The 47,488-nt window shown below is 68.3% G+C and carries 38 protein-coding genes and 5 pseudogenes; 20 read left to right on the top strand and 23 right to left on the bottom strand.

Translation table 11 applies throughout. The features are described from left to right. Window positions 1-276 precede the first annotated feature (276 nt). Genes ACFSKW_RS18005 through ACFSKW_RS17995 form a run of 3 tightly spaced genes read left to right on the top strand, consistent with a single transcriptional unit; the run spans window position 277 to window position 2,712 of the window. On the top strand, window positions 277-858 hold the full coding sequence (locus ACFSKW_RS18005) for an ArsR/SmtB family transcription factor (protein ID WP_379573407.1): 582 nt from the start codon (window positions 277-279) through the stop codon (window positions 856-858). A gap of 26 nt (window positions 859-884) precedes the next feature. Beyond that, on the top strand, window positions 885-2,165 hold the full coding sequence (locus ACFSKW_RS18000) for an MFS transporter (protein WP_379573406.1): 1,281 nt from the start codon (window positions 885-887) through the stop codon (window positions 2,163-2,165). Between the two features lie 31 nt (window positions 2,166-2,196). Further along, window positions 2,197-2,712: an SDR family NAD(P)-dependent oxidoreductase gene (locus tag ACFSKW_RS17995; protein ID WP_379573409.1), complete on the top strand. Its 516-nt coding sequence runs from the start codon at window positions 2,197-2,199 to the stop codon at window positions 2,710-2,712. Window positions 2,713-3,610: 898 nt separating this feature from the next. On the opposite strand, the gene ACFSKW_RS17990 is transcribed toward ACFSKW_RS17995, so the two are convergent. From ACFSKW_RS17990 to ACFSKW_RS17945, 10 genes are all read right to left on the bottom strand, one after another. Continuing rightward, window positions 3,611-4,657 carry an aldo/keto reductase gene (locus ACFSKW_RS17990; protein WP_379573405.1) on the bottom strand — a complete coding sequence of 349 codons (1,047 nt, stop codon included), beginning with the start codon at window positions 4,655-4,657 and terminating at the stop codon, window positions 3,611-3,613. A 46-nt stretch (window positions 4,658-4,703) separates the two neighbouring features. Next, entirely contained in the window at window positions 4,704-5,798 is a 1,095-nt protein-coding gene (locus ACFSKW_RS17985; RefSeq protein WP_379573404.1) for a PfkB family carbohydrate kinase, read from the bottom strand. Beyond that, the gene (locus ACFSKW_RS17980) at window positions 5,795-6,424 is read right to left on the bottom strand and encodes a bifunctional 4-hydroxy-2-oxoglutarate aldolase/2-dehydro-3-deoxy-phosphogluconate aldolase (RefSeq protein ID WP_379573403.1); all 630 of its coding nucleotides are present in this window, start codon (window positions 6,422-6,424) and stop codon (window positions 5,795-5,797) included. Before ACFSKW_RS17980 ends, ACFSKW_RS17985 begins: the two co-directional genes overlap by 4 nt. Beyond that, window positions 6,421-7,182 carry an SDR family oxidoreductase gene (locus tag ACFSKW_RS17975; protein WP_379573402.1) on the bottom strand — a complete coding sequence of 254 codons (762 nt, stop codon included), beginning with the start codon at window positions 7,180-7,182 and terminating at the stop codon, window positions 6,421-6,423. Before ACFSKW_RS17975 ends, ACFSKW_RS17980 begins: the two co-directional genes overlap by 4 nt. Further along, window positions 7,179-8,222 carry a zinc-dependent alcohol dehydrogenase gene (locus ACFSKW_RS17970; protein WP_379573401.1) on the bottom strand — a complete coding sequence of 348 codons (1,044 nt, stop codon included), beginning with the start codon at window positions 8,220-8,222 and terminating at the stop codon, window positions 7,179-7,181. Before ACFSKW_RS17970 ends, ACFSKW_RS17975 begins: the two co-directional genes overlap by 4 nt. Further along, on the bottom strand, window positions 8,219-8,656 hold the full coding sequence (locus ACFSKW_RS17965; RefSeq protein ID WP_379573400.1) for an RbsD/FucU domain-containing protein: 438 nt from the start codon (window positions 8,654-8,656) through the stop codon (window positions 8,219-8,221). Before ACFSKW_RS17965 ends, ACFSKW_RS17970 begins: the two co-directional genes overlap by 4 nt. A 15-nt stretch (window positions 8,657-8,671) precedes the next feature. Further along, entirely contained in the window at window positions 8,672-9,997 is a 1,326-nt protein-coding gene (locus ACFSKW_RS17960; RefSeq protein ID WP_379573399.1) for an L-fuconate dehydratase, read from the bottom strand. Window positions 9,998-10,082: 85 nt separating this feature from the next. Further along, window positions 10,083-10,997, bottom strand: coding sequence for an ABC transporter permease (locus ACFSKW_RS17955; protein ID WP_379573398.1), 915 nt, complete (start codon window positions 10,995-10,997; stop codon window positions 10,083-10,085). Between the two features lie 121 nt (window positions 10,998-11,118). After that, window positions 11,119-12,576, bottom strand: a complete 1,458-nt coding sequence (locus ACFSKW_RS17950; RefSeq protein WP_379573397.1) for a sugar ABC transporter ATP-binding protein — start codon at window positions 12,574-12,576, stop codon at window positions 11,119-11,121. Between the two features lie 184 nt (window positions 12,577-12,760). Then, window positions 12,761-13,825 carry a sugar ABC transporter substrate-binding protein gene (locus ACFSKW_RS17945; protein ID WP_379573396.1) on the bottom strand — a complete coding sequence of 355 codons (1,065 nt, stop codon included), beginning with the start codon at window positions 13,823-13,825 and terminating at the stop codon, window positions 12,761-12,763. Window positions 13,826-14,089: 264 nt separating this feature from the next. On the opposite strand from ACFSKW_RS17945, the gene ACFSKW_RS17940 reads away from it, so the two are divergent. The 3 genes from ACFSKW_RS17940 (at window position 14,090) to ACFSKW_RS17930 (ending at window position 16,867) form a co-directional block, all read left to right on the top strand. Then, window positions 14,090-14,806: a FadR/GntR family transcriptional regulator gene (locus tag ACFSKW_RS17940; protein ID WP_379573395.1), complete on the top strand. Its 717-nt coding sequence runs from the start codon at window positions 14,090-14,092 to the stop codon at window positions 14,804-14,806. After that, the gene (locus ACFSKW_RS17935) at window positions 14,803-15,654 is read left to right on the top strand and encodes an amidohydrolase family protein (RefSeq protein WP_379573394.1); all 852 of its coding nucleotides are present in this window, start codon (window positions 14,803-14,805) and stop codon (window positions 15,652-15,654) included. The genes ACFSKW_RS17940 and ACFSKW_RS17935 overlap by 4 nt, the downstream gene beginning before the upstream one ends. A 319-nt stretch (window positions 15,655-15,973) precedes the next feature. Continuing rightward, window positions 15,974-16,867: a LysR substrate-binding domain-containing protein gene (locus tag ACFSKW_RS17930; protein WP_379573393.1), complete on the top strand. Its 894-nt coding sequence runs from the start codon at window positions 15,974-15,976 to the stop codon at window positions 16,865-16,867. A gap of 12 nt (window positions 16,868-16,879) precedes the next feature. On the opposite strand, the gene ACFSKW_RS17925 is transcribed toward ACFSKW_RS17930, so the two are convergent. From ACFSKW_RS17925 to ACFSKW_RS17900, 7 genes and pseudogenes are all read right to left on the bottom strand, one after another. Next, entirely contained in the window at window positions 16,880-18,334 is a 1,455-nt protein-coding gene (locus ACFSKW_RS17925; protein ID WP_379573392.1) for an aldehyde dehydrogenase family protein, read from the bottom strand. A 36-nt stretch (window positions 18,335-18,370) separates the two neighbouring features. Then, window positions 18,371-19,471 carry a zinc-binding dehydrogenase gene (locus ACFSKW_RS17920; RefSeq protein ID WP_379573391.1) on the bottom strand — a complete coding sequence of 367 codons (1,101 nt, stop codon included), beginning with the start codon at window positions 19,469-19,471 and terminating at the stop codon, window positions 18,371-18,373. 11 nt (window positions 19,472-19,482) lie between these two features. Then, complete coding sequence (locus ACFSKW_RS17915) at window positions 19,483-20,775, bottom strand: MFS transporter (RefSeq protein WP_379573390.1); 1,293 nt, start codon at window positions 20,773-20,775, stop codon at window positions 19,483-19,485. 80 nt (window positions 20,776-20,855) lie between these two features. Continuing rightward, on the bottom strand, window positions 20,856-22,190 hold the full coding sequence (gene phnA / locus ACFSKW_RS17910; protein ID WP_379573389.1) for a phosphonoacetate hydrolase: 1,335 nt from the start codon (window positions 22,188-22,190) through the stop codon (window positions 20,856-20,858). A 178-nt stretch (window positions 22,191-22,368) separates the two neighbouring features. After that, window positions 22,369-22,628: pseudogene (locus tag ACFSKW_RS55000) on the bottom strand (IS701 family transposase); the annotation flags it as partial. Next, on the bottom strand, window positions 22,628-22,774 hold the full coding sequence (locus ACFSKW_RS17905; RefSeq protein ID WP_379573388.1) for a hypothetical protein: 147 nt from the start codon (window positions 22,772-22,774) through the stop codon (window positions 22,628-22,630). The pseudogene ACFSKW_RS55000 and the gene ACFSKW_RS17905, both read right to left, overlap by 1 nt. Before the next feature lie 22 nt (window positions 22,775-22,796). Further along, a complete protein-coding gene (locus tag ACFSKW_RS17900; protein WP_379573408.1) occupies window positions 22,797-23,144 on the bottom strand; it encodes a helix-turn-helix domain-containing protein in 348 nt (115 codons plus the stop codon). Between the two features lie 341 nt (window positions 23,145-23,485). Here ACFSKW_RS17900 and ACFSKW_RS54995 point away from each other — a divergent pair. Then, window positions 23,486-24,385: pseudogene (locus ACFSKW_RS54995) on the top strand (IS1634 family transposase); the annotation flags it as partial. A gap of 8 nt (window positions 24,386-24,393) precedes the next feature. Here the strand turns inward: ACFSKW_RS54995 and ACFSKW_RS17885 are convergent. Together ACFSKW_RS17885 and ACFSKW_RS17880 are read right to left on the bottom strand one after the other, a co-directional pair. Then, window positions 24,394-25,281, bottom strand: coding sequence for an ISL3 family transposase (locus ACFSKW_RS17885; protein ID WP_379573385.1), 888 nt, complete (start codon window positions 25,279-25,281; stop codon window positions 24,394-24,396). 161 nt (window positions 25,282-25,442) lie between these two features. Then, window positions 25,443-25,991 (bottom strand): hypothetical protein, encoded by a 549-nt coding sequence (locus ACFSKW_RS17880; protein ID WP_379573384.1) that lies wholly within the window; start codon window positions 25,989-25,991, stop codon window positions 25,443-25,445. A 276-nt stretch (window positions 25,992-26,267) separates the two neighbouring features. Between ACFSKW_RS17880 and ACFSKW_RS17875 the strand changes: the two are divergent. Beyond that, window positions 26,268-26,642, top strand: a pseudogene (locus tag ACFSKW_RS17875) (helix-turn-helix domain-containing protein); the annotation flags it as partial. Here the strand turns inward: ACFSKW_RS17875 and ACFSKW_RS17870 are convergent. Continuing rightward, on the bottom strand, window positions 26,542-28,002 hold the full coding sequence (locus ACFSKW_RS17870; RefSeq protein WP_379573383.1) for a hypothetical protein: 1,461 nt from the start codon (window positions 28,000-28,002) through the stop codon (window positions 26,542-26,544). The pseudogene ACFSKW_RS17875 and the gene ACFSKW_RS17870 overlap by 101 nt on opposite strands. Window positions 28,003-28,438: 436 nt before the next feature. Between ACFSKW_RS17870 and ACFSKW_RS54945 the strand changes: the two are divergent. Together ACFSKW_RS54945 and ACFSKW_RS17860 are read left to right on the top strand one after the other, a co-directional pair. Continuing rightward, window positions 28,439-28,540: pseudogene (locus ACFSKW_RS54945) on the top strand (IS481 family transposase); the annotation flags it as partial. Between the two features lie 1,479 nt (window positions 28,541-30,019). Beyond that, complete coding sequence (locus ACFSKW_RS17860) at window positions 30,020-31,813, top strand: discoidin domain-containing protein (RefSeq protein WP_379573381.1); 1,794 nt, start codon at window positions 30,020-30,022, stop codon at window positions 31,811-31,813. 60 nt (window positions 31,814-31,873) lie between these two features. On the opposite strand, the gene ACFSKW_RS17855 is transcribed toward ACFSKW_RS17860, so the two are convergent. Continuing rightward, window positions 31,874-33,040, bottom strand: coding sequence for an ROK family transcriptional regulator (locus ACFSKW_RS17855; protein WP_379573380.1), 1,167 nt, complete (start codon window positions 33,038-33,040; stop codon window positions 31,874-31,876). Between the two features lie 95 nt (window positions 33,041-33,135). Here ACFSKW_RS17855 and ACFSKW_RS17850 point away from each other — a divergent pair, with 95 nt between their 5' ends. The 5 genes from ACFSKW_RS17850 to ACFSKW_RS17830 are packed head-to-tail and all read left to right on the top strand — an operon-like array spanning window position 33,136 to window position 38,244. After that, on the top strand, window positions 33,136-33,681 hold the full coding sequence (locus ACFSKW_RS17850) for a Gfo/Idh/MocA family oxidoreductase (RefSeq protein ID WP_379573379.1): 546 nt from the start codon (window positions 33,136-33,138) through the stop codon (window positions 33,679-33,681). Further along, window positions 33,678-35,282, top strand: coding sequence for a beta-N-acetylhexosaminidase (locus ACFSKW_RS17845; protein WP_379573378.1), 1,605 nt, complete (start codon window positions 33,678-33,680; stop codon window positions 35,280-35,282). Before ACFSKW_RS17850 ends, ACFSKW_RS17845 begins: the two co-directional genes overlap by 4 nt. 27 nt (window positions 35,283-35,309) lie before the next feature. Next, window positions 35,310-36,554, top strand: coding sequence for an ABC transporter substrate-binding protein (locus ACFSKW_RS17840; protein ID WP_379573377.1), 1,245 nt, complete (start codon window positions 35,310-35,312; stop codon window positions 36,552-36,554). A 3-nt stretch (window positions 36,555-36,557) separates the two neighbouring features. Then, window positions 36,558-37,436 carry a carbohydrate ABC transporter permease gene (locus ACFSKW_RS17835; RefSeq protein WP_379573376.1) on the top strand — a complete coding sequence of 293 codons (879 nt, stop codon included), beginning with the start codon at window positions 36,558-36,560 and terminating at the stop codon, window positions 37,434-37,436. Continuing rightward, window positions 37,429-38,244, top strand: coding sequence for a carbohydrate ABC transporter permease (locus ACFSKW_RS17830; protein ID WP_379573375.1), 816 nt, complete (start codon window positions 37,429-37,431; stop codon window positions 38,242-38,244). Before ACFSKW_RS17835 ends, ACFSKW_RS17830 begins: the two co-directional genes overlap by 8 nt. A 159-nt stretch (window positions 38,245-38,403) precedes the next feature. Here the strand turns inward: ACFSKW_RS17830 and ACFSKW_RS17825 are convergent, their stop codons facing one another. Further along, window positions 38,404-39,543 (bottom strand): ROK family transcriptional regulator, encoded by a 1,140-nt coding sequence (locus ACFSKW_RS17825; protein ID WP_379573374.1) that lies wholly within the window; start codon window positions 39,541-39,543, stop codon window positions 38,404-38,406. Between the two features lie 268 nt (window positions 39,544-39,811). On the opposite strand from ACFSKW_RS17825, the gene ACFSKW_RS17820 reads away from it, so the two are divergent. Further along, window positions 39,812-42,139, top strand: coding sequence for a phospholipase D-like domain-containing protein (locus ACFSKW_RS17820; RefSeq protein WP_379573373.1), 2,328 nt, complete (start codon window positions 39,812-39,814; stop codon window positions 42,137-42,139). Between the two features lie 160 nt (window positions 42,140-42,299). Here the strand turns inward: ACFSKW_RS17820 and ACFSKW_RS17815 are convergent. After that, window positions 42,300-42,377 (bottom strand): annotated as a pseudogene (locus ACFSKW_RS17815) (IS5/IS1182 family transposase); the annotation flags it as partial. Between the two features lie 429 nt (window positions 42,378-42,806). Here ACFSKW_RS17815 and ACFSKW_RS17810 point away from each other — a divergent pair. The 4 genes from ACFSKW_RS17810 (at window position 42,807) to ACFSKW_RS17795 (ending at window position 47,108) form a co-directional block, all read left to right on the top strand. Next, complete coding sequence (locus ACFSKW_RS17810) at window positions 42,807-44,030, top strand: esterase-like activity of phytase family protein (RefSeq protein WP_379573372.1); 1,224 nt, start codon at window positions 42,807-42,809, stop codon at window positions 44,028-44,030. Between the two features lie 379 nt (window positions 44,031-44,409). Beyond that, entirely contained in the window at window positions 44,410-45,579 is a 1,170-nt protein-coding gene (locus ACFSKW_RS17805) for an MFS transporter (protein WP_379573371.1), read from the top strand. Window positions 45,580-45,768: 189 nt separating this feature from the next. Next, complete coding sequence (locus ACFSKW_RS17800) at window positions 45,769-46,845, top strand: serine hydrolase domain-containing protein (protein ID WP_379573370.1); 1,077 nt, start codon at window positions 45,769-45,771, stop codon at window positions 46,843-46,845. Window positions 46,846-46,880: 35 nt separating this feature from the next. Then, the gene (locus ACFSKW_RS17795) at window positions 46,881-47,108 is read left to right on the top strand and encodes a LuxR C-terminal-related transcriptional regulator (protein ID WP_379573369.1); all 228 of its coding nucleotides are present in this window, start codon (window positions 46,881-46,883) and stop codon (window positions 47,106-47,108) included. The last annotated feature ends 380 nt before the right edge of the window (window positions 47,109-47,488 follow it).

Below are 47,488 nucleotides of genomic sequence, written 5' to 3'. Positions count from 1 at the left end.
CGTGGTGCTCTACAACCTGTTCAGGAAGAAGGACTGGTTGTGAAGCGCACCCGACCTGGCGGCTCAGAGACTGGCCGTGCCTCGCAGGAGGCTGGATCCGTGGTCACCGGCTCGGCGGCCCGGTCGAAGCCCCGGTAGCCCACAGCCGAGTAGCTAGAGGTTTGGGTGCTTGTCGCCGGGATCAGTACGTCTAGCTCACCCTCTCTACAATGATTGCCAACAGTTCTTCGCGAATGAGTGTTTGCGAATGAGTGTTTGCGGTCTAGGCTTCGAGGCATGACCGAACCCCGCGAGAGCGTGGTCGTCCTCGACGCCAAAGGCCTGCGGGCACTGGCCCACCCGGTGCGGGTGCAACTCGTGGACCTGCTGCGCAAACACGGCCCGTCCACCGCCACCCGCCTGGCCGAGCGTCTGGGGGTGAATTCGGGCACGGCCAGCTACCACTTGCGCAGGCTCGGCGCCGCCGGATTCGTGGAGGAGGACACCGAGCGCGGCAACGCCCGCGAGCGCTGGTGGCGCTCGGTCCACCTCATCACCCGTCTCAGCGACGACGAACTGGCAGAGCGGGAGCCCGAGGCGGTGCTGGCCTATATGCAGTCCATCGCCGCCCTGTACAACCTGCGTACCCAGCGGACGCTGAACGAACTGCAGACCATGCCAGGGCAGTGGCGGCGCGTGCTCGACCTCAGCTCGTTCGCGCTGCGCCTCACCCCCGAGGAGGCGCAGCGGCTGCGCGAGGAACTGGAAGAGGTCATCGCCCGCTACCGCCGCGACATGCCCGGCGAGGCGGCGCCCGAGGGCGCCGCGCGGGTCTCGCTGATCACGCAGCTCCTGCCCGACCTGCCGGAGGGCGCGTGATGGGATCGCGCGGGTCCTTACGCCCGATGGCCGGCCTGCTCGCGGCCATGACGGTGTCGCTGACTGGCACGCGGGTGTCGGCCCTCGCCCTGCCCTGGCTCGTCCTGACAACGACCGGGAGCGCGGCGCAGACGGGGCTGGTGGCATTCGCGGAGATGGCCCCGTACGTGCTGGTCAAGGCGCTGACCGGGCCGCTGGTCGATCGGGTCGGGCCGCGCCGGATCTCATGGGTCGGCGACGTGGTGAGCGCCGCGGCGGCCGGGGCCGTTGTCCTTCTGCACGCCATGGACCTGCTGCCGCTGAGCGCGCTGATCGCCCTTGTCGCGGTGGTCGGCGCGGCCCGCGGTCCAGGGGACCTGGCCAAGGAGATCATGGTTCCCGAGGCGGCCGAGCGCGGGCGGGTACCGCTGGAGCGAGCCACCGGGCTGATGGGCGTGACCGAGCGGCTGGCACAGACGGTGGGGCCCGCGGCGGGAGGCGCAGTAGTGGCGCTACTCGGGCCGCTGGCCAGCCTGGGCATCAGCGTCACCTGCTTCGCGCTCGGCTCCGTGATCGCAGCGTGGGCGCTACCGCGCGGCATGGGGCACCGCGCGCCGGCGCAGGAGGCGCAGGAGGGGTACTGGCGGCGGTTCGGCCAGGGCTTCGCGTTTCTGCGCGGCGAACCGCTGCTGCTCTCCGTGGTCGTCATGGTCGGCGTCACCAACCTGCTCGACGCAGCCTTCAGCCAGGTGCTCGTGTTCGTATGGGCCAAGGAGTCCGGCCACGGCCCCGCTGTGGTCGGTTTGAACAGCAGCGTGATGGGGTTTACGGCCGTCGGCGGCGGCCTGGTCGCGGCCGCCGTGGCGCACCGGATGCGGCGCAGGCCGGTGTTCTTCGTGGCGTTCCTGCTCGCCGGGCCGTCGCGGTTCCTCATCCTGGCGGTGGACGCGCCGGTATGGGCCATGGCGGCGGTGTTCGCGGTGGGCGGGTTCGCCGGCGGGTTCCTGAACCCGATCCTTGGGGCGATCTCCTACGAGCGGGTGCCGAGGCGCCTGCTGGGCCGGGTGAACGCGTTGTCGGACTCCCTCGCCTGGGCCGGGATCCCGCTCGGCGGGCTGGTGGGCGGGGTGGCGGTGGCGGCCGCGGGGCTGGCACCGGTGCTGCTCGCAGGCGGGGCCGTCTACGCGCTCACCACGAGCCTGACGGGACTGCGGCCCGAATGGCAGGAGATGGACCGGCTGCGCGGCCAGGGCCCACCCGCGGTACCAGCGCCATGGGAAGGTACTGATACGACGGACGTGGGCAACGCTGATCAACGGTCACCTTGATCAGGGCTGTCGCGTTCGCGTCGTGTACCTGATGACCGCAGTCTTCTCAGAACGACGTAACGCCCCAGCACTCCCACTCAAGCCCGTAGCGGAGATCCTCGACGAGGACTGTGAAACGCGAGAAACCGCAGGTCAGACAGTCAACCTGGAGGGCATCTTCCACACCGTGCAGGCGGCGCTGCCTGTGATGAAGGCCGGCGGCTGGGGCCGGATCGTCTTTCTGTCCTCCGACGGCATCCGTGTCGGCATGGTGGGACGCGAGGAGTTCGCCGCGAGCAAGGCCGCCCTGGAAGGCTTCAGTCGCAGCCTCGCCGCCGAGGCGGGTCGCTCGGGTGTGCTCAGCAACGTGGTCGCTCCCGGTGGCACCATGCCCGAGGAGCAGGCCGCGGTGATGGCGGCCAACCCGATGGCCGCCAAGATACTCGACCGGACGGCCACCGGTCGCTTCTCCTCTCCGTCCGATGTGGCCAACACCGTCGCCTTCCTCGCCTCAGCCGCCAACGGCAACATCGCCGGGGCCGTGGTTCCAGTCTCGGGCGGAATGTGAACACGTGTAGGGCTCAAACGGAACCCGGAAGGCGACGGACCCGGATGCCCATGCTTCCTGGACGAGGCCGCCCCGCTGATCGCTGAGTCCAGCAATGTGACCCCGTTCCAACACTCACTGCAATAGCCCCACCGCCGAAAGAATGGAAGGCATCAAGCGAGGTCCGGTTCATCACCGGTTCGTCCCGCGGCCTGGGCCGGAGTTTCGTCGAGGCGGCCCTGTCCCGCGGCGACAAGGTGGCCGCGACCGGCCGCAACACCGCACACCTTGATGACTTGGTCGCCGTCTATGGCGACCAATCCCGGCACGGTTCATCTGCGGTTTGATCCGTGAGTATCGCAGAGCCGTTTGACGACGTGCGAAACCGCAGGCCAGCGCTACGAGCGCGGTTTGGGCACCGGACAGGGCTCACCGGCGACAGCCGGACAGCCCGGACACGGTCTCTCGATCATCCAGCAAGGACCGGGCCGAGTTCGCCGGCGGCCACCACTGTTGCTCCCGGCGGCGGACAGGTGTAGAGGACAACGATGCGGGTTCCTTGGGGGCGAACTGCGGATCATGGCTGCCCGTTCACGAACGGGGCCGATGCCAGCGCACCCCCTTAGGCCAGCAGGATCCGCCGCACCTGCGAGCGCGTCACCACGATGCCCAGCGAGCCGGCGGCCTCGGTCGCAGTGTCCAGTATTCAGCTACCTGGCCGCTGTCCTCGGCCGCCCTCAACTCACCGGTCGCCTGATCGCGCACCGGCCGGCCCGGCGGCCATGTGCGGGCCAGCGCGATGATCTGCGAGCGCTCGGTTTCGCTGATCCGCCGTGTGCGGCCGGTGCCGGGCCGATCTCCCAACCCTTCCAGATGATCCTCACCGTCACCACCGAATCTGAGACAGAGCAGGTTCGTCCTACAGTTCCGCCATCCTCCCTCCACCACCCTGTGGCCTGTGCCTCCCGGTGAAATGGGGCTCATTCTCCGTGGGGATAGCAAGCTTGATGAGTCCTTCGGCTTGGAGGTCGTTCCAGAGGGCCGGGGGGACGGGCCGCTGATGGACTTCCACGTTGCGCGCGACCTGTTCGGGGGTTCGCATTCCCAGGGTGACGTTGACGGTGGCGGGGTGGGTATATGGGAAGGCGATCGCGGCTGCCGGGAGGGTCGTGCCGTGTCGTTCGCAGACCTCAGCGATCGCCTGCGCGCGGGTGATCAGGTCGGGATGCGCTTCCTGGTAGTCATATGTCAGGCCTGCGGTGGGATGGTCGCGGGAGAGCAGGCCGGAATTGAAGACGCCGACGGCGACCACGCTCTTGCCGAGGTCGTGTGCGGCGGGCAGGACGTCGTCGAGTGCTGATTGGTCGAGCAGGGTGTAGCGGCCGGCCAGCATCACGACGTCGGCCTCGGTCTCGCGCAGGAAGCGGGCGAGCATGGCCGACTGGTTCATGCCGGCTCCGATGGCGCCGATCACGCCCTGGTCGCGAAGGTCGGCCAGGGCGGGCATGGCCTCTTCGGCGGCCTGCTTCCAGTGGTCGTCTGGGTCGTGCAGGTAGACGATGTCGAGGCGGTCGAGGCCGGTGCGTTCCAGAGTGGCCTCGATGGAGCGGAGCACTCCGTCCCGGCTGAAGTCCCACTTCCTGCGCAGGTCGTCCGGTACGGCGAAGCCCTCGGTGTCGGTGCCACTCGGCCGTTCGTTGGGGACGAGCAAGCGTCCCACCTTGGACGACACAACGTAGGCGTCGCGGGGGTGGTCACGCAGAGCCGCGCCCAGGCGCCGTTCAGAGAGGCCGAGGCCGTAGTGCGGTGCGGTGTCGAAGTACCGGATGCCCGCCTCCCAGGCCGTCTGAACGGCGGCCGTCGCGTCGCCGTCCGTTGTGGCACGGGAGAGGTTGCCGATGACGGAGGCCCCGAAGCCGAGCTCGGTGAGTTCGACCGCGGTCCCTGCGATCTTCCGGCGCCTCATCGTCTGATGGACCACAGTGTGCTCCTCGAAGGTGGGTGGTGATCGGTCAGCGTCTGACGGCGGCCGAGCCACCCGCGATGAGCGCCTCGACCTCGGCGAGCGAGGCCATAGAGACGTCGCCGGGGGTGGTCATGGCGAGCGCTCCGTGAGCGGTGCCATAGGCGAGGGCGCGTTCCAGGCGCGATGCGTCGACGGGTGGTCCGGCTGTCGTGGGACCTTCCAGGCCGGTCATCAGCCCGTAGATGAGGCCGGCCGCGAAGGCGTCGCCGGAACCGATGCGGTCGAGGACGTGCAGGCCCGGCATCTCGGGACCGCGGACGAAGCCCGCCTGCGCCGACCAGGCAGCGGACGACCAGTCGTTCACTCCGGCCGAGGGTATCCCGCGCAGCGTCGTCGCCAGCACCTTCGCCTGAGGCAACCTGCCTGCGACCTCGCTGAGCGCGTCCCGCACCTCGTCGGCCTCGATGGACCGGACGCCGGGACACTCCCCCACCAGCCCCAGGGCCCCTACTACGATGTCGGCGTGCCGGGCGAGCCGTAGATCGACTTCGCGGGCACGGTCGGCACCGCCTCGGCCGACCCATAGGCTGGGACGGTAGTTCGGGTCGTAGGAGACCGTGACGCCATGGTGGTGGGCCGCAGCCATGGCCTCCTCCGCGACGGCCACCGTCGTGTCCGACAGGCCGGCGAAGATCCCGCCCGTGTGGAACCAGCGAGGACCTGCGGCGAACAGCGCGTCCCAGTCGATGTCTCCTATGCGCAGTTGGGAGACGACGGTGTTGGCACGGTCGCTGACGCCCATGGCGCCGCGGATCCCGAAGCCTCGTTCGACGAAGTTCAGGCCGTTGCGGACCGTCCGTCCGGCACCGTTGTCCGGCACCCAGCGGATCAAGGAGGTGTCGACGCCGCCCTGCAGGATCAGGTCCTCGACGAGCCGGCCCACCGGATTGTCGGCCAGCGCCGTCACGACGGCCGTGCGCAGGCCGAAGCAGCGGCGCAGACCGCGGACGACGTTGTACTCACCACCGCCCTCCCAGACCTGGAAACGGCGGGCCGTACGGATCCGTCCCTCACCCGGATCGAAGCGGAGCATCACCTCGCCGAGGGCGACCACCTCGGCGCCATGAGCGTGCCCTGTCATGGCGTGCTCTTTTCCATGCTCTCGGCGGTCAGCCGCCGGATCTCCTGGTAGTCCTGCCGGTCCAGAAGGGCGGGGCCCGCCATCCAACTCCCGCCGACGGCGAGCACCGCGGGTTCGGCGAGGTAGCCGGGCGTCTGGGCCGGCCCGATGCCGCCGGTGGGCATGAACCGTGCCCAGGGGAAGGGCGCGGCGAGCGCCCGGAGCATCCGGAGACCGCCCAGGAGTTCGGCGGGGAACAGCTTCACGGTCTCGAGACCGGCCGTGAGTGCCCGCATCAGTTCGGTTGGCGTAGCGACGCCGGGGAGAAAGGGCACGTCCAGCTTCCGGCAGACGGCGTCCACGTCCGGGTCGTAGCCTGGCGACACGACGAAGCGGGCCCCGGCGGTCACGGCTCGTTCCGCTTGCTCTGCGGTGAGCACGGTGCCGGCTCCCACGGTCAGCCGGCCCTGGGCCGCCATCTGTTCCACCACCTGGTCGGCGTCAGGGGTGCGGAAGGTGACTTCGACGCACTGGGCGCCGCCGTCGGCGAGAGCCTCGGCGAGCGGCCCGGCGGTCCTGACGGACGGGACGGTCAGCACCGGAACGACCCGGGCGTCGGACAGTGCGACTGCGAAGCCGAAGGTCATCGGCCCAGCCATCCGCCGTCGACCGGCAGGACGGCGCCGTGGACATAGGCGGCCGCATCTGAGGCCAGGAACACGGTGGCGCCGGCCAGGTCGTCGGCGGCGCCCCAGCGACCGGCTGGGATGCGGTCGAGTATCGCCCGGCTGCGCACCGAGTCGTCCTGCAGTGCTTGGGTGTTGTCGGTCGCGATGTAGCCCGGGGCGATCGCGTTGACGTTGACACCGTGCGGAGCCCACTCGTTGGCCAGTGCCTTGGTCAGGCCGGCTACGCCGTGCTTGGCCGCGGTGTAGCCGGGCACGTTGATACCGCCCTGGAAGCTGAGCAGCGACGCGGTAAAGATGATCTTTCCTCGACCACGGGCCACCATAGCCGCGCCGACGGCGCGGGCTAGGGCGAACTGGGCGGTCAGGTTGACCTGGAGGACCAGTTCCCAGTCTGCGTCGGGGTGTTCGGTGGCGGGGGCGCGGCGGATGGTGCCCGCATTGTTGACCAGGATGTCCACCGGCCGCTCGGGTCGGGCGAGGTGCGCGGCCAAGGCCCGGACGGCGTCGGGGTCGGCGAAGTCGGTGCGGATCGCCTCGAAGGAGCGTCCGGCGGCGACGACGTCCTTCTCGACGTCGCTGCCGACTGTCTCCAGGTTCGCGCTGACACCGATGACATCCGCGCCCGCCTCGGCGAGCGCGCGGGCCATGGCCCGGCCGATGCCGCGACGGGCGCCGGTGACGACGGCCGACTTGCCCGTCAGGTCAAAAGCGTTCATGCCGAGGCTCCCCGCTCGTCGTTCCCGCAGTCCACCAGGATCTTCATCACGTCGCCGCTCGTCTCCAGCGCTTCGAACGCCGCAGGCGCCTCGGCGAGGGGCACCACCTTGCTGATCAGCAGGTCGGCGGGGACGGTGCCGTCCGCCACCAGGCCCACCGCTCGCTCGAAGTCGGAGCGGTCGTACAGCCGGGCGCCGACCAGGGTGAGCTCACGCCAGAAGAAGCGGTGCAGGTCGATCTCCCTGCGCCGGGGATGGATCGCCACCAGGCACAGTCGACCGCGGACGCCCAGCACCTCCACGGCGGTGTCGACGCCGCCCGCCGCGCCGGACACCTCGAAGGCGATATCAGCGCCCGCGTCGCCGGTCCACTGCCGGACCAGTTCCGGCACGTCCTCGGCGGCCGGGTCCCACGTGGTAAATCCCATGTTCTCGGCCAGCGCCCGCCGGTGGTCGCTCAGTTCCACCAAGCGGACCTCGGCGCCGGCGGCCCGGGCGACCAACGCGATCAGGACGCCGACGGGCCCTCCGCCGACCACGACGACCCGCTCGCCGTCCTGGACCTTCGCCCGGCCGACGTCGTGCACGGCGACGGCGGTGGGCTCGACGAGCGCGGCCCGGTCCAGGGAGAGGGAGTCGGGCAACCGGACGAGGGTGGCGGCGGGTACGGTCCACCGCTGCTGCATCGCGCCCGGCGAGTCGATGCCGATGAAGTCGAGGTGCTGGCAGATGTGCCGGTTGCCGGAACGGCAGGCCGGGCAGGTGCCGTCCCAGCGCAGCGGCATCACGGTTACCGCGTCGCCTGGCTGCCATTCCTCGACGTCTGGCCCCACCCGTACGACACGGCCGGACATCTCGTGCCCGAGGACGGCGGGGGTGCTGACCCGGGCGTCCATGTCTCCGTGGAAAATGTGCAGGTCGGTGCCGCAGATCCCGACGTAGGCGGGGGCCAGCTCCACCTCTCCCGGGCCGGGTGGGGCGGTCTCGGTAGGAGCGGTGTCCAGAGTCAGGGCGGCTGTGTAACGGACTGCAAATGTCATGATGTCCTCAAGGTCCCTTCAGCGCGGACGCCGATGGTCAACAGCAGGTTCGCGTAGGTGCGGAGGTCGGCGGTGACGACCGCCAGCGCCAGGTCCGGCGAGTAGGCGGCGTTGTAGAACTCGAAGCGGCCGAGCGGCTCGACGGGGGCGGGGGCGAGCATGGAGCGGTACTCGCCGATGGCCTGGGGTTCCGGTTCGCTGTCCGGCGGCACCATCACCTGGGCCGACTCGACAGGGATCGCCCGCAGCAGGACATCGAGCACGGTGGAGACGTCCAGCAGGCCCGGCCTCAGGTTCAGGTGGACGACCTGGGCGCGTTCGCCGATGGCCGTACTGGCGGGGTAGTGCCCGTCGGCGAGCAGCACACGGGCGCCATGCCCGGTACCGGCAAGTGCTTGGAGGATCCCAGGGTGCAGAAGTTCGGTCAGAAGCACGTCGTGGTCCGTTCGTCAGAGGCGGGCGGACCACACGGGGCCGTCGGGGTAGGCGTATTCCTTGAGGGACGCCTGGTGCATCTCGGCTCCAAGCCCGGGAAGGGCCGGCGCGAGGTAGTGGCCCTCACCGATGCGTACCGGGTCGACGAAGTGTTCGTGCAGGTGATCGACGTATTCGATGACGCGGTCCTCGACCGTGCCGGATACCGCGACGTAGTCGAACATCGACAGGTGCTGCACCATCTCGCACAGGCCCACGCCACCGGCGTGCGGGCACACCGGCACCCCGAACTTCGCGGCGAGCAGCAGGATCGCGATGTTCTCGTTGACCCCGCCGACCCGTGCCGCGTCGATCTGCACGATGTCGACGGCGCCGGCCTGGAGGAGTTGCTTGAAGACGACCCGGTTGGCGACGTGTTCGCCAGTGGCGACCTTGATGGGGCTGAGCGCCTCACGGACGGCGGCGTGGCCGAGGATGTCGTCGGGCGAGGTCGGCTCCTCGATCCAGTACGGCCGGTAGGGGGCCAGCTCACGCATCCACTGGATCGCCTCGGCGACGTCCCATCTCTGGTTGGCGTCCACGGCGATGCGGACGCCGTCGCCGACCGCCTCGCGGGCGGTGCGCATGCGCCGGATGTCGTCGTCCAGGGAGGCTCCGACCTTCAGCTTGATCAGGGCGAAGCCGTCGGCCACGGCCTCGCGGGACAGTCGGGCGAGCTTCTCGTCGGAGTATCCGAGCCAGCCGGGGGTGGTGGTGTAGGCGGGGTAGCCGCGCTCCAGCAGGCGCGCGATGCGCTTCTGGCGGCCGGGTTCCGCGCGCCGCAGGATGTCCAGCGCCTCCTGGGAGGTGAGGGCGTCGCTCAGCCAGCGGAAGTCGACCTGACCGACGAGCTCCTCAGGCGACATCTCGCTGAGGAACCGCCAGACCGGCTTGCCGGCGCGCTTGGCGGCCAGGTCCCAGGCGGCGTTGACGACCGCGCCTGTCGCCATGTGAATGACGCCCTTCTCCGGCCCCAGCCAGCGCAGCTGCGGGTCGTGGACGAGGGAGCGGGAGAACGCGCCGAGGTCGGCGCAGATCTCCTCGACGGACAGGCCCACCACGTGGGAGGCCAGGGCCGCGATGGCTGCCGCCTGCACGTTGTTGCCGCGGCCGGTGGTGAAGGCCAGCGCGTGGCCCTCCAGCCCATCCGTGGCGTCGGTGCGCAAGATGACGTAGGCAGCGGAGTAGTCAGGTTCGGGATTCATCGCGTCGGACCCGTCCAGGTGCTCCGACGTGGGGAAACGCACGTCGAGGACGTCCAGGGCGGTGATGCGGGCGGATACGGGCGCAGCAGAGGACATGACGGTGGCTCCTATGGGATCGGGCGGGAACGGTCTGCCCGAGGTTGATCAAGGGGACGGCGAAGGCGCGGCATGTGCCGCGGGGTCATTCCTGAGCCTTGCCGCCCGTGATGCGCGAGATGGTCAGCGCGGCCAGGATGATCAGCCCGTTGAGGGCGCCGATCCACTGGGCAGGGACGCCGCCGAGAGTGAGCACGTTCTGGATCATGAACAGCAGCAGGATGCCGCTGAACGCACCGAACATGGTCCCCTTGCCGCCGTTGAGGCTGATCCCGCCGATGACGGCGGCGGCGAAGACGGTAAAGATGTAGCCGTTGCCCTGCGCGGACGCGACGGAGGCGAGTCGACCGGACAGCAGCAGCCCGGCGAGTGCGGCAAGCAGGCTGCCGGTCACGATCACGATCGCCAGTACCCGGTCGGTGCGGATGCCGGCCGCCTTCGCCGCATCGACGTTGCCGCCGATGGCGTACAGCGAGCGGCCGAAGTTGGTCCAGCCGAGGACGACGATGGCGGCCGCGAACAGCACTAGGCAGATCCAGATGGAGGCCGGCACCCCGAACCAGACGGCGGAACCCAGATACAGCATCGACGACGGCAGTTGGAAGAAGGTCTGGCCGCCCGAGACGCCGGTGAGGACGCCGCGCAGCACGATCAGCATGCCGAGCGTGACGATGAATCCGTTGAGGCCGAAGCGGATGATCAGCAGGGCGTTGATCACGCCGATGAGTACGCCCACGGCGAGGGTGACCGGGATGGCCCAGCCGCCGGGGAGCAGGCCGAGTCCGTGGCCGGCACCGATCGGTACCACGAGCCAGGCCGCAACGCCGGGCGCAAGGCCCATGGTCGACTCCATCGACAGGTCCATCTTCTTGACGATCAGGATCATCGTCTGCGCGAGAACCAGCAGGGCGATCTCGGACATGGTCTGCATGACGTTGATGAGGTTGTCTGTCTGCAGGAAGACCGGGCTGACGATCTGGCCGACGATCGCGATGCCCACGATGGGCGGGACGAGCGCGAGGTCGCGGAGCCTGGCGAGAGGAATCCGGCCGCCGATCAGCCCCTTCCCCTTGGTGGGCGGACGTACGGCCGAGGAGGCGGGCGCGTTCGCGATGTCGTTGTCAGTCATGGTTCTCGGCATTGAGGGTCATTCCTTCCATCGCGGCCACAAGGTCGTGGTCGTGCCAGCCGCGGCGGGTCTCTGTCGTTACTCGGCCCTGGAACATCACCAGGACCCGGTCGCACAACCGCAGGTCGTCGAGTTCGTCGGAGGCGATGAGCACGCCCGTGCCGGTCTCCGCCGTCTCCTCGACCTTGCCGAGGAGGAACTCCTTGGAGCGCACGTCCACGCCTGCGGTCGGGTTGATCAGGACCAGCAGCCGGGGTTCGTCGGCGAGGGCGCGGGCCATGACGACCTTCTGCTGGTTGCCCCCCGACAGCGCGGAGACGGGCAGCTCGGGGCCGGGTGTTTTGATCTCAAGTTTTTCGATCGAGGTCTCGGCCAGTAGATTTCGGCGCCGGTTGCTGATGAAGCCGCCTCGGCCGAGGCGGGCGGGCACCGACAACGTGGAGTTGTCCGCGATCGACATGGCGGGCACGTAGCCCTGGTGGTGCCGGTCCTGCGGGACGAAGCCCGCGCCGGCGGCGAGTGCGGCGGGTACGCTTCCCGGCCGCGGCCGGCTTCCGGCGATCTCCACCTTGCCGCTGTCGGCGGCCCGCAGCCCCACCACGGTCTCGGCGACCTCCGTGCGTCCGCTGCCCGCGGCCCCCGCGAGCCCGACGATCTCTCCGGCGCCCACCTGGAAGGTGATGTCGGCGTACGCGCTGCCGCTCAGATCTTGGACGCTCAGCGCGGCCGTGGCGTCGGCGTCCAGTGAGCTCACCCGTTCGCCGCCCAGGACCACCGCCGTCTCGCCCGTCATGGCGGCGACGAGTTCGGTGCGGGACAGCTCCGCGACGGGGGAGGTCACGATGTGCCTGGCGTCCCGGAACACCGTGACCATGTCGCAGATCTCGTAGATCTCCTGCAGGTGGTGGCTGATGAACAGGAAGGTGACGCCCTGGGCCTGCAGGTCGCGGATCCGGTCGAAGAGCCGGTTGATCGCGGTTCCGTCGAGCTGGGCGGTGGGTTCGTCGAGGATGATGAACCGGGCGCCGAAGGACAGCGCACGGGCGATCTCGACGAACTGCCGCTGCTCGACGCTGAGGTCGCCCGCGAGGGTTCCCGGGGCGACCTCCACCGACCATGCCGACAGCAGGTCCTCGGCGCGGCGCCGGGTGCCGCGCCAGTCGATGAGCCGGCCGCGACCGTGGTCGCACCGGTTCAGGAAGAGGTTCTCGCCGACGGTCAGAGTGGGAATGATCGTCGATTTCTGGTAGACGCAGGCCACGCGCTGCCGCCAGGCGTCTCGGTCGGTGAGCCGTGGTGCCGGCTTGCCGTCGAAGGTCAGCGTTCCCTCGTCCGGGCCGAGGAGACCGGTGATGACGTTCACGAGGGTGGATTTGCCAGCGCCGTTGCGGCCGACGAGCGCGTGGGTCTCGCCGGGCCTGATGGTGATCCAAGCGCCGTCGAGGGCCACCGTCGGACCGAATCGTTTGACTACGCCCATCGCCTCGACGACGGGTGGACTGCTCGCAGCCCACCCGTCGTCAGTCGGGCCAGGCGCGGGGTGGGCTGCTCGCTCCCCGTCGCTCATCTCTACCGCCTTGCTTTCGTTCGTGGTTGCGGACCGGGGCCGGGCCTTCGAGCGACCCGGCGCGTTGTCAGCCGAGGTTGTTGCCCCACAGGGAGGTGTCGGTGCTCTTGAGGCTGGGGACGCCGTCGTAGGTCCCTCCGTCGGCGGTGACCAGCGGCGCGGACAGTTGGTCCTCCAGCAGGCCGGGCCGAACCTGGATGATCGTGCTGTCGTGGTCGGTCTTGCCGGGCTGGAAGGTTTTACCGTCGATGGCGGCCTTCAGGTAATACAGGGCGTACTTGGCGTACAGGTCGGCCGGCTGCGAAACCGTCGCGTCGATCTTGCCGTCGGCGATGGACTTGAGCTCTTCGGGGATGCCGTCGTTGGAGACCACGAACACGTGCTTGGGGTCGGTCGGCGGGACGAGCAGGCCGCGCTGTTTGAGGAGCTGCAGGGTGCCGGCCAGCGCGAAGCTGGACTGCATGTAGATGCCCTTGATGTCAGGGTTGGCCGTCAGATCAGTCTGGAGCTTCTGCGCGGCGACGGCGCCGTCCCAGTTGGTGGCCTCGCCGAACACCGTGATGCCGGGGTAGTTCGCCTTCATGCACTCGTTGAAGGCCTCGGTGCGGTCCCGACCGTTGATCGAGTCGAGGCCGCCCTGAAGCATCACGACCTTGCCCTTGCCGCCGAGCTTGGAGCCGAGGTACTTGCAAGCCTTCTCGCCGTAGGCCCGGTTGTCGGCCCGGACGACCATGAAGACGTCGCCGTTGTCGGGGCGCGTGTCGACGGTGACGACCGGGATCTTCTTCGCTTTGAGCTGGTCAAGTGTCGGCGCGATGGCGGCGGTGTCCTGCGGGGCCATGGCCACACCCTTGACGCCCTGGCTGATGAAGGTCTGCACGTTGGCCGTGAGCTTGGCAACCTCGTTCTGCGAGTTGGTCGTCTTGAGGGAGAGGCCAAGCTGCTTGGCGTAGTCGGGCGTGTACTTGATGTAGGAGTTCCAGAAGTCGGTATCGGAGCGGGGGTAGTCGACGCCGACCAGCGGGCCGTCGGCCGACGTGGTTCCGGTGCCGGAAGCGCTGCCGCAGGCGCTGAGCAGCGCCAGTGCGGAGAGAGCGGAGGCGGTGGAGAAGAGGGCGGTTCTGAGCCTCATTCGGTACTTCCTCATGCTGGTCCCAAAGGCAGGGCGGAGACAGATCCACATGGGGCGGGAACACGACACCACTCCAAATGGATGGGATGTATGTATAGCTCCGCACTTGTCGCGCTGTCTACCCTCTAGCCAGCAAACGCGAGAAATCGCAGGTAACGGACTTGAGATCCGATAGGCCTGCAGCCGCAGCACCAGGAGACATCCCATTAATCGACTTCCGTAGACATGGGATGTCCTGATAGCCTTCGGACCGAAGGAGGACCGATGTCACTGACCGACAAGGCCATCACCCGCATCCGGGAGATGATCCTTTCCGGAGAGCTTCCAGCAGGCTCGAAGCTGCCGCCTGAGCCGCAACTCGCCGCCGAACTCGGGCTGTCGAGGAATCTCATGAGGGAGGCGGTCAGGGCACTGGTCGTTGCCAGAGTCCTGGAGATTCGGAGGGGCGACGGGACCTATGTGACCAGCCTCGATCCCGCGCTCCTGTTCGAAGGGCTCGGCGCCGCGGTCGAACTGCTGCACGGCGACACGCTTCTGGAGCTGACCGAGGTGCGCAGGCTGTTCGAGCCGATCGCCACCGGCCTCGCCGCCAGCCGGATCACGGCGTCGGAGCTGGTCGTCGTGGAAAGTCACCTGATTGCGATGCGCGAAGCCAGCGACGACGTCGAACTGCTCAACCAGCATGATGCGGCGTTCCACCAGGCGGTCGCCTCGGCGACCGGCAACACCACCTTGGCCACCCTGCTCGACGGCATCTCAGGACGCACCCTGCGAGCGAGGATCTGGCGCGGAATGGTCGACGACGCCGCGGCCGGACGCACCTTGTACGAGCACGAGGCGATCTACGCCGCGCTCGCCGCCGGTGACGCTCCGCTCGCCCAAGCGGCGGCGCTGATGCACGTGAGCACCACCGAGCAGTGGCTCCGCGAGCACCTGCGAGGAGACTCCGAGGCGCGGGCCGACCTCAAAGAGGCGCCATGAGGATCGACGCCCACCAGCACTTCTGGGAACTGGCCCGACGACCCCAACCCTGGCTCGATGGCCCGGAGACCACCCGGATCCGTCGCGATTTCACACCCGAGGACCTCGCCCCGGAGACGAAGGGCGCCGGAATCGACAAGACGATCCTCGTCCAAGTGCTGCCGGACGTGACCGAGACCAGGGAATTCCTCGCGACCGCCGCGGCGACCGAACTCGTGGCCGGAGTGGTCGGCTGGGCCGATCTGACCGACCCGCAGCTGCCCGAAACGCTCGCCTCTCTGTGTGAAGGCCCCGGAGGCGAACTGCTCGTCGGGATCCGTCATCTCGTCCAAGGAGAGCCCGACGACGACTGGCTGAACCGGCCGGACGTGCGGCGCGGGCTCGGGGCGGTCGCCGAGACCGGCTTGGCCTACGACCTGCTGACACTGCCTCGCCAGCTGCCCGCAGCGATCACCACCGCGCGGGCGCTTTCCGACCTGACCTTCGTCCTGGACCATCTGTCGAAACCCGCGATCGCCACCGGCGAGCTGGAGCCGTGGGCATCGCTCATCGGTGAGCTCGCCGCCGAGCCGAACGTCTTCTGCAAACTGTCCGGCATGGTGACCGAGGCGAAGAAGCAATGGCGCATCGAGGATCTGCGCCCCTACACCGAGGTGGTGATCGAGGCGTACGGACCGAAGCGGATCATGTTTGGCTCGGACTGGCCGGTCTGTCTGCTCCAGGCGTCCTATGCCGAGGTCGTCTCCGCCGGCGAGGAGCTGACCCGCCATCTCACGGCGGCCGAGACCGCCGAGATCTTCGGCGGCACCGCGCATCGCGCCTACCGCCTGGGCAAGCACGGCTCCTAGTGGTCGATCCCGGCCATCAGAGGGTGGCCGCTCAGTCCAGGAAGCCGGTGTTGCGACGACCGGTTGAGCCCAAGCAGTACACCTGTTTCCGCTTCACCGGCGGACATTGACGCCTCCGTCGGCATGGTCGGGGAGGCGCTGGTCAATGGGCGTCAGCTGCGCCTTCTTGGCCGTCGCGGAGCATGGGTCGGCAATCGCCCGCCGTACCTCGAAAATGACAGCAGGTGATCTCCAGGCCGTCGCAACACCACTCGGCGACCAGGGCGATGCAGTACACCTAGAACAATCGGCGAGCTCTGAGCACGAGGAGGTTCGCAGCATGGTGACCTTGAACCAGCTGGAAGTCCTGGCGAAAGTGGTCGAGTCCAAAGGCTTCTCAGGGGCGGCCAAGTCGCTCTTCATGAGCCAGCCGGCCGTGTCGAACCACATCAGGAACCTGGAGCGCTCCCTCGGAGTCCAGCTCGTCCACCGCACCAGCCTTGGCGCACGCCCCACTCCCGCAGGTGAGGTCGTGGTCGAGCACGCGCGCAGGGTGTTCGAGGTCCTGGACTCCCTCGATCGGGCCATCGCCGACTACCGCGGGCTGGAAGGTGGCAATCTGGTGGTGGCGGGCACGACCACTCTCGGCACCTACCTCCTGCCTCGCCTCCTCGCCGACTTCTCCCTGCGAGCGCCCAAGGTCAGCTGCCAGATCCGGGTAGGCAACGAAGAGGCGGTCGAGTCCTGGCTGCTGCGCGGAGAGGTCGCGCTCGGCCTGTGCGCCGATACTCCGCGCGATGAACAACTACTGACGCAGGGGATGTTCGAAGAGTCCATGGTGCTTGTGGCCGAACCGGACTCCCCCCTCGTGGGACGGGCGCTGACCCCCTCCGACCTGGCCGATCAGCGCTTCCTCATGCGCGAGAGCGGATCGGCCAGCCGGCGGCTCCAGGAGTACGCGCTGCGGACATGGGGACTGGAGACCGCCGAGCAGTGGGACATGTGGGGCCCCGACACACTCAAGCAGGCGGTAAGCCAGGGACTCGGCATCTCGCTCCTGTCCGAGCACGCCATCAGACAGGAGACCAAATCCGGGATCCTGGCCGCCCTGACCATTATCCCGGCTCCCCCGACCCGAACCGTTTCCCTCGTCAGACGGATCGACCGTGTCCTCACCCCGCCGGAGGAGGCGTTCGTCGAACTCGTCCGGACCGTCGCCGTGTGGCCCGCCTGACGGCCTGGCCGTTCAGTACCTGATGCAGGCGGACCTGAGGTCGGTGTAGAAGTCCCAGACGTCAGGCGAGCATTCGGGAGCGCCGAGTTGGGAGGCCTTCGCCCCCATGTGCGGCAAGTGCGAGTACGCGCCCACACCGGGACGGTTCACGTGCAGCATGCCCGCCTGGAAGTCGTGGAGGGCCTGGAACATCAGGGACGGGTTCTGAGTGAAGATCGTGCCCGACATTCCGTACTTCACCGAGTTCGAGATGCGCATGGCGTCCTCGTAACCCTCACAGTCGATGACGGAGAGCACCGGCCCGAAGACCTCCTCCTGGGCGATCTCGCTGTCCCACGCGACATCGGTCAGAACGGTCGGCTCGACGAAATAGCCAGGGGTGTCGAGCGTGGCCTCCTTCCCGCCGCAGGCGACCCACGCACCCGCTGCGACCGCACCTTCCACCGCCGCCAGGCAGGCGCGCAGCCGCTCGTCGTTGACCACAGGGCCGATGTCCGCCCACTCCTGGTCACCGCGCCCGATCCGCATGGCCTGAACCCGCGGAAGCAGGATGTTGAGGAGCTTGTCCCGTACGGACCGGTCGACGATGACCCGGCTGGTGGCGCTGCAGCGCTGCCCGCTCTGCCCGAACGCGCCGTGGACGATGGCGTCGACAGCCGCGTCGACGTCGGCGTCAGCCAGGACGATCAGCGCGTTCTTGCCTCCCAGCTCGAGTTGGGTGCGCATCAGCCTGCCTGCGCCGGCCCGGTTGATCGCCTGGCCCACGGGCAGGGAGCCTGTGAAGGAGATGCCGGCCACGCGCGGGTCAGCGACCAGCGCCTCGCCGGGACCACGGTCGCCCTGCACCAGGTTGAGCACGCCCGGCGGCAGGCCCGCGTCGGCGAAGGCCTGCACCAGCAGAGCGGAGGTCCACGGAGTCAGCGGCGACGGCTTGAGCACCGCCGTACAGCCTGCCACCAGGGCGGGAGCGACCTTCCACATGGGGATGGCCACAGGGAAGTTCCAGGGTGTGATGAGGCCTACGACGCCGAGCGGCCGCCGGAAGGTCATCGCCAGGGTGCGGGGCTCCTCGGCGGGAGTGGTGACGCCGTTGATCCGGCGGGCCTCCCCGATCGTGAAGTCCAGGATGGCCAGCGAGCGGGACACCTCGCCCTTGCTCTCGGACAGGCGTTTGCCCTGCTCCCGGGTGATCGCCTCGGCGAACTCGTCGCGCCGCTCCCCTATCAGCCGCGCGGCGACGGTAAGGGCTTTGGCCCGCTCGATCGGGCCGATCACGTCCCACTCGCGGTGGGCGGCGGTCGCGGCGTCGACGGCGGCGGTGGCGTCCTTCGCGCCCGACTCGGTGAACTCCCCGATGACGTCGTCGGTGTTGGCGGGGTTGAGGTTCGGTCGAACCGCACCGGTCTGTGACGGCACCCATCGGCCGTCGATGTGGTTGAGCAGATGGTCGGGACTCGGCTGCGCCATGTGGGACTCCGTAAGAGATGAAGGGTTGCGAGCTGGTCAGTCCATGCGCACGGCGATCCGGGGAGCGGTCCCGGTGCGCGCCATGGCGACAGCGGCGTCGATGTCCGAGAGCGGGAACGAGGCGGGAACGAGTGCGGCGAACAGGTCCTGCTTCGGGGTGCGCATGAGGAAGTCGACGGCTTCGGCCAGGTCGTGGACGGTGTAGTTGTGGCTGCCGATCACGTGGGACAGGTTGCGCACGAAGGCGTTGGGCTCGAAACTCACCTTCGGTCCCGGTGACACGGAGCCGACCAGTGCCACGCGCCCGTCCAGCCCGACGATGTCCAGGGCCGACTGCACGGCCAGGCTGTTGCCCGAGAGTTCGAAGACGACATCCGCGCCGAGGTCCTTTGCTGCGGCCTCGAGGTCGCCTGGCGAGCAGGCCACCGTGGCGCCGAACTTCAGCGCGAGGTCCCTGCGGCCGGCGTCGACGTCACACGCGATGACGTGCTCGGCCCCGAGGTCACGGGCGAACGCCACGGCGGTGAGTCCCAGCATCCCGCAGCCGATCACGGCCACCGAGTCGCCGGCCGTGAGCTCGGCGCGCCGCGCCGCGCACACGACCGTGGCGGTGGCGCAGTTCGCCGGTGCCGCGACTTCGGCGGGGAGTGAGGCAGGCACGGGCATCAGACCGGTGCCCGCGACGAGGTGGCAGTGTGTCGCAAAACCCCCGTTGAGCCGCCACGCGTCCGTAATGGCCTCGTGACCGTATTTGCGGACGCCCTCGCACTTCTGCGGAACGCCGCGCTGGCAGCGTCGGCAGGAGCCACAAGAGGTCCCGATCGTCCAGGTGATGCGTTGCCCTGGAAGCAGCGGCTTCCCGTAGACGGTGTATGCCGCGCTGCCCACGGCCTCGACGGTGCCGACCGCCTCGTGCCCCAGCACCGTGGGGAGCGGGGTGGGCCGGTCACCGGCGATGGTGTGCAGGTCGCTGCCGCAGATGGTGGCCAGCTCCACCCTGACGAGCACCTCCCCGGGCATCAGCCGGGGCAACGGCTGCGGCTTCACCGTGAAGCCGTTGTCCGGCCCCGCCCAGATCGCGGCTGTCGCGCCTAGGGCCTCACGTACTCGGAGTGCCCCGCTGCTGAGTTCGGTCATCTCTGTACCTCCTAGCGTCGGATAGTGAGGGCGACCAGGGCGCTGCATCCGCATGCCACGGCCACGACGGGGAAGATGAGACTGGTGTTGCCTGTGGCGTCCATCAGACCGCCGATCATCGGCTCGGCCGCGCCGGCGAAGATGTAGGCGAAGCAGTTGACCGCACCGGTCGCCGTGCCGGCCATGCGCTTGCCCGCGATATCGGGGCAGAGTGCCCAGAAGGACGACTGCGGGCCGTACACGAAGAAGCCGGTGAGGAACAGGACGACGATGCCGGACGTCGTGCTCAACGGCGCGAGGTACATGGTGAGGGCCATCACCGCGCCCAGCAGCATGAACAGGATGATGGGGCGGTCCCGCCGTGCCCCGAACAGCCGGTCGGAGATCTGACCGTTGACCAGGGCGCCCACCGCCATGCCCACGGGAAGGGCGACCGAGATCCAGAGTGGGCTGATGCCGCCGGCGCCTTCCTTCCAGTCCGCGCCGAGGAAGTAGACCGGGACCCAGATCAGCAGCCCGTAGCGGGCGGTGTTCTGAAATCCGATGGCGATGCCCGCCGACCATATCTTCGGGTTCCGCAGGACGGCCTTGTAGCGCTGGATCGAGGTCTCGCCTGCGATCTGGTCGGCGGATTCCGCCGTCCTATCGGCCGCGGTGGCGGTGTGGCTGGCAGGCGGGGTGACACCGGCCTGCGCCGGAGTGTCCCTGGCGATCAGATAGAAGGTGACGCCACCCACGAGCATGAGCAGGACCGGCACCCGGAAGATCCACTGCCAGTCCAGGTCGAGGGTGTCCACCACGATCGTCGAGGTGACGAAGGCCAGGACCGATGCCATGCCCGCGGCGAACGTGTAGAAGCCGAAGCTCTTGCCGCGCTCGTGCGGGGCCCACCAGTTGGAGATGACCCGTCCGCCGGAGGGCCAGCCGAGGGACTGCGCGTAGCCGTTCAGTCCCCAGAAGAAGCCCAGCGATTTCGGACCGATGGAGAAGCTGGTGAACCAGTTGAGGATGGTGGACAGGATGGCTCCGGCCGCCATCATGCGGCGGCCGCCCCACTTGTCGGCGAGATTGCCGTTGATCATCTGGCCTGCGGCGTAGGACCACAGCAGGATCCCGCTGATCGCACCGAGCGTGGCCTTGCTGAGACCGAGGTCCTCCTCAAGGCCCGGGATGGCGAAACCAAACGTCTGCCTGCCCGTGTAGAAGAAGAAGTAGCAGAACATGGCGGCCAGGAGCATGCGCCACTTGAGTCGCGCGTACTCGGACTCCGGCAGAGGCTCGGGATTCCGGATCCCGGGAATCACATTTCCGACGTTCGACATGGTCTCTCAACCAATCTTAGAAAGTGTCGGCTTGATGGCGGGCGATGGCGACCGCTGCGCGGTCAGGTCGCGTTTTCCTCCTGGGAGACCAGCGTCGTGGCCACCCAGAAGGCGTCGTAGTTGTGGATGCGGGCCGGCTCACCGAACGGGGCGTCCAGCAGGTCGGGCGTGGACAGGCGCCGGTTGATCAGGAACGGGATCTGGAGCTCACCCAGAGCTCCATGGGACCGCAGCGGCGCGTCGAGCCCGCTGAGGTCGTGCCAGGCGGCGAAGCGTCCGAGCGCGGTGCCGGCCTCGGCGAGGATCACAATGTCCCCGATGCGGTCGGCGGGCAAGGAGTAACGCGCGGCCGCCTCCCCGCGGCCGTGCACCTCCTGGATCCCCTCGACGCCTCTCAGTGCCGCGATGGTGGCCTCACAGTCGGCGCCCTCCGGCAGGTAGAGGCTCGCGAAGGAGCCCAGAGCGCCGTGGTGAACGGTGTACGGGTCGGTGATCGGCAGGATCACCCGCAGGTCGTTCGTCTCGGCGGGAATTCCGAGGATGCGGCGGGCCTCGTCCTCGACGTAGACCACACGCGGGAGTCCTGCGTCGTCGGACTTGGCGCTCATGCCGTGGTCGGCCGTCAGCACGATGGTGGCGCCGAGTTCGGCCAGCCTGCTGGCGTAGCGGTCGATCATCTCGTAGAAGGCGTTCGCCGTCTCGGTACCGGGTGCGTTCTTGTGCTGGATGTAGTCGGTCAGCGACAGGTACATCAGGTCCGCGCCACGAGTCGCCAGGATCTCCAAACCCGCGGCGAGCGCGAACTCGCTCAGATCGGCCGAGTAGACGTCCGGCAGCGGCTTGCCGACCAGGGCCAGGACATCGCCGATGCCGTTCTCCTCGACGGTGGCCTGGTCGGCCTTCTCCGCAGAGAAGCAGATTCCGCGCCTGGCCGGTGCGACGAACTCGCCTGAGCCGTCCAGGGCGGGCCCCTCCTCGACGAGACCCGCGCCCAGCAGCCTGCGGAGCTTGTCCTTGGCGGTCACGACGACGACGTCGAGTCCTGCCTCGTTCGCCGCGGCGAAGATGGTGGGCGCCCGCAGGAAGCGCTTGTCGTTCATCAGCACTTCTTCACCAAGTTCTGTGTCGAAGATGTAGTTGCCGCTGATGCCGTGCACGCTCGGGGGGCGGCCCGTCGCGATGGACAGGTTGTTCGGGTTGGTGAGGGCGGGCATCGCGCAGTGGGCGGGCCATGAGGACCCGTCCCATTCGAGGACTTTGCTCAGCCAGGGCATCCGGCCAGCCGCCATGGCCTCGATGTGATAGTCGGGTTCGCTGCCGTCGATGCAGATCACCACGACAGGGCTTTCAGGCTTCGCATAGGTCCTGCCGTTGACGCTGAACGTCCCTGTTGTCACAAGGGGCTCCTTGATGAATGTGCGTGGATGACTTCTGCTGTAAGCACGAGAGTGCGCGGCAGTACGGTCCCGCAGGAACCCCGTTTTCGGTTATCGGCGCTATAAGCTCAATTGCGGCCCCCTGCCGCTCGGCCGGTACGGTCGGCGCCAAACTCCCGCCGCCGGCTTGGTCGATGCTGGCCCAGGCATACCAGCGCGGGCCCTTGGCGCCCACTCCGGCGCGATAACATGCCGGTCGGCCACGAACGAGGGCGGCGGTCATCTCGACCCCGTCCAGGACAAGCCTCCGGTTGGCGGCGAGCGCAAGCACGTAGCCGACCTGCCGTCCTCCAGCGCCGCGGGCAGGCGTGGATCTTGGCCGTAGACCTCATCGCCGCTCATGCAGCGGGGCTTTACCCCGGCCTCCAGCGCGGCAAGGATCATTGCGGTGGCCAGGGCTAGCAATTGGCTCGCGGCATCCGCGGCGGAGTCTTAAGCACCACGACACCCTCGCCGGCGAAGATCTCATCGAAGACGGCGGTGAACTTGGCATCCCGGTCACGGATGAGGAACCGGAACGAGCCGGCCCTCTGCCCGAGGTTCATGAGCAGATTGTTGGATGGGTGGTCACACCCAGGACGTGCACGCGCCGCGTCTCCACCCCATCACGAACAACACGTACAGGCGTTTCAAGAAGACCGTGTCGACGTGGAAGAAATCGCAGGCCAACAACCCTTTCGCCCGCAGGCGCAGGAACCTCCTCCAGGAGGCGTCCAAGCTTCGGGAAGCCGGGCCGGATCGGCGCGAGCGCAGGATCCGTCTCACCGTCGCTTCACCGACATGGAACCCCAGGCGAACCAGCTCACCGTGTACCCGCCGATACCCCCACCTCGGGTTCTCGCGTGCCAGACGGACGACGAGATCCCGGACCTCGTTGCTCGTTCCAGGACGGCCAGGGCGCTGGGATACGTCCACCAGCGTTTGATCAAACGACGATGCCAAGCCAGGAAGGTGCCCGGGGTGACCAGGCGAGGTGCTCGCAGCACCGTCGGCAGGAAGCGGGCCAAGGCCGCCAGGACCGCCCGATCGGCCCAGTCCGGCTTCGGCCGGACGACCTGACGCTTCAACACCGCCACCTCATGCCGGAGCACCATGATCTCGACGTCTTTGGACGCCTGACCGTCCCAGTAACACCAGCCAGCCAAGCACCCGCGTCAGAATCAGGTACAGCAGACGAACCGACACGGACCGCGATCTTGCCCGTGCCTTGGCTGGAGGTCAAAACCGCAGATCAGAACCACGTGATGAATTCTGAAGCGGTACAGGACTGGGTCAGCCATGACGTGCATATCGAGGGCCTGGCCGAGATCGGCGAGCAGGCCTGCGACCGGGCGATGGACTGGCTGCACGAGGTCCGCGACGATCTGGAGAAGCAGGTCTTCGACCAGGTCGCCAACCTGTTGAATCTCGAGGTCGACCTGCTGTTCTTCAACACCACCTCCACCTACTTCGAGTTGGAGGAGCCCGACGAACCGGTCGGGCGCACCGAGCGTGGCGAGGTACTGCCCCGAGGGCCGGCAGCCGCCTGAGGGGGTGGATCCGACCGGGTTCCGCACGCACGGCAAGTCCAAGGACTCCCGCGATGACCTGCCGCAGATCGTGATCGGCATGGCGGTCACCCGCGACGGCATCCCAGTCCGCTGCTGGTGCTGGCCCGGCAACGCCTCCGACCAGGTCGTGATCCGGCAGATCAAGGACGATATGCGGGACTGGACCCTATCGAAGATCGTGTGGGTCGCGGACCGGGGCTTCTCCTCGGCGGACAACCGCCGCTACCTGCGGCAAGGCGATCACTCCTACATCATCGGCGAGAAACTCCGGTCCGGCTCGCCAGAGGTGAAAGCCGCCCTCTCGCGGCAGGGCCGCTACACCGAGATCGGCGACAACATGCGCATCAAGGAGGTGCGCATCAGCGAGGTCGAACGGTTCGTCATCTGCCACAACCCGAGACCGCCGAGCGGGACAAGCACATGCGTGACCAACTCCTCGCGCAGCTCGCCGACTTGATCGACGACACCGATCAGCTGAGTGAGTTCAAACGCGGCGAGCTGCGCGGGAAGATCGGGGGCAAGCCTGGCCTCAACCACTACCTGCGCACCACCCCGGCGGGCAAGCTCCGCATCGACACCAAAAATGCACAGGTCCCGGCTGATCTCAGTGATGGTCATGCCGCGCTGGAGGGCCTGGTGAACCTCGGCATGCGAATGCGGTCAGCGAGCGTTTCGGGCGCGCCGGACGGGGTGGCGGACTCCGCGGCAGGCTCCTTCGCCGCAAGAGGTTCGCGCAGGTGAGGACGGTTGCGGGCGACAGCGCGCTCGACGGCGCCGGTCAGGTTATGGAGCAAGTGCCAGCGATCCGCCACCTGCTTGGCCAGCGGTGCGCCGCGGTGACCGCCCTCGGCGTAGCATCCGGCGCGATCTCGGCAGATCACCTCCACGCCTGGATCTGCGTCCAGCCATGCCGCGAACGACTCGGCCGAGCGATCCGGTAACAGGTCGACCGGCCGCCCGGTCTCCACATTGACCAGCACCGTCCCGTAGACGTGCCCGCGTCGCCACGCGAATTCGTCCACCCCCGACACCCGGGGCGTCGGGAACTGCGGGTCGGGCAGAGCGCGTAGCAGCCGCAGCAGCGTCGACTTGCCCACCGCCGCCGCCAATCGCGTGGCCAGCCGTGCACCTGGCCTGCCACCCAACGCCAACGCGATCGACCGCAGAACCTGCGCCAGGCCCGGAGCACGCCGGCCGTACGGAACCGTCAGCCCCGGGATCTGCTCGGCGAAGGTCTTCTTCGTGCAGGCGGCGTTGCCGCAGAACATTCGGCGTGCCCGCAGGCCGATCAGTACCTCCTGGCCCGCGATGGGCCGATCCGACAACCTGCGGTCGTAGCGGCTGTGCACCCGTCCGGAAGAGACGCCACACGCCGGACACGGCATTTCCACATCCACGCTGCTGGTTCGGATCCGGACCGTACTTCCGGCCAGGAACACCCGCTCCACCTGCACACCCACAAGGTGCGGAAACAACACCGAGAGCACGTCCGCGATCGCCATCCGGCATGATCGCGATGCCCATCGCCACAGAAGATCGACTCACTCGAATCGTTACCTGGGGACCAAGCGTGATCACGCAAAGTGGGACAGAGCCAATTCTGGTTCTGGCCCACATTTCGTGATCGATGACTTCGCGTTACGCCGTGAGCAGGAGGGCTGTACTAACGTCTCGGCCTCCGACGCCGCACGTAGTAGGCGTAGGTCAGGGCCAACACCAAGGGGCCCCACAAGATCCCAGGGGCGATGCACACGTTCGCCAGCGCTTCCCACCAGCCGTTGGAAAACCCCAAACCATGGAATCCCGGGACGTTCAGCCAGGTCAGCAACGTGCTTCCGTACATCGCGGTCGCGGCCAAGCCGCCCAGAGTGGAGGGGATGATCACCGCCAACGGTGGGATGCGCCTCCCGCCAACGATCGGGAGCCAGGCAGGCGCAACCTCACCCCATCCCCGCACCAGACCGAGGGAGAGGAGCGCCGCCGCCTCCGACACCACGCTGAGCCCGAAGACATAGGGAATGGCCCACCACACCCATGCCGGCGCGTTCGGATCGACCATCCCCATCCCGAAGTCGAAGGCGAACGGCAGCCGCCACAGGCAATGGGGAAGCAGCAGGAAAGGGATCGCATTGGCGCTGAAGACCGCCCATCTCGGAACTGGCTGTTCGGTATCACGTACAGCCAGCGTCGGGGTCATCAACTTGATCGTCATGAGATCACCGTCTCCGATCTTCGACGGCTGGACCTCCCCTATCCGGGTGGTCTCACTCCCCCCGACGAGGGAGAAGCTGTTCATACACACCCGTAACCCGGCGCCCGACACAAGAGCCGTTTCGATCACGAAACGTGCGCCAGATCCAACGTTTCAGCCGGTGCCGTCAGGCCTGCTGCTCCGTCCCCAGGACCCGCAGGGCCTGACCGCGCTGTCACTGCACGATAATGATCGCGCCCGGCTCGTGTGCGATGACGAACCGATCTCACCGAACGAGAATCCGGCATCCTCACCCTCGTCGCCCAAGGCCTGTCAAACATTGGTATCTCCCGCAACCTGCATATCGGCCCGGCCACCGTCGAAATCTACGTCAGCCGCCTCCTCACCAAGCTCGACGTCACCACCCGCATCCCGCAAGCCGGACCGCTGTCGCGACCGTACTCCGGACCGCCGGCGCCATCTTGGCCGCGGCCGGCGCCCTCGTCTCCCGAGCCCCGCGCCGGGGAAGCGCGAGCGGCGCAGCACCGCCAGAGTGGTGCTGCGGCGGTGCTCAGCGTTGCGGCGAGAACCGCGCCCGCCAGCGGCCGGGCAGCTCCACTGCCCGCCAGCCGGTGGCGTAGCGAGGCGGTCGCGCGCTTGAGTAGATCATGACGAGCCGGTGGCCCCGCTGCATGGCCTGACTGGCCCGTGGGGGCAGCTGCTCGGGAAAGCTCCGAATGAGTCCCTGTGAGCTGCAGCCGAGCATGTAGCCAACCTGGACGCCCGACTGGCCGTAGACCATGCAGGGGGCCCGCACTCCCATCCGATACAGCTCCTCGGTGGCCAGGCGTTCCCACTCCCGACTCTCGTATGTGATGGTCGACATGCGGAAGGCGTAGGCGCCCTGGAGAGCGAAGTGGGCGAGCAGGCCGGCGGCCACGAAACCCGCGGCGGCGTGCCACAGCGGTGGGCGTGCCCGGCGCACCAGCCCGATCGCGCCCTCGGCGAGGGGAAGCGACAGCAGCGCGTAGGTCGGCATGAGGAAGCGCGGAGCGGCGTAGCCCACGTAGAACAAGTACGGCGCGGCGATCACCAGCCCGGTCGCCGTCGCCAGCAGAAGTGGACCGCGACTGCGGTCGCGCCACGCCGACCAGAGCCCGACCATGGTCATCAGCGGGATCGCGAGCCACCAGATCAGTGCGGGAGGGGAGACCTCCCCGCAGTCGACTCCCCACCGGCACAGCGAGGGGCCGTCCAGCGCGCGGGCGTGCTCGACGACGGATATGGTCAGGCCCGTCCGGTTGGCCGCTCCGGCCGCGTGCCACCGGGCGGCGATGCCGCCGTATCTCAAGCTGGCTTCCACCAGCCACTCGCTCCATCCAACGCCCAGCCCGACCAGGACGGCCATGAGCGAGCGGATCCGGCGCGGGCGTGTCAGGATCGCCAGGCCCGCCATCGGCAGGGCGATGACCAGCGCGTCGGAGGGGCGCATCAGTGACACGGCGGCCATCGATCCGGCCAGGCCCGCCGTCGCCGCTCTGGACCGGCCACCCAGGGCGAAGAATCCGGTCGCGGCGACCGCGCCGAGAGCAACGTACAGGTTGGGCATGGCCTCGTTGCCGTAGAAGAGGGACAGCCAGCAACCGGCGAACAGCAACGCCGCGAGCGGGGCCGTGTAACCGGTCCGCACGCGCGTCCAGACCAGGAAGGCCCCGAACAGAGCGAGAGAGGAGATCATGGTGAGGTAGATCCGCAGGATGACGACCGAGTCGGTGAGCGCCACCACGGGCGTGACCAGCAGCGGCACCCCCTGGGCGCGTGGCGCGCTGAACTCCGCCGGCGGCGCGTGCGCGGCGAACTGGCTGGCGTAGACCGACTCGTCCCACCCGATCCCCATGCGAGCGGAGACCAGCGTCAGTTGCGCCAGGCCGTAGAGCAGGGCCACCAGCGCGAGCAGGACGGTCGGCCGCAGCACCCGGTGCCGCGGCGTGCCTGCAGGAAAGGAGCGCCTCCGCAAGAGCGTGCTCAGCATCACGGGCCGCCGTGGCCGTGCCGCCGAGCGGCGGCGAGAGGTCGTCATCCCCGGTTTCTCTCCTGGTCACTTCGGAGTGGCCGTGCCGCCACCCGCTCCCCGTTGGGTAGTTCTCGCGATCGCGGGACGCCATCCGATGTCCGGACGCGGGGGCGGACCCGTCCTGTGCGGGCGCGCCGATCCCGGATTGCCGCCGCCGCGAGACCGCCGCCGGAGGCGGACGGGACGGCGGGGGAGAGCGGTGGATCCGGCGCGTCGGCGGACCGTCGCCGACGCGCTCTTCCGGCCGGGGTTCACGCCACTCCCCCGGCCAGTGGCTCTCGATGCCCTGGAAGTGGTGGTGGCGCGTCTGTCCGGCTGGAAGTGCGATACCCCGACCGGGGCGCGTCATGCGACCGGCTCCCGTCAAGAATCGAAAAGCCGCAATGAACGGCCATTGACCGAGGTGTGTGTCGTCAAGGGGTGGCTCCTGCGCCGTGCCGCCGAACGCTTCCAACTGGCGGTGAACACGGCCAAGCGGTGGCCCGACCGCTACCGGCGGCACGGCGCGGTCGTGCTGCTGCGGATGCCCTCACACGTGCCCGGACCCGAGAGCCTGTGGGCGAACGCATCAAAGGCTCATCGCACAGGGCTGACCTGGTAGTCCACCACGTTGGCCATGTGGCTCGTACACCCCAGGGTCATGGATGCATGGAACGCATCGGCGGATCAGCCGTGCTCGGTCCGTACTCTGTGGCCATCTTGCTCGGATCAGATCAGGTTGGATGCCGCCGCCTTCCTCGGCCGCGCAGGCCTGGGTGAAGTGAAAGACGACAACCAGCCTCTCGTGAACGTCGGTCTGGCGTCCTCACCAGACGCCACCAAAGGCGAACACTCCAGAATGAAAGCGTCCACGCGTCGCGGACGCGCCTGCCAGGTGACGTCCGGCCGGGTACGAGGGCGCTGATGCAGTCGGCATGCGCACCCCAGGCGATCATCCTCCCCGTAGGCTCAGCGCCCAGATCGCCGTGTCGGGCGTGGTGTCGAGATCTACCCGTGCGTCGACGACACGCCTGGGGGCGTCGGAGCTACCGTCAGGACGGTTCCGCACGCCTCACCACGCCGCAGTCCTCGAAGCGTGATCAGCCGGCACAGGGCGAACAGCCGATGCCGACTGACTTCCTCCAGAAACAGCCGGGTCTGTTCCGGCGTCCACACCATCACCGCAGACGGGCGCGGCACCCGGATGTGGGCATCGATCGGATCGGCCCGCCGCCCTCCGCACCGGAGCTTCTCCGCCCTGCGGTAGTCCCGAAACCCCTCGCGCCAGTCGGCAACCCGGTCTCTGGTCCACACCAGCGCTTTGGGGCGGGTCCTGGCCGGCATCTCCAGCGCTGCTGCGGGTCGAAGTCGATCAGCTGGTCCTGGATGGCCATGTTCAGCGCGTGCCGAAGCGTCGCCCGGATGCTGTGCATGGTGGCCGTGCTGACCGGACGCCGATACTTGACGCCGGCCCGTACCTCACGATCGGCGCCGGCGCGGCGCTCGGCCCTCCTGGACTTTATTCCATAGTCTGTAAATATTCATCATGAAGACCTTGCGGCGCAGTGGCGATGCCGGAATGATCCCAATAGAGAGCCTTCACTTGGAACAACTTCCTCTGGAGTCTGTCAATATGTGCAACCACGCGCCGACCACCTGTGACGACACGCAGAGTTCACGTCACCTGAGCCTGCCCGGCGCCATCTCCCACCCTGTGCGAGGTACAACCGGAAATACCGTGTCCGCGCAGACGCCCAGCGTGCACTCGTCATCGGGCTCCTGAACATGCCCGGAGGGCGAGGCCACGGACCCTTCTTCGAAGCCGGCCCGGGGCCGGCAGCCGCATGCGTCGGTCGCCGTCGACCAGCGCCCACGCACTGCCGCCCGGCCCTGACGCGTGCCTTGCCGCCGCCGCGGCGGCTCACCTGACAGCCCTCCTCGCACACCCCGAGACCAACCTCCTTGATCCCCAAGAAATCTCGCAAAAGGAATGCCCATGCGCTTCTTAGTCCCTCCGCTCGCAGTCGCCGTGGCCTTGACCGGACTGCTCGCCGCCACGAACACCACCGCAGCCGCCGCCGACCGCGGAAGCAAGCCGAGCTACCGGTTGGACTGCGACGGCGACGGCCCCGGCAGCACCTGCACAGTGGTCGCCACCGGCAAGGCCCGACCTCACCGCGTCGAAGAGTTCGTCACCACCGTCAGGAGCGGCGACCAGGTATGGGCGCGAGACACCTTGTACACGCGTGACGGGCAGGTTCGCAGCCGCCCCTTCGTACTCCCCGAAAAGGATGTGACGGTCGACGTCTCCCTCACCTCCCTGCCGGAGAACCACGTGGGAACACCGCTCCGGCTCATGGCATGGAACCTCTTCGTCGGCGGCACCTACAACCGCCAGGAGAATACCGGCGAGAACCTCGCCCAGATGATCGACTACATGAACGAGGTCAACCCCGACATTCTTTTCGTGGTCGAGGGGTACGGCTCCGGCCAGAAGATCCTCGACGGGCTGAACGCCGGACGGGCGGAGGGCGACCGATTCGCCGGCGTGCAGCTCACCACGCCCGAGGACTACAGCGTCAACGGCGACAACCTGTGGCTTTACACCAAGCTCGACATCCAAAAGGTGTACCCGCGCTACGCCGACGCCGACATCAGCTCATTCAACCTGGGCGGCGCCCGGCTCGGCTTGCCCAATGGCAAGCATGTCCACGCCTTCAGCCTGTGGACCTGGCACGACGGTTGGGCTTACGGCGACACCCACGACGCGGCGGTGCAGAACACCCACGGCCTCCCCCGCACCAAGACCAACGAACAGATCCTGGAGGGCGACAACCTTCGCCGGGTCGCCATGGGCAAGGCCATCCTCGAGAAGGCGATCCCGTCCTTCATCGGCGACGACGATGCCCCGGTGCTCATGGGCGGCGACCTCAACGCGCAGTCGCACCTGGACTGGAGCGAGCAGTTCGCCAACGCCCCCGGCCACGGCGGCGTGGTCCTGCCTTGGCCGTACACCAAGCTGTACACCGACCACGGCTTCATGGACACCTTCCGCTACGCCAACCCCGACGCCGGACGCTACCCCGGCCGCACGTGGAGCCCTTACCACGGCATGGGCGCCATTCCAGGCCGCATCGACTACGTCTTCGCCCGCGGCAAGGACGTCCGCATCCTGGGGTCTCGCGCCGACATCGATCGCCTCCCCCGCCACCGGCAGAGCTGGCTCAACCAGCCCTACCCCTTCTACTCCGACCACGGCTCGGTCGTCACCGACATCCTGATCCGCGGCAAGGGGACCGGACTCGACCGGGAGCCCGTCACCGAGGAACCCGGAAAGGGACGCCACATCTGGCCGGCCGAGCCCGCCGGTCGCCGCATCCCGCCCGCCGAGCTCAAGGCCACTGCCAGCACCTTCAAGCCCGGCATCGGCGATCCGCGCAATGCCATCGACGGCAAGCTGACCACCGACTTCCACTCCGACTACCCCATCGTTTCCCCGCAGCCGCACACCATCACCGTCGACCTCGGCCGCGTGAGGGAACTGTCGGCCGTACGGTTCCAGCCCAAGCTGCGCACGAACATGAACGGCACTATCCTCAAGGGCATGGTGCAGGTCAGCGACGACGGCATCACGTTCAGGGACGTCACACCCGTCGAGTGGCCCCGCATGACCGCGCCCAACGATGTCAGCCTCAAGGGGCTCTCGGCCCGGTACATCAGGCTGCGCTCCGACTACGGCATCGGCGGAGCGTCCGCCCTGGCCGAGATCATCCCCTACGAGAAGGCCTGACAACGAGGGCCGGCCGAGCCAGGTGAACCCTGCTCGGCCGGCCTTCAAGAGGAGGCGACGTCAAGAGATGCGCTGGGGAGCAGCGGGGTCGAGGATGGCCCCTTCCAGTGAGAAGAGCCGCTCGTCCACACCGTCCAGCGCCAGGCAGGCTCCGCCCAGGGCGACGCATTCCTCACCGAGCGTCGACGGCCGGATGTCGGGAACGCGCAGGCAGTGGGGCTCAAGGGCCTGGTTGAGCGCGGGAAGCAGGACGTCGGCCGAGCGGGAGAAGCCACCCCCCAGAACGACCAGCTCAGGATCCAGGGTCAGCACCATGGCGGCGGTGCCGAGGGCGAGGTGGTGGGCGTAAGTATCGACGGCAGCCTGGGCTTCGGGGTCTCCGGCGCGGGCTGCGTCGAAGACGAGCCGGGCAGCCTCCTCAGGTGATGCGCCGACGGCCGCGCGACAGCCCTCCAGGTTGCCGGCCATGGTGCGCCACCCGGTGACCTCCATGAGGCCCACCTCGCCGGTGGCCCCGCTGAACCCGTGGTGAAGCCGGCCGTTGAGGATGAGCGCGGCACCGGGCCGGCGGCCGACGTGCAGGTAGACAAGGTCCTGAACGCCTGCCGCGACGCCGAGCCGCTGCTCGGCGAGAGCGGCCAGCTTGCTGTCGTTCTCGATGGTGATCGGGCAGGGCAGGCGCTGCCCGAGATGGCCTGCTAGATCGACTCCGGCCCAGTCGGGAAGATCGTGGACCCGGATGACCAGCCCTTCCCGGTTGACGACGCCGGTGCTTCCTGCGGTGGCGCCCCACAGGTCGGAGGCTGCCCGGCCGGCGGCGACGAGTGCTGCGTCGATGGCTCTCCACACGGCCTCCAACCGCTCATGCCGGGCGGTGTGCCGGTCGACGGCGACCCGGCCGCTGGCGATGGTCCGGCCCGCGAGGTCGGTGACTACGGCCAGGACCTTGTGGACTCCTATGTCGATGCCCAGCACGTGCCCGACGTCGGTGCGGAAGCGGTAGCGCTTGGCGGGCCGGCCCAAGGTGCCCGGTGCGGGGTCCACCTCGGCGATCCAGCCACGTTGCTGGAGCTCGGCGACGACGTCCCCCACGGAGGCTCGCGACAGCCCGGTCTGCGCGACCAGCTCTGTGAGCGTCAACGGTGCGCGCGCCTCGCGCAGGGCGCGGAGGCTGTTCAGGGTGTTCTGCTGACGCAGCCGCTGAAGGTCTCCACCACTGACCTGCACGGGCGTGCTCCTCACTATCAACAGTCTCTGAATTGTGTCGTGCTGGTCTACCTGGATCATCCGGCATCGGGGGTCTTGACGGCAAGGAGGGATCCGTGAATATCTATGGAGCCTGTAATAAAGGGGGTCTGCGAATGGCATCGACCATAGCCGTCGTCGGGGCGGGGGCGCGCGCCCAGATCTACGCCAGGGCGGCGGCTGCTGACGGTCGCTCGGCCAATCCCTACGGCCGCTGCGTCTACGACTGCGACAACGACGTGGTGGACCAGCAGGTCGTCACGCTGGAGTTCGCGCGGGGCGCGACCGCGTCGTTCACGATGACGGCGTTCACACCGCTGGAGCACCGCAAGCCGCGGGTTTTCGGCACCCACGGCTTCGCCGAGGGGGATGGGCGCCACATCAGGATCGTCGACTTCATGACCGGCGCCGAGGAAACCCCTGACACCGGGACGAACGCGGGCGCATCGCCTGCCCATGGCCATGGCGGTGGCGATGCGGGCCTCATCATGGCGTTCATCGACGCCGTGGCCGCCGGAGACCAGGCGCCGCTCGGCGCCGACCCGGCCGAAGCTCTGGCCGGGCACCACGTCGTCTGGGCCGCCGAACGCGCCCGCGAGACCTGGACGGTGCAGGCACCGTGACCCTGATCCCGGCGCCTTCCCGCTGCGCACCCGGACAAGGGCTGTTCACCTTCACCGCCGCGACGCCGCTGACCGCCGACCCAGTGCTGGCCAGGGCCGCGGCGTGGCTCCGCCAGGCGCTCACCTCGGCCACCGGCCTGCCACTGCTCGACGGTCCCGGCGGGGTCGAGATCCGCCACGCCGTGGGCCTCGGGCCCGAGGAATATCGGCTCACCGCCACGACGGAGTCCGTGCTGATCGAGGCCTCGGCCCAGGCCGGTGCCTTCTACGGGGCGCAGACTCTTCGCCAGCTGCTCGACCCGGCCGCATTCCGCGCCGGCCGTACCGGAGACAGGACCTGGAGCATCCCCGCGATCGAGATCGCCGACGCCCCCACGTACGGCTGGCGCGGCTGTCTCATCGACGTCGCCCGGCACTTCCTGCCCAAGAACGACCTGCTGCGGTACATCGACCTGCTGGCCGCGCACAAGCTCAACGTGCTCCATCTGCACCTGACGGACGACCAGGGCTGGCGGCTGGAGATCAGGAAGTACCCGAAGCTCACGGAGATCGGCGCCTGGCGACGCGAGTCACCGCTGGGCGCCAGACGGCATCGCCTGTTCGACGGGCGTCCGCACGGCGGCTTCTACAGCCAGGACGACATCAGGGAGATCGTCTCCTACGCGGCCGATCGCTCCGTCACGGTCCTCCCTGAGATCGACCTTCCGGGCCACACGCAGGCCGCCGTCGCCGCTTACCCCGAGCTCGGCAACCTCGGCGTCCCCCTGGGGGTGCGCACCGAGTGGGGTGTCGGAGAGAACGTCATCAACGTCTCCGACGAGACGATCACTTTCTTCACCGATGTCCTCGATGAGGTCCTCGAGCTCTTCCCCGGCGAATACATCTGCGTCGGCGGCGACGAGACTCCCAAGACCCAGTGGAACGAGAGCCTCCCCGCCAAGGAGCGCATCCGCGAACTCGGCCTGCGAGATGCCGATGAGCTGCAGACCTGGCTCATGCGGCACTTCACCGACTACCTGTTGGCCCGCGGGCGCAAGCCGCTCGGCTGGGACGAGCTCCTGGAGGGGGGCCTGCCACCGGGTGTCACCGTCGGGGCCTGGCGCGGTGACAGGTGTGCGTCGATGGCCGCGCGGGCCGGCCACGACGTGGTCGTCTCCCCGTTCGCGGAGACGTACCTGGATTTCCGCCAGGCGGAGGGCGATCAGGAGCCGGTGCCGATCGGCAGCGTGACCTCCCTGCGCGCCGTCCACGCTTTCGACCCGGTCCCCCATGGCCTCACCGGGGAGGAGCGGAGCAGAATACTCGGCGCGCAAGCGGCGCTGTGGACCGAGCACATCGACTCGCCCCGCCTCCTCGACTACATGGCCTTCCCACGATTGGCCGCCTTCGCCGAGGCGATGTGGAGCGCCGAGCGTGACTTCGAGGACTTTCGTGTACGGCTCGCCGTGCACGAAAAGCGGCTCGACGCCCTGGGCGTGGAATATCGCCCGGCCACCGGCCCGCACCCGTGGCAGCGACGTCCCGACGCCCCCGGCCACCCTCGGAGCAGGGCCGAGATCGACAGCCAGCTCGCCGAGTGGACCTCCAACCTGCGGCCCTGAACACCCCCCAACCATCTGGAGACAAACATGCGTTTCCGTCTACCCCTCGTCTGCCTCACGGGCCTGGCCGTCATGACTGCCGGCTGCGGCTCGTCCAGCGAGCCGGAAGCCTCAGGAAAGGCCACGATCAGCTACGCCATCTGGGACAAGAACGACCAGACGAGCGCGGAGAAGATCATCGCCGCCTTCCAGCAGGCCAACCCGAACGTCACAGTGAAGCTCGAGATCACCCCGTGGGACCAGTACTGGACCAAGCTCCAGACGGCCGCGTCCGGCGGCGCCGCACCCGACGTGTTCTGGATGAACAGCCTCAACGTCCGCATGTACGCCAAGGGCGGGATCATCACTCCGCTCGAGGAGTCGAAGGCCCAGGGTCTTCCCCCGGCGGTCGTCGACGGCTACCGCTACGACGGCAAGCTGTACGGCCTGCCGCACAACGTGAGCATCCCGGCACTCTGGTACGACAAGAAGCTCTTCGACGCCGCCGGAGTGGCCTACCCCACCGCCGACTGGACCTGGGACGATGTCAAGGCCGCCGCCAAGAAGCTGACCGACCCGTCCAAGAAGCAGTTCGGCATCCTCGCCCACATGTGGGACCAGGGCGCCTTCTACCCCACCATGCTTCAGGCAGGCGGCCACGTGCTGTCGGAGGACGGCAAGAAGAGCGGCTTCGACGACCCCGCCTCGATCCAGGGCCTGGAGTACTGGACCGGCATGATCAAGGACCAGGTCGCCCCTGTCGCCGAGGTCTACGCCGACACCGATCCCATCACGCTCTTCCAGTCCGGCAAGTACGGCATGCTCTATGGCGGCGTCTGGTTCGCCTCGACCTTCTGGGCCAACCCCGAGATCCGCGAGCGGATCGACGTGGCCCCGCTGCCCAAGGGTCCGGCCAAGGACGCCGTCATCCTGCTGGGCCTGGCCAACGCCGTCTCGGCCAAGAGCGAGCATCCGAAAGAGTCGGCGGCCTTCGCCGAGTTCGTCGCCTCCGAGCAGGCTCAGAAGATCCTCAGCGACAGCGGCGGCGGCGCCCTCTCGCTCCGCGACGGCACGCAGGAGGGCTGGTTCAAGGCCTTCCCCGCCTTCCACCTGAAGGAGACCTACGACGCTTCGATGCCGAACGGCGTGCCGTACCCGGTGTCGCTGAACACCGCGCAGTGGCAGGACGTGCAGAACAAGCTGCTCGCCGAGGCATGGGCAGGCAAGCGGCCGGTGGCCGACGTCGCCAAGGAGATCGCCACGCAGATGAACGAGATCCTGGCCAAGGAGTAACCGATGCACTCCAAGCGCGAGTGGGCGTGGGGGTATCTGCTCATTGCACCGATGGCGCTGGGTCTGGCCGTTTTCTACCTGTGGCCCATCGTTCAGACCCTGTATCTCAGCATGACCGAGTCGGGCGTCTTCGGCGGCTACACCTGGGTGGGGACGGCCAACTTCGCCGAACTGTTCACCGACGAGGAGATGTACGGCGCGCTCGGCAACACCCTGCTCTACTCGGTACTGGTGCTGGCGGGCGTGCCGCTGTCCATCGTCGTCGCGGCGCTGCTGAACGTGCCGGGGCTGCGCGGGCTGAGCCTCTACCGAACCCTCTACTTCCTGCCCGTGGTCACGATGCCCGCTGCGGTGGGCCTGACCTGGAGTTACCTGTTCAACGGCGACTTCGGGGCGATCAACCACGTCCTGGGCACGGTGGGGATCGACGGGCCGTATTGGCTCGGCGACCCCGACTTCGCGATCTACGCCATCGCGGTCGTCGGGATCTGGAGCTCGATCGGCTACAACGCCGTGTTGTTCCTGGCCGGGCTGCAGGGCATTCCGCGTCACTACTACGAGGCCGCCGAGATCGACGGGGCCGGGCGGCTGCGGCAGTTCTTCCGCATCACGCTGCCGTTGCTCACGCCCACCACGTTCTTCGTCGTGGTCATAACGATGATCAACGCGCTGCAGGTCTTCGACCTCGTCTATCTCATGATCGACCTGAAGAGCCCGGCCCTCGAGGGCAGCCGCACGATCGTCTACCTCTTCTACGAGACGGGCTTCGTGCAGAACCAGCGCGGGCTCGCCGCGGCGATCGCCGTCATCCTGCTCGGGCTGATCCTGGTGCTGACCGCGTTCCAGTTCAGGCTACAGAAGAAGTGGGTGCACTATGAGTAGGCCCAGGACCTGGCCGGCGCACGTGTTCCTGGCCGCCGGCGCGCTGGTCATGCTCGCGCCGTTCGCCGGGCAACTCGTGGTCTCGCTGCAGACCCTGCCGGACTCGCTACGGGTGCCGCCGAAGTTCACGCCCTCCTGGCAGTGGTCGAACTTCGCCGATGTGTTCCGGTCGGTGCCGCTGGCCAGGCAGTTCCTCAACACCGTCGTGGTCACCGCCGCCGTCACCGCCGGGCAACTGCTGCTGTGCTCGCTGGCCGCGTTCGCCTTCGCCCGGCTCCGCTTTCCAGGCAGGGGCGCCCTGTTCCTGCTCTTCCTGGCCGTCCTGATGGTGCCCGGGGAACTGTTCCTCATCCCGCGCTACGAGATCATGATGGAGCTCGGCTGGCTGAACTCTCTGCAGGCGCTGATAGCGCCGGGCGTGTTCGGAGCGTTCGGCACCTTCATGCTCCGGCAGTTCTTCCTGTCGTTGCCCAGGGAACTGGACGAGGCGGCCTCGATCGACGGGGCGAACCCGCTGCAGATCTACTGGCACATCCTGCTCCCTCTGGTCAGACCGGGCCTGCTGGCGCTCGGCATGCTGACTGTCATGTGGTCGTGGAGCAGCCTGCTCTGGCCGCTGGTGGTCAACACCGATCCGGAGATGATGACGCTCTCGGCCGGACTCGCCTCGCTCCGCGGTCAGTTCCTGACCAACTTCCCCATCCTGTTCGCCGGGTCGGTCGTGGCCTCACTGCCCGTGATCGCTCTCTTCGTCGTCATGCAACGCCAGCTCATCGCCGGCATCGCCTTCACCGGCTCGAAGGGCTGATGTCATCAACTGGTCGGCACCGACGGAAGCCGACCTCGGGCCCGGCGTCGGGTTGAACAGTTCCGACCCGGCCACGGGGTTCGTTCACGACCCCGGCCAGGACCCGCCCGTCCGCCAACTGGCATGTATATGATCTCCAAATTATGGTGAAGTTCATTATTAGTGGGACGGGTTGAAGAGCATGGAGTTGAGGTGGTCGACGGCGTAACAGACCGCGCCCACAGCCACGCACTCCTCGCCGAGCGCGGAGCCGCAAAGGACGGGGGTGCGCAGGCAGATCGTCTCCAACTCGGCGCGCAGCGGTCCCATCAGCACGTCGGCAGCACGAGAGAAGCCACCGCCGAGCACGACCAGTTCGGGGTCAACGGTGAGCGTCATGGCCGCGGTCGCGAGCGCGAGCACCTTGACGTAGCGCAGCACCGCGGTCACCGACTCGGGCTCGCCTCGCCGGGCGGCATCGAAGACCGCTGCGGCCACCTCCTCTGGCGCGAGGCCGGAGGTGATGGCCGGCACGCCGGCCTGCAGCAGGTCGCTGGAGGTGGCCAGGTTGAACAGCGGATGTACGCCGATCTCTCCCGCCGCCCCGCTCGAGCCGCGTAGTGGGACGCCGTCGAGGATGACCGCCGCTCCCGCGCGCCGCCCGATGTGCAGGTAGACCAGGTTGCGCACCTGCTGGGCGGCGCCCCGGCGGTGCTCGGCCAGCGCCGCCAGACGGCTGTCGTTCTCCACCAGCACCGGGCAGGGCAGCCGGGCGCTCAGGTGATCTGCCAGCGGGGTGCCCGACCAGTCCCGGATGGCGCGTGACAGCACGATGCGCCCGTCCAGGTCGATGTAGCCGGTGCTGCCCGCCACCGCCGCCCAGACCTCGGCATCCGCGGTCCCGGACCCGGTCAAGCAGGCGTCGACCACGCGGTCCACCGCCGCCAGCCGCTCCTGTCTGCTCAGCTCCGGCGTGACCGGCTCGCGGGCCAGGTGCAGGACGTTCCCGTCCAGGTCGGCCACGGCGGCCAGTATCTTGTGCGCCCCTATGTCGAGCCCCAGGACCCGGCCCGCCTCGGCACAGAAGCGGTATCGGCGGGCGGGCCGGCCCTTGGCGCCGCCGCTCGGTTCCATCTCGGCCACCCAGCCCTGCTCGATGAGATCGCGCGCGGCCTGTTTGACGGTGGCTCTGGCCAGCTCGGTCCGCTCGGCCAGCTGCGTCAGCGGCATCGGGCCGTCGGCTCGCAGGGCCGCCACGACGGTCAGCGCGTTGAGCCTGCGGAGCCGCTGCAGATCGCCACCGTTCACGGCGAGCGTCACTCTGGCCCCCTCTTGACGGATATTAATGGCGGACTCCACTATAAAGGCGCTTCCAGGGAAAGGATCAAGGAGGTGATCAGGTGCTCATCGGCAGTGTTACCACACTGCGCGACGTCTACCGCTTCGAGCCGGTGCCCGCTGGGCTGGACGAGCAGCAGGCCGGGCGGGTGGCAGACCCGACCCGACGGGCGGGGGCGGCCCCGCGAACGGGCCGAGATCGACGCCGAGATCTGGACCTCCACCATCGACCCGGAGAGGTGAACCCCTCATGCTCAGCCGCTTATGCGCGTTACTCCTGTGCCTGCTCGCCGTCGGCGTACCGGCCAGGGCCGACACCGCCACTCTTGAAGCGCTGTTCAGCAGGCCCTCCGTGACCGGTGTCGCCGACCCGGCTCTGCAGGTCAAGCTGATCGAGCTGATCAACCGGGCGGTCCCGGGATCCACGCTCGACATGGCCACCTACGTCATGCACGACGTGGCGGTCCGCGACGCCATCCTGGCCGCGCACGGGCGCGGCGTCGTGGTCCGGGTAGTCGCCGAGGGCAGCGAGCCGGACCGGGCCTACCTGAACGACCTGGCCGCGGCCTTGCCCCCGGGCAGGGTCGTGCTGTGCGATCACGGCTGCAACGGCCCGCTCGCCTCCGCCGACGTCAGCCACCACAAGTTCTTCATCTTCAGCCAGCTCGACGACGGCCGCCGCGACGTGGTCGTGCAGAGCTCGCAAAACCTCGACCGGTCCTTCGGGCTGAACCAGAACATGGTGATCAGCTCGGGTGACGCCGCTCTGGCCTCGGGCTATCGGCAGGTCTTCACGAGTCTGGCCGGCCAGGTCGTCACCGCCTGGCAGGCGCCCTTCTCCTCCGCAGACGGCCGGGTCACCGTCTGGATGCAGCCGCGCGACACCGCCCACGACGCCGCTGCCTACGGCAGCCACGACCTGGTCGCGGCGATGATCGAGGACGTGGGCTGCCCCGGCGTGATCAGGATCGCCCACTCCCAGTTCGCCACCGACCGCCCTCTGGTCATCGCGGCCCTGGCCGCCAAGCGGGCGGCGGGCTGCACCATCCAGGTGATGGTCCCCGAGGGCAACCAGACCGTCGCCGTCGCCGCACAACTGGCCAAGGACGGCATCGTCGTGCACACCTTCCGGCCGGGAGGCTGCCATGAGCCCGCGGGTGGTACCTGCGGCACCGGCGGTCTCCACTCGAAGATCATGCTAGTGGACGGCCCGTCCGCCGCCGCGGGTGGCGCGACCCGCCGCTACGTCTACACCGGCTCGCACAACCTCAACCAGGGTTCGCTCACCCACTCCGACGACTCCTTCGTCCGCATCGACGACCCGGCGATCTACGCCGCTTACGACGCCGACTACCGCCGGATGATGGACGAGATGGTGAAGATCGTCCCAGCCGCCTACCCGCGGGCGGCGCTGCAGATGGCGGCCAACGGGCCCGAAGACCAGCGCAGTCCCAGAGCCGCGGTGGTTCGCAACGGCTACACCGCCGTCACCTGGACCCAGGGCGGCAATGAGGTCTACGCCCGCGTCTACCGTCACGGATCGCCGGTGACCGGGCCGGTCAAGGTGTCCATGGGCGGTGTCGGCTGCGCCACCGACTTCCACCATGGCGACGGCGCGGTCGGAGTGGACGACTCCGGCAACGCGTACGTGACCTGGGCGGAGGACGGCGACTGCCGGGGCGAGCACAACATCGCCGTGCGCCGCCTGGCTCCCGACGGCACGCTGTCCGCGACCGTCTGGGCCAACGCGGGCCAGTGGAGCGGCGATCAGGTACGACCCCGCATCGCCGTACGCGGCAACGGCGCCTTCACCGTCGTCTGGGAGGATGCCGCCACGGCCACGGTCCGCGCGGCGGGCTACTCCTCGCTGACCACTCACGTCTTCGGCCCGATGCAGCTGAGTGCCGGCGTCAAGCCGGACGTGGCGATGAACGGAGCCGGGACCGTGACCGTCGTGTGGCAGGAGGGCACGCACGGTGTGTACGGCATGCGCGTGACCGCGAGCGGCGGTGTGCTCAAGGCGCGCACCCAGCTGCACGTCAACGCGGCCACCCAGCACCTGGCCCCGGCTGTGGCCACCACCGCGGCCGGCGACAGCGTCGTCGTGTGGAGCGACAACGTCGGCGGCGTGTGGCGCGTCAGGATGCGAGGTCTGACCGCCTCGCTGGCCCAGCGTTTCTCCGAACGACCCGTCGCCTACGGCCGCTACCAACTCGGCCAAGCCTCCGATCAGGCGCTTGAGTACCCGCCGCTGTGCCACAACTCCGCTTGCGCGGTCCAAGGCACACCGTCAGTCGCCGTCGACGACGCCGGTCGGTTCGTGGTCGCCTGGAACGAGACCGACCTGTGGAACTCCGCGCGATCGATGGAGGTCTACGCCCGGGGCGTCAACGCCGACGGCACCACGACCGGCCGCTTCCCCGTCGAACGTCTCAATCCCAACACCGTCGGCAGCCAGCGCGACCCCGCGGTGGCGGCGGACTCGACTGGGTTCGTCCTGTTCTACTCCGAGGACTTCGACGCCAACAACTACCTCGACGTCGTGGCCCGCACGGGCTTCACCAACAACGGATTCTGACGCGGCGCGAGCCGTCGCTGGCCGGGTGCACGGACGACCTCGGCGCTCGGGCATATGGCCCATCAGCCACCGATCCCCGCCATCATCAGGCAGGGCGGCGACGGCATCGCGTCTCCCAGAGTTTTCGGTGTTTGAGACCGTCTCCGAACGCGGAGCGACCAATTCCGACCGTCCGAGCGGCGGTCACGTCATGAACGGCGCCTGGCAGCGCAGGCGAGGCCCACACGAGCCGACCTGCGAGTCACGATAAGACAGCAACGAGGCTCCCGGTTGGGGCATCGGATCTTGGTCGACTGCTGTCTTGCCGGGAGCCTCGTGACCAGGGCCGTCAGGGTGGAAAGAGCTCACTCGATGACCGGCTGGCCTTGCCGGGCATCTTGTTCATGCCGCACACCGGCATCGCCTGGGAGCACCTGCCGCAGGAGCTGGGCTGACGGCACGCGAAGACCCGCTCCTCGACGAGACCAGGTGGACGGCGACGGTCCCTGGCGGGTCGGTGGTCAGGGCTCCCGCGGGGACCGAGGCGGACGGCGCGACCAGCGGATGTCATCGGCATTTCGCCATCGCTACGGCCTGCCGCCATCAAGTCCGTAACCGCAGTTAATGGTCGACCGATTTGATCCGACTCGCCAATGCCCCATCACTGGTCCGCTCCTCAGGAGAAAACGTGCGACGTCGCCCTCTCGTTCTTTTGGCCACCGCGGCGCTCATGCTGGTCGGTACCCCAGCCTTCGCGGCCGGCAAGGCGGTCCCGCCCGCCGGTGACCCCGCTCGCGCGACCCTGCTCGCCCGCGCCACGCTGCCCGCCTACACACCGGCCCCCGGCCCGCCCACCGGCGCCTTCAGCGACCCCAACAACGGCATGACGCCTCCTTACCCCAGCCAGTTGGTGTTCGGCATCTCGTCCATGCTTCCCGACGACAAGGGGTCGTTCTGGGCCATGCCCGACAACGGCTTCGGGACCAAGGGCAACTCGGTGGACTTTCTGCTGCGGCTCTACCACTTCACGCCACGGTGGGAGACGGCCCGCGGCGGAGCCGGGACCATCGATGTGGGCCGGTTCCTCTCGCTCGCCGACCCGGACCACAAGATCCCATTCAAGATCGTCAACGAGAACACCGCGGACCGGCTGCTCACCGGCGGCGACTTCGACACGGAGTCGGTGACCCGGGCCCCCGACGGGTCGATGTGGGTCGGCGACGAGTTCGGGCCGTTCCTCCTGCACTTCGACAGCACCGGCAAGCTGCTGCAGGCCCCGATCGCCCACCCCTCGCTCAAATCCCCGAACAACCCGACGCTGGCGAACGGCGAGCCCGCGACGGTCCAGGGCAGCCGCGGCTTCGAAGCCCTCACCTCCTCCCCCGACGGACGCTTCCTCTACCCCGCGGTGGAAGGCCGGCTGACCAACGACGCCAACCCGTTCCGGCGCTACATCTACGAGTTCGACACCCAGAAGAACCAATACACCGGACGTTCCTGGCAGTACCGGACGGAAGGGGCAGATTTCCGCATCGCCGACATGCAGTCCCTCGACGCCAACCGGGCCATCCTGATCGAGCGTGAGGACGACGAGGGGCCCAAGGCCACCTTCAAGCGCGTCTACTTGATCGACCGGCGCAAGACCGACGCCGACGGCTACCTCGTCAAGACCGAGGTCGCCGACCTGCTGAACCTGCGCAACCCTGCCCACATCGGCGCGGACGACCCCGCCGGCGGTTACGGCCTCGGCGACCCCTTCACGTTCCCCCTGCAGTCCGTGGAGGCCCTGCTCCCTCTGCCGGGCAACAGGATCGCCGTCATGCAGGACAACAACTTCCCGGACAGCGCCGGCCGCGTCCCGGGCAAGACGGACGCCACCGAGATGATCGTGATCGGATTCCCGAAGCGGTAGTACGGAAAGGCACCGGAAGGGTCTGTCCCTGTCGACGCCGGCCTGAGCTGATCTTCCTGCGGTGACGGCGGATCACACCGGACAGGAAGGTCAGCGTCCGGCCTGACAACGACAGCGCATCACGACAGGAACAGCACGCGAAGCCCCTGGAGATGCTGTTGCTCTTGGTCGACAACGCATCTACCAGGGGCTCCTCTACTTGCAGATCAGCCGACCGGCTTGCAACAAGCCTGTGACCTGCCGCTTCAGCCCCACCACCCTGCGTGTCGACGCGAAAACGCGTTGCCGTAGATGCTCGCGAAACGTATGGTTTTGCGCTCGTGACTACAGTGGTGGAGCGAGTCCTGGCCTACCCGGCTGGGGGACAGGATTCCGGTGGTTGCTGGCCTCGAGCTGGCTGACAAATCTCGGTGATGGGGTCGCGGCCGCGGCGGGCCCACTGCTGATCGCGACGTTGACTCGCGACCCGCTGATGATTTCGCTGTCGGCCCTGGTGGGCTGGGCGCCGCCGCTGCTGTTCAGCCTGTATGCGGGCGTGCTGTCGGATCGGTACAACCGGCGCAGAATCGTGCTCGTCGCGAACGTGGTACGGGCCGTGGTGCTGGCGGCTCTCGTCGCGCTCATGGTGACCGGCACCGTGACCGTGGCGACGGCGCTGGCGGCGCTCACACTCCGATCCATCGCCGAGGTGTTCGCCGACAACGCCACGGCCACGCTCACTCCCATGATGGTCGGCAAGGACGATCTCGTCATCGCCAACGCCCGCTTGGGCACGGGGTTCATCACGCTCAATCAGCTCGCCGGGCCGCCGATCGGCGCGGCACTGTTCGGCCTGGGCTTGACCTGGCCGTTCGCGGGCCAGTTGCTCCTGGTGGTGGCGGGTATCGTCCTGGTCTCCCGGATCACGTTGCCGCCGCACGGCCGGCAGGCCGACGATGTCAGGCCTAACACCGTACGGGAACTGATCGCCGGGTTCAGCTGGACGATCCAGCACGCGGCGGTCCGCACGCTGGCGCTCACAATCCTCATCTTCAACTTCACGTTCGGCGCGGCCTGGTCGGTTCTCGTCCTCTACACCCAGGAGCAGCTCGGCCTCGGCGCCCTGGGCTTCGGCCTGATGACCACCATCGGCGGGATCGGCGGCTTGATCGGCACCGGCCTGTACGGAGCCATCACCCGCAAGGTGAGCCTCGGCGCCCTGATGCGGATCGGACTCATCATCGAAACGTTCACTCACCTGGGCTTGGCCCTGACCCATTCGCCATGGGTCGCCGGGGGCATCTTCCTGGTCTTCGGCGCGCACGCGTTCATATGGGGCACGACCTCGGTCACCGTCCGCCAGCGCGCGGTCCCGCGCGAGCTGCAGGGCCGAGTGGGCAGCGTCAACACCGTCTGCGTCTACGCCGGTCTGGTGGTCGGCTCGCTGATCGGCGGTGTCCTGGCCACCCGCCTCGGTGTCGCAGCGCCCTTCTGGTTCGCCTTCGCCGGCTCCGCGGTGTTCGTGGTGCTGCTGTGGCGGCAGCTCATGCTCATCGCCCACGACGACTGAGATGTTCGGCGGAGTGACCCGAGCAGAGTTCTCGGATAGGCGACACCTGACTACGTGAGGTCGGCAGTTCCGTCCCCCGGCTCGCCCGCAGGCGGGACATGATCGGCTATCTCCGGATGGTCCTTATCGGGAGTTAGCACCCCGGCGAAGATCCTCGAACTCCGCCGACGCGAGGAAAGGATCATCGTGATGAGATACGCCGCTCTGGCTTGCGTGGTACTGATGCTGGGTACGGCACAGCCCGCCCACGCCCTGACCCGGCCCGAGGTGCAACGGGTGGTCGAGAGGCTGGCCGACACCCAGGGGGTGTTGGGGGCCATCGGGGAGCTGTACGTGGACGGCAGGCGCGTCGGCCGGGGCAGCGCCGGGTCGCGCCTGCTCGACGGCCGAGGCGGGAAGATCCCGGCCGACGCGCGGTACCGGATCGGCTCCCAGACCAAGGGCATGACCGCGACCGTGGCCCTGCAACTGGTGAAGGAGGGCAGGCTCGGGCTCGACGACAGGCTCAGCGACGTCCTGCCGGTCGTGGCCGAGAAGGACCTGGTCGAGCGGGCCGACGAGATCACCGTTCGGCAGCTGATCCGCCACACCTCTGGGGTGCCCGAGTGGTTCCGCCACGACCTCGTGGACATCTTCGACACCACGACCTACTACAGGCCCGCCGACCTGCTCAAGGTCTCCCGGTCTCAGCCCCGCAGCCAGGAGCCGGGGCAGAGGTTCTCGTACTCCAGCGCCAACTACACGCTGCTCACCATGATCATCGAGCGGATCACCGGCCGGAGCCTGGCCGCCGAGTTCGAGCGGAGGTTGTTCCGGCCGCTTGGCATGACCAAGACCTATCTGCCGGCCCGGCCTCCGGAGGGCATCAAGGGGCCGCACGGCCACGGCTACACACCGGGGCCCGACGGCAAGCTGCGCGACATGGACCGGATCAACGCCAGCTGGGGCCACGGGGCCGGAGGCGTGATCTCCACCGCCCGGGACATGGCCGCCTACCGCGCCGCCTTCATCCAGGGCAAGCTGCTGCCCGCCGACCTGCAGAAGGTGATCACCGCCCCTCCGGAGGGCGCGCCCGCGCCGCCATCGTTGCCCTGCGGGGGCAAGCTCGTGCAGACGAACGGCGGCGCCGCCGGGTTCACCTCGGCCACGATCAGCACACTCGACGGGCGTGAGCACTTCGCGGTCTCCACCACACTGGACGCCGCCCAGGACCTCACGGTCATCAAGGCCATCACCCAGGCGGGGGCGGACCTGCTGTGCTCGTGAGCCGCAAGCTTCAAGACGGCCAGACTCCCTGAGGCGTGAGCCGCGACGACGTCATGGCGGCTTACCTCAGCGAGCGCGAGGTCCTCGCGCCGATGTCGCAGGGCCGGTCCGACCGCGCCACAGCCCGGGCGCTGTCGATCACGGACGTGACCGTCACCAAGCGTATGGCGAACACCTTCAGCAAGCTCGGCCTCTCCCTTGATGAAAGCGACCACCGGCGCGTGCCGGCGGTGGTCGCCTGCCTTCGCGACCGGCACAGGTAGAGCCAGCTCTACCTGTCGACCTTCGACCCAGCATCCATGCGGCCGCGAGCCCGGTCCACTTCAATGAACAGGGGGTTTCACGTCCCTGTAGGTCGGCGACCACATCGCCCTGCCGAGCCGGTTCGGCGGCGACAAGGAACGGCGGCTGGAGGCCGGCGTGACCCCCACGCACTTGGCGTTAGATCAGCGCCCGACCGCGGCTGCGGGAATCGCCCTTTGGGTTGTTTTCCTCCGGTCCAGTCAGGAACGCTGCAATTGAAAGGGATTCATCACCATGTCGGCTGTTCCGAGTTCGCCGATTGCCTCTCCCTCAGGGGTTGACCTTGCCCCAGGGGCAAGCTTCGACGATGGCTTCATGACCAACAACGCGCTGCACACCG

The organism is Nonomuraea mangrovi (genome assembly GCF_042681425.1).
In the GTDB taxonomy this organism is placed as follows: domain Bacteria; phylum Actinomycetota; class Actinomycetes; order Streptosporangiales; family Streptosporangiaceae; genus Nonomuraea; species Nonomuraea mangrovi.
The sequence above is the reverse complement of the archived record's forward strand: the minus strand, read 5'-3'. Positions and strand labels throughout refer to the sequence as shown.

Coding starts and splice junctions, on each gene's coding strand:
- ACFSKW_RS17800 (WP_379573370.1), top strand. CDS start 45,769: ATGAGATACGCCGCTCTGGCTTGCGTGGTACTGATGCTGGGTACGGCA.
- ACFSKW_RS17935 (WP_379573394.1), top strand. CDS start 14,803: ATGAGGATCGACGCCCACCAGCACTTCTGGGAACTGGCCCGACGACCC.
- ACFSKW_RS17980 (WP_379573403.1), bottom strand. CDS start 6,424: ATGACCTTCGGCTTCGCAGTCGCACTGTCCGACGCCCGGGTCGTTCCG.
- ACFSKW_RS17880 (WP_379573384.1), bottom strand. CDS start 25,991: ATGACGATCAAGTTGATGACCCCGACGCTGGCTGTACGTGATACCGAA.
- ACFSKW_RS17945 (WP_379573396.1), bottom strand. CDS start 13,825: ATGAGGCTCAGAACCGCCCTCTTCTCCACCGCCTCCGCTCTCTCCGCA.
- ACFSKW_RS17870 (WP_379573383.1), bottom strand. CDS start 28,002: ATGCTGAGCACGCTCTTGCGGAGGCGCTCCTTTCCTGCAGGCACGCCG.
- ACFSKW_RS17995 (WP_379573409.1), top strand. CDS start 2,197: ATGACCGCAGTCTTCTCAGAACGACGTAACGCCCCAGCACTCCCACTC.
- ACFSKW_RS17820 (WP_379573373.1), top strand. CDS start 39,812: ATGCTCAGCCGCTTATGCGCGTTACTCCTGTGCCTGCTCGCCGTCGGC.
- ACFSKW_RS17990 (WP_379573405.1), bottom strand. CDS start 4,657: ATGAGGCGCCGGAAGATCGCAGGGACCGCGGTCGAACTCACCGAGCTC.
- ACFSKW_RS17860 (WP_379573381.1), top strand. CDS start 30,020: ATGCGCTTCTTAGTCCCTCCGCTCGCAGTCGCCGTGGCCTTGACCGGA.
- ACFSKW_RS17840 (WP_379573377.1), top strand. CDS start 35,310: ATGCGTTTCCGTCTACCCCTCGTCTGCCTCACGGGCCTGGCCGTCATG.
- ACFSKW_RS17925 (WP_379573392.1), bottom strand. CDS start 18,334: ATGGCGCAGCCGAGTCCCGACCATCTGCTCAACCACATCGACGGCCGA.
- ACFSKW_RS17975 (WP_379573402.1), bottom strand. CDS start 7,182: ATGAACGCTTTTGACCTGACGGGCAAGTCGGCCGTCGTCACCGGCGCC.
- ACFSKW_RS17940 (WP_379573395.1), top strand. CDS start 14,090: ATGTCACTGACCGACAAGGCCATCACCCGCATCCGGGAGATGATCCTT.
- ACFSKW_RS17835 (WP_379573376.1), top strand. CDS start 36,558: ATGCACTCCAAGCGCGAGTGGGCGTGGGGGTATCTGCTCATTGCACCG.
- ACFSKW_RS17920 (WP_379573391.1), bottom strand. CDS start 19,471: ATGACCGAACTCAGCAGCGGGGCACTCCGAGTACGTGAGGCCCTAGGC.
- ACFSKW_RS17960 (WP_379573399.1), bottom strand. CDS start 9,997: ATGTCCTCTGCTGCGCCCGTATCCGCCCGCATCACCGCCCTGGACGTC.
- ACFSKW_RS17885 (WP_379573385.1), bottom strand. CDS start 25,281: ATGGCGATCGCGGACGTGCTCTCGGTGTTGTTTCCGCACCTTGTGGGT.
- ACFSKW_RS17985 (WP_379573404.1), bottom strand. CDS start 5,798: ATGACAGGGCACGCTCATGGCGCCGAGGTGGTCGCCCTCGGCGAGGTG.
- ACFSKW_RS17830 (WP_379573375.1), top strand. CDS start 37,429: ATGAGTAGGCCCAGGACCTGGCCGGCGCACGTGTTCCTGGCCGCCGGC.
- ACFSKW_RS18005 (WP_379573407.1), top strand. CDS start 277: ATGACCGAACCCCGCGAGAGCGTGGTCGTCCTCGACGCCAAAGGCCTG.
- ACFSKW_RS17970 (WP_379573401.1), bottom strand. CDS start 8,222: ATGACATTTGCAGTCCGTTACACAGCCGCCCTGACTCTGGACACCGCT.
- ACFSKW_RS17930 (WP_379573393.1), top strand. CDS start 15,974: ATGGTGACCTTGAACCAGCTGGAAGTCCTGGCGAAAGTGGTCGAGTCC.
- ACFSKW_RS18000 (WP_379573406.1), top strand. CDS start 885: ATGGCCGGCCTGCTCGCGGCCATGACGGTGTCGCTGACTGGCACGCGG.
- ACFSKW_RS17905 (WP_379573388.1), bottom strand. CDS start 22,774: ATGAACCTCGGGCAGAGGGCCGGCTCGTTCCGGTTCCTCATCCGTGAC.